Origin of the sequence: Haloquadratum walsbyi J07HQW2, from assembly GCF_000415985.1 — an archaeon.
GTDB classification, from domain to species: Archaea; Halobacteriota; Halobacteria; order Halobacteriales; family Haloferacaceae; genus Haloquadratum; species Haloquadratum walsbyi_B.
In genome coordinates this window covers 1,600,830-1,658,500 of sequence record NZ_KE356561.1, presented here as the reverse complement: position 1 = coordinate 1,658,500, position 57,671 = coordinate 1,600,830, and the positions used below count along the sequence as shown (strand labels likewise).

The 57,671-nt window shown below is 46.7% G+C and carries 52 protein-coding genes, 1 tRNA gene and 2 pseudogenes (2 of these 55 cut by a window edge); 32 read left to right on the top strand and 23 right to left on the bottom strand.

Annotation, left to right across the window (positions count from 1 at the left end; genetic code table 11):
* Positions 1–1,184, bottom strand: the 5' portion of a protein-coding gene (larC, locus tag J07HQW2_RS07700) for a nickel pincer cofactor biosynthesis protein LarC (protein ID WP_021054876.1). It extends 295 nt beyond the left edge of the window; the window shows 1,184 of its 1,479 coding nt (coding positions 1–1,184); its start codon is at positions 1,182–1,184; its stop codon lies beyond the left edge, outside the window.
* A gap of 291 nt (positions 1,185–1,475) precedes the next feature.
* Between larC and J07HQW2_RS07695 the strand changes: the two genes are divergently transcribed.
* A complete protein-coding gene (locus J07HQW2_RS07695) occupies positions 1,476–3,704 on the top strand; it encodes a CDC48 family AAA ATPase (protein ID WP_021054875.1) in 2,229 nt (742 codons plus the stop codon).
* Positions 3,705–3,820: 116 nt separating this feature from the next.
* Here the strand turns inward: J07HQW2_RS07695 and J07HQW2_RS07690 are convergent, their stop codons facing one another.
* Complete coding sequence (locus tag J07HQW2_RS07690) at positions 3,821–4,300, bottom strand: RNA-binding protein (RefSeq protein ID WP_048075196.1); 480 nt, start codon at positions 4,298–4,300, stop codon at positions 3,821–3,823.
* 121 nt (positions 4,301–4,421) lie between these two features.
* On the opposite strand from J07HQW2_RS07690, the gene J07HQW2_RS07685 reads away from it, so the two are divergent.
* The gene (locus tag J07HQW2_RS07685) at positions 4,422–4,769 is read left to right on the top strand and encodes a DUF7562 family protein (protein ID WP_021054873.1); all 348 of its coding nucleotides are present in this window, start codon (positions 4,422–4,424) and stop codon (positions 4,767–4,769) included.
* Between the two features lie 293 nt (positions 4,770–5,062).
* Positions 5,063–6,388 carry an RNB domain-containing ribonuclease gene (locus tag J07HQW2_RS07680; protein ID WP_021054872.1) on the top strand — a complete coding sequence of 442 codons (1,326 nt, stop codon included), beginning with the start codon at positions 5,063–5,065 and terminating at the stop codon, positions 6,386–6,388.
* A gap of 165 nt (positions 6,389–6,553) precedes the next feature.
* On the opposite strand, the gene J07HQW2_RS07675 is transcribed toward J07HQW2_RS07680, so the two are convergent.
* The gene (locus J07HQW2_RS07675; RefSeq protein WP_021054871.1) at positions 6,554–6,787 is read right to left on the bottom strand and encodes a DUF7385 family protein; all 234 of its coding nucleotides are present in this window, start codon (positions 6,785–6,787) and stop codon (positions 6,554–6,556) included.
* Positions 6,788–7,053: 266 nt separating this feature from the next.
* On the opposite strand from J07HQW2_RS07675, the gene J07HQW2_RS07670 reads away from it, so the two are divergent.
* The 7 genes from J07HQW2_RS07670 to J07HQW2_RS18125 all read left to right on the top strand — a co-directional run bounded on the left by J07HQW2_RS07670 (position 7,054) and on the right by J07HQW2_RS18125 (position 13,928).
* Positions 7,054–8,373: an ABC transporter substrate-binding protein gene (locus J07HQW2_RS07670; protein ID WP_021054870.1), complete on the top strand. Its 1,320-nt coding sequence runs from the start codon at positions 7,054–7,056 to the stop codon at positions 8,371–8,373.
* 4 nt (positions 8,374–8,377) lie between these two features.
* Positions 8,378–9,265, top strand: a complete 888-nt coding sequence (locus J07HQW2_RS07665; RefSeq protein ID WP_048075195.1) for a branched-chain amino acid ABC transporter permease — start codon at positions 8,378–8,380, stop codon at positions 9,263–9,265.
* Positions 9,262–10,326 carry a branched-chain amino acid ABC transporter permease gene (locus tag J07HQW2_RS07660; protein ID WP_021054868.1) on the top strand — a complete coding sequence of 355 codons (1,065 nt, stop codon included), beginning with the start codon at positions 9,262–9,264 and terminating at the stop codon, positions 10,324–10,326. Before J07HQW2_RS07665 ends, J07HQW2_RS07660 begins: the two co-directional genes overlap by 4 nt.
* Positions 10,319–11,113 carry an ABC transporter ATP-binding protein gene (locus tag J07HQW2_RS07655; RefSeq protein ID WP_021054867.1) on the top strand — a complete coding sequence of 265 codons (795 nt, stop codon included), beginning with the start codon at positions 10,319–10,321 and terminating at the stop codon, positions 11,111–11,113. Before J07HQW2_RS07660 ends, J07HQW2_RS07655 begins: the two co-directional genes overlap by 8 nt.
* Before the next feature lie 2 nt (positions 11,114–11,115).
* A complete protein-coding gene (locus J07HQW2_RS07650) occupies positions 11,116–11,877 on the top strand; it encodes an ABC transporter ATP-binding protein (protein ID WP_021054866.1) in 762 nt (253 codons plus the stop codon).
* Between the two features lie 420 nt (positions 11,878–12,297).
* A complete protein-coding gene (locus J07HQW2_RS07645) occupies positions 12,298–13,455 on the top strand; it encodes a glutathione-independent formaldehyde dehydrogenase (RefSeq protein ID WP_048075194.1) in 1,158 nt (385 codons plus the stop codon).
* Positions 13,456–13,769: 314 nt separating this feature from the next.
* Entirely contained in the window at positions 13,770–13,928 is a 159-nt protein-coding gene (locus J07HQW2_RS18125) for a hypothetical protein (RefSeq protein WP_011572393.1), read from the top strand.
* A 54-nt stretch (positions 13,929–13,982) separates the two neighbouring features.
* Here the strand turns inward: J07HQW2_RS18125 and J07HQW2_RS07640 are convergent.
* Positions 13,983–15,138: pseudogene (locus J07HQW2_RS07640) on the bottom strand (CobW family GTP-binding protein).
* Between the two features lie 246 nt (positions 15,139–15,384).
* On the opposite strand from J07HQW2_RS07640, the gene J07HQW2_RS07635 reads away from it, so the two are divergent.
* The gene (locus tag J07HQW2_RS07635) at positions 15,385–15,705 is read left to right on the top strand and encodes a transcription factor S (protein WP_048075193.1); all 321 of its coding nucleotides are present in this window, start codon (positions 15,385–15,387) and stop codon (positions 15,703–15,705) included.
* A 178-nt stretch (positions 15,706–15,883) separates the two neighbouring features.
* Here the strand turns inward: J07HQW2_RS07635 and J07HQW2_RS07630 are convergent, their stop codons facing one another.
* From J07HQW2_RS07630 to J07HQW2_RS07610, 5 genes and pseudogenes are all read right to left on the bottom strand, one after another.
* Positions 15,884–16,888 carry a beta-ribofuranosylaminobenzene 5'-phosphate synthase family protein gene (locus J07HQW2_RS07630; RefSeq protein ID WP_021054860.1) on the bottom strand — a complete coding sequence of 335 codons (1,005 nt, stop codon included), beginning with the start codon at positions 16,886–16,888 and terminating at the stop codon, positions 15,884–15,886.
* 487 nt (positions 16,889–17,375) lie between these two features.
* Positions 17,376–17,704 (bottom strand): annotated as a pseudogene (locus J07HQW2_RS07625) (cupin domain-containing protein).
* A 122-nt stretch (positions 17,705–17,826) separates the two neighbouring features.
* Positions 17,827–18,168: a DUF7126 family protein gene (locus J07HQW2_RS07620; RefSeq protein WP_021054857.1), complete on the bottom strand. Its 342-nt coding sequence runs from the start codon at positions 18,166–18,168 to the stop codon at positions 17,827–17,829.
* A 332-nt stretch (positions 18,169–18,500) separates the two neighbouring features.
* Complete coding sequence (guaA, locus tag J07HQW2_RS07615; RefSeq protein ID WP_021054855.1) at positions 18,501–19,418, bottom strand: glutamine-hydrolyzing GMP synthase; 918 nt, start codon at positions 19,416–19,418, stop codon at positions 18,501–18,503.
* Positions 19,418–21,085: a CTP synthase gene (locus J07HQW2_RS07610; protein ID WP_021054854.1), complete on the bottom strand. Its 1,668-nt coding sequence runs from the start codon at positions 21,083–21,085 to the stop codon at positions 19,418–19,420. Before J07HQW2_RS07610 ends, guaA begins: the two co-directional genes overlap by 1 nt.
* Before the next feature lie 239 nt (positions 21,086–21,324).
* Between J07HQW2_RS07610 and J07HQW2_RS07605 the strand changes: the two genes are divergently transcribed.
* On the top strand, positions 21,325–21,519 hold the full coding sequence (locus J07HQW2_RS07605; protein WP_048075192.1) for a YgaP-like transmembrane domain: 195 nt from the start codon (positions 21,325–21,327) through the stop codon (positions 21,517–21,519).
* A 13-nt stretch (positions 21,520–21,532) separates the two neighbouring features.
* On the opposite strand, the gene ppc is transcribed toward J07HQW2_RS07605, so the two are convergent.
* On the bottom strand, positions 21,533–24,226 hold the full coding sequence (ppc, locus tag J07HQW2_RS07600; RefSeq protein ID WP_021054852.1) for a phosphoenolpyruvate carboxylase: 2,694 nt from the start codon (positions 24,224–24,226) through the stop codon (positions 21,533–21,535).
* Positions 24,227–24,364: 138 nt separating this feature from the next.
* Here ppc and J07HQW2_RS07595 point away from each other — a divergent pair, with 138 nt between their 5' ends.
* Positions 24,365–25,210, top strand: coding sequence for a Rieske (2Fe-2S) protein (locus J07HQW2_RS07595; protein WP_021054851.1), 846 nt, complete (start codon positions 24,365–24,367; stop codon positions 25,208–25,210).
* A gap of 131 nt (positions 25,211–25,341) precedes the next feature.
* Here the strand turns inward: J07HQW2_RS07595 and J07HQW2_RS07590 are convergent, their stop codons facing one another.
* The 3 genes from J07HQW2_RS07590 to J07HQW2_RS07580 form a co-directional block, all read right to left on the bottom strand.
* The gene (locus tag J07HQW2_RS07590; protein WP_021054850.1) at positions 25,342–25,686 is read right to left on the bottom strand and encodes a ubiquitin-like small modifier protein 1; all 345 of its coding nucleotides are present in this window, start codon (positions 25,684–25,686) and stop codon (positions 25,342–25,344) included.
* A 227-nt stretch (positions 25,687–25,913) separates the two neighbouring features.
* Positions 25,914–27,557 (bottom strand): HPP family protein, encoded by a 1,644-nt coding sequence (locus J07HQW2_RS07585; protein ID WP_021054849.1) that lies wholly within the window; start codon positions 27,555–27,557, stop codon positions 25,914–25,916.
* A gap of 45 nt (positions 27,558–27,602) precedes the next feature.
* The gene (locus J07HQW2_RS07580) at positions 27,603–28,352 is read right to left on the bottom strand and encodes a nucleoside phosphorylase (protein ID WP_021054848.1); all 750 of its coding nucleotides are present in this window, start codon (positions 28,350–28,352) and stop codon (positions 27,603–27,605) included.
* A 175-nt stretch (positions 28,353–28,527) separates the two neighbouring features.
* Here J07HQW2_RS07580 and J07HQW2_RS07575 point away from each other — a divergent pair, with 175 nt between their 5' ends.
* Both J07HQW2_RS07575 and J07HQW2_RS07570 read left to right on the top strand, forming a co-directional pair.
* Positions 28,528–29,718 (top strand): Gfo/Idh/MocA family protein, encoded by a 1,191-nt coding sequence (locus J07HQW2_RS07575; protein WP_021054847.1) that lies wholly within the window; start codon positions 28,528–28,530, stop codon positions 29,716–29,718.
* Positions 29,719–29,838: 120 nt separating this feature from the next.
* Complete coding sequence (locus tag J07HQW2_RS07570; protein WP_021054846.1) at positions 29,839–31,215, top strand: sulfatase-like hydrolase/transferase; 1,377 nt, start codon at positions 29,839–29,841, stop codon at positions 31,213–31,215.
* 5 nt (positions 31,216–31,220) lie between these two features.
* Here the strand turns inward: J07HQW2_RS07570 and J07HQW2_RS07565 are convergent, their stop codons facing one another.
* Positions 31,221–32,030, bottom strand: coding sequence for a DUF63 family protein (locus J07HQW2_RS07565; protein ID WP_021054845.1), 810 nt, complete (start codon positions 32,028–32,030; stop codon positions 31,221–31,223).
* A gap of 674 nt (positions 32,031–32,704) precedes the next feature.
* Here J07HQW2_RS07565 and deoC point away from each other — a divergent pair.
* Complete coding sequence (gene deoC / locus J07HQW2_RS07560; protein WP_021054844.1) at positions 32,705–33,355, top strand: deoxyribose-phosphate aldolase; 651 nt, start codon at positions 32,705–32,707, stop codon at positions 33,353–33,355.
* A gap of 236 nt (positions 33,356–33,591) precedes the next feature.
* On the opposite strand, the gene J07HQW2_RS07555 is transcribed toward deoC, so the two are convergent.
* From J07HQW2_RS07555 to map, 3 genes are all read right to left on the bottom strand, one after another.
* Positions 33,592–34,533, bottom strand: coding sequence for a cation diffusion facilitator family transporter (locus tag J07HQW2_RS07555; protein WP_021054843.1), 942 nt, complete (start codon positions 34,531–34,533; stop codon positions 33,592–33,594).
* Positions 34,534–34,742: 209 nt separating this feature from the next.
* Positions 34,743–35,390 carry an HIT family protein gene (locus tag J07HQW2_RS07550; protein ID WP_021054842.1) on the bottom strand — a complete coding sequence of 216 codons (648 nt, stop codon included), beginning with the start codon at positions 35,388–35,390 and terminating at the stop codon, positions 34,743–34,745.
* Between the two features lie 3 nt (positions 35,391–35,393).
* Positions 35,394–36,284 carry a type II methionyl aminopeptidase gene (map, locus tag J07HQW2_RS07545; RefSeq protein WP_021054841.1) on the bottom strand — a complete coding sequence of 297 codons (891 nt, stop codon included), beginning with the start codon at positions 36,282–36,284 and terminating at the stop codon, positions 35,394–35,396.
* A gap of 124 nt (positions 36,285–36,408) precedes the next feature.
* On the opposite strand from map, the gene J07HQW2_RS07540 reads away from it, so the two are divergent.
* Entirely contained in the window at positions 36,409–37,104 is a 696-nt protein-coding gene (locus tag J07HQW2_RS07540) for a metallophosphoesterase family protein (RefSeq protein ID WP_021054840.1), read from the top strand.
* A gap of 199 nt (positions 37,105–37,303) precedes the next feature.
* Positions 37,304–37,636, top strand: a complete 333-nt coding sequence (locus tag J07HQW2_RS07535; protein ID WP_303704024.1) for a hypothetical protein — start codon at positions 37,304–37,306, stop codon at positions 37,634–37,636.
* A gap of 262 nt (positions 37,637–37,898) precedes the next feature.
* Here J07HQW2_RS07535 and J07HQW2_RS07530 read toward each other — a convergent pair whose 3' ends face one another.
* Entirely contained in the window at positions 37,899–38,537 is a 639-nt protein-coding gene (locus J07HQW2_RS07530; RefSeq protein WP_021054838.1) for a DsbA family oxidoreductase, read from the bottom strand.
* Positions 38,538–38,704: 167 nt separating this feature from the next.
* Here J07HQW2_RS07530 and icd point away from each other — a divergent pair, with 167 nt between their 5' ends.
* Together icd and J07HQW2_RS07520 are read left to right on the top strand one after the other, a co-directional pair.
* Complete coding sequence (gene icd / locus J07HQW2_RS07525; RefSeq protein WP_021054837.1) at positions 38,705–39,967, top strand: isocitrate dehydrogenase (NADP(+)); 1,263 nt, start codon at positions 38,705–38,707, stop codon at positions 39,965–39,967.
* Between the two features lie 167 nt (positions 39,968–40,134).
* Positions 40,135–40,662: a DUF5817 domain-containing protein gene (locus tag J07HQW2_RS07520; RefSeq protein ID WP_021054836.1), complete on the top strand. Its 528-nt coding sequence runs from the start codon at positions 40,135–40,137 to the stop codon at positions 40,660–40,662.
* A 43-nt stretch (positions 40,663–40,705) separates the two neighbouring features.
* Here J07HQW2_RS07520 and hmgA read toward each other — a convergent pair whose 3' ends face one another.
* Positions 40,706–41,923 carry a hydroxymethylglutaryl-CoA reductase (NADPH) gene (gene hmgA / locus J07HQW2_RS07515; RefSeq protein ID WP_021054835.1) on the bottom strand — a complete coding sequence of 406 codons (1,218 nt, stop codon included), beginning with the start codon at positions 41,921–41,923 and terminating at the stop codon, positions 40,706–40,708.
* Between the two features lie 696 nt (positions 41,924–42,619).
* Between hmgA and J07HQW2_RS18120 the strand changes: the two genes are divergently transcribed.
* From J07HQW2_RS18120 to pyrF, 5 genes are all read left to right on the top strand, one after another.
* Positions 42,620–42,745, top strand: a complete 126-nt coding sequence (locus J07HQW2_RS18120; protein ID WP_303704023.1) for a hypothetical protein — start codon at positions 42,620–42,622, stop codon at positions 42,743–42,745.
* A 580-nt stretch (positions 42,746–43,325) separates the two neighbouring features.
* Complete coding sequence (nadA, locus tag J07HQW2_RS07510) at positions 43,326–44,477, top strand: quinolinate synthase NadA (protein WP_021054833.1); 1,152 nt, start codon at positions 43,326–43,328, stop codon at positions 44,475–44,477.
* A 13-nt stretch (positions 44,478–44,490) separates the two neighbouring features.
* The gene (locus tag J07HQW2_RS07505; RefSeq protein WP_021054832.1) at positions 44,491–46,032 is read left to right on the top strand and encodes an L-aspartate oxidase; all 1,542 of its coding nucleotides are present in this window, start codon (positions 44,491–44,493) and stop codon (positions 46,030–46,032) included.
* Positions 46,019–46,834: a carboxylating nicotinate-nucleotide diphosphorylase gene (gene nadC / locus J07HQW2_RS07500; protein ID WP_048075546.1), complete on the top strand. Its 816-nt coding sequence runs from the start codon at positions 46,019–46,021 to the stop codon at positions 46,832–46,834. The genes J07HQW2_RS07505 and nadC overlap by 14 nt, the downstream gene beginning before the upstream one ends.
* 159 nt (positions 46,835–46,993) lie before the next feature.
* A complete protein-coding gene (pyrF, locus tag J07HQW2_RS07495) occupies positions 46,994–47,821 on the top strand; it encodes an orotidine-5'-phosphate decarboxylase (RefSeq protein ID WP_021054830.1) in 828 nt (275 codons plus the stop codon).
* A 158-nt stretch (positions 47,822–47,979) separates the two neighbouring features.
* Here the strand turns inward: pyrF and J07HQW2_RS07490 are convergent, their stop codons facing one another.
* Positions 47,980–48,189, bottom strand: a complete 210-nt coding sequence (locus J07HQW2_RS07490) for a hypothetical protein (protein ID WP_021054829.1) — start codon at positions 48,187–48,189, stop codon at positions 47,980–47,982.
* 161 nt (positions 48,190–48,350) lie between these two features.
* On the opposite strand from J07HQW2_RS07490, the gene J07HQW2_RS07485 reads away from it, so the two are divergent.
* The 5 genes from J07HQW2_RS07485 to phnE all read left to right on the top strand — a co-directional run bounded on the left by J07HQW2_RS07485 (position 48,351) and on the right by phnE (position 51,676).
* Positions 48,351–48,596, top strand: a complete 246-nt coding sequence (locus J07HQW2_RS07485; protein ID WP_021054828.1) for a glutaredoxin family protein — start codon at positions 48,351–48,353, stop codon at positions 48,594–48,596.
* Between the two features lie 156 nt (positions 48,597–48,752).
* Positions 48,753–48,827, top strand: a tRNA-Val gene (locus J07HQW2_RS07480).
* A 203-nt stretch (positions 48,828–49,030) separates the two neighbouring features.
* The gene (gene phnD, locus J07HQW2_RS07475) at positions 49,031–49,957 is read left to right on the top strand and encodes a phosphate/phosphite/phosphonate ABC transporter substrate-binding protein (protein ID WP_021054827.1); all 927 of its coding nucleotides are present in this window, start codon (positions 49,031–49,033) and stop codon (positions 49,955–49,957) included.
* A gap of 122 nt (positions 49,958–50,079) precedes the next feature.
* Positions 50,080–50,784, top strand: a complete 705-nt coding sequence (locus J07HQW2_RS07470; protein WP_021054826.1) for a phosphonate ABC transporter ATP-binding protein — start codon at positions 50,080–50,082, stop codon at positions 50,782–50,784.
* Positions 50,777–51,676 (top strand): phosphonate ABC transporter, permease protein PhnE, encoded by a 900-nt coding sequence (phnE, locus tag J07HQW2_RS07465; RefSeq protein ID WP_021054825.1) that lies wholly within the window; start codon positions 50,777–50,779, stop codon positions 51,674–51,676. Before J07HQW2_RS07470 ends, phnE begins: the two co-directional genes overlap by 8 nt.
* A gap of 114 nt (positions 51,677–51,790) precedes the next feature.
* On the opposite strand, the gene J07HQW2_RS07460 is transcribed toward phnE, so the two are convergent.
* Positions 51,791–52,498 (bottom strand): SDR family NAD(P)-dependent oxidoreductase, encoded by a 708-nt coding sequence (locus J07HQW2_RS07460; RefSeq protein WP_021054824.1) that lies wholly within the window; start codon positions 52,496–52,498, stop codon positions 51,791–51,793.
* 374 nt (positions 52,499–52,872) lie between these two features.
* Between J07HQW2_RS07460 and J07HQW2_RS07455 the strand changes: the two genes are divergently transcribed.
* On the top strand, positions 52,873–53,367 hold the full coding sequence (locus J07HQW2_RS07455; protein WP_021054823.1) for a metal-dependent hydrolase: 495 nt from the start codon (positions 52,873–52,875) through the stop codon (positions 53,365–53,367).
* A 77-nt stretch (positions 53,368–53,444) separates the two neighbouring features.
* Here J07HQW2_RS07455 and J07HQW2_RS07450 read toward each other — a convergent pair whose 3' ends face one another.
* The gene (locus tag J07HQW2_RS07450) at positions 53,445–54,836 is read right to left on the bottom strand and encodes an aryl-sulfate sulfotransferase (protein WP_021054822.1); all 1,392 of its coding nucleotides are present in this window, start codon (positions 54,834–54,836) and stop codon (positions 53,445–53,447) included.
* 183 nt (positions 54,837–55,019) lie between these two features.
* Positions 55,020–56,432: an NCS2 family permease gene (locus J07HQW2_RS07445; protein ID WP_021054821.1), complete on the bottom strand. Its 1,413-nt coding sequence runs from the start codon at positions 56,430–56,432 to the stop codon at positions 55,020–55,022.
* A gap of 277 nt (positions 56,433–56,709) precedes the next feature.
* Between J07HQW2_RS07445 and J07HQW2_RS07440 the strand changes: the two genes are divergently transcribed.
* On the top strand, positions 56,710–57,671 hold the 5' portion of the coding sequence (locus J07HQW2_RS07440; protein WP_303704022.1) for an RNA-guided endonuclease InsQ/TnpB family protein. The gene runs 136 nt beyond the window's last position; the window shows 962 of its 1,098 coding nt (coding positions 1–962); it begins with the start codon at positions 56,710–56,712; its stop codon lies off the right edge, out of view.

Here is a 57,671-nt window from a genome sequence, read left to right as displayed (position 1 = left end):
GCATCATCTGGCTTCACAATAACTTTGATCAGATGTCCAGGTCGTGATTTCTTCATTGCTGTTGGAACAATTGTTACATCGAGTGCACCAACATCTGTCAATGTCTTCTGAAGACTACCAAGTACCTCAGGGGTAGCATCGTCAAGATTTGTCTCTAATACAACAATCGATTCACGATCAAATGTAAACTCATCTGTCTCTGAGACAGATTGTGATTCATCTACACTACTCGCATCTATGCTGACATCACTCACTGTCGATGTTGGTGATCTTCCAACAATAGCGCGAAGAACATTTGGGTACTCCTCAAAGTCGTATCCACCAGCACCATAGCTAGTCGTTGTTACATCAAGCGCTGGAAGTGTTCGCACACCCTCAGCAATGTGTGCTAATATCGCAGCGCCTGTTGGCGTGAGGAGTTCAGCTTCAACTGGACCACCACGAAGCGACCATGTTGCTTCTCCAGCAATCTCGACGACTGCGGGTGGTGGAACCGAAAATGAGCCGTGTGACATCGTTATCTCTCCACTACCAGTTGATACCGGTGTCACATACACCTGATCAATATCCAGGTCTGTGAGCAAAAGTACTGCTCCCACGATATCAGCAATCGCATCGTCTGCGCCAACTTCGTGAAACTGTGTCGATGAGAGCGATGTTCCATGCACTGCTGCTTCAGCGGTACCAAGCTGATTAAAAATTTTCCTTGCTGTTGATTCAACATCTGCATCAAGTCCCATCCCCTCAACAATCTCAATTACTTCTTTGTAAGAACGCGTTGGACCATGACCCTCTATTTCGTCTGACTCGTCATGATCGTGACCATGGTTATGACTCTTAGTATCATCTCCATCATAACTATGTGTATGATCGTCACTTTCTGTTGTGTTGTGTGTATGTTGCTCATTAGTCCATGACTCATCGTGCGTGTGTGCTTGCCCCTGGTCTCTTTTGTGTCCAATTGATTGATTCTCAGAGTGAGTATGTGTAGTCTCAGAGTCAACTACAATGCGAACCCGTGTCGCAGCGATACCACCTTTTGTCTCAGTATCAATGACATATCGTATTCCAAGAGCATCTTCGATAGGGCTAAGTACATCTGGTGAAGCGCCTGCTGAAATAAGCGCTGCAAGGATCATATCCCCACTTGCACCCATCTGACCATCGAACACGAGTAGCGACATGATTCTTTCTCTGTCTGTAACCACATATGCTCGCGCATTTATGAATAATTCATAACCTATCTAACCCAAGCCGAATATCCCGGGCGTGACCATGGAGTGTGGAGTGATTCAGTGAATAACCGATTGTGTACAACTGTTTGGATACTCACTGCCGCAGGCGTCAGGGATTTGTATCCGCCGAAGTTAATATGTGGTATAGTGCCACAGTCTGAGTGAGTCATCGGCCGAATCGGAAAACAGACTTACTCAGGACCTGAAATGTAGCGGGAGGCACCCCCGCGATTTTCAATTATGAACGAAGTCCAACTTGAAGTGGCGAAGGCGTACCCAAACGACTCAGGACGTGGTATCGCCCGTCTTGACCCGGACACGCTACTCCATCTGAAACTCTCACCAGGCGATATTATCGAGATCGAAGGCGCTGATACTACCGCAGCAAAGGTGTGGCGCGCTGATAGGCAAGACTGGAATACTGATACTGTCCGCGTTGACGGCTTTACGAGACAAAATGCCGATGTTAGTATCGGCGAACGTGTTACCATACGGAAGGCTGAGACAACGAAAGCTGAAAAACTAGTATTAGCACCACCTGAGGAGGCAAGCGTCCAGTTTGGCTCGGATGCTGCTGGGATGGTTAAACGACAAATTCTCAAGCGCCCGGTTGTTGAACGCGATATCGTTCCTGTAATGTCATCGACGAATCACCCCTTCATGCGTTCACCCGGTCAAGCGATCCCACTTATTGCAGTGAATACAGAACCGGATGGTGTTTGTCTGGTGACTGAAGATACAGAGGTTGAGCTCCGTGAGGAACCGATCTCAGGATTTGAAAAAACTGGTGGTGGAATAACCTACGAAGACATCGGTGGACTCCAAAACGAGATTCAACGCGTCCGTGAAATGGTTGAACTACCGATGAAACACCCACAGATCTTCAAGAAACTAGGAATTGAACCACCACAGGGTGTATTACTTCATGGACCGCCAGGAACGGGTAAGACACTCCTGGCAAAGGCTGTCGCTAATGAGACATCTGCAAGCTTCTTCTCAATTGCAGGTCCAGAGATTATCTCAAAATACTACGGCGAGTCCGAACAACAGCTCCGTGAAATATTTGAGGATGCGACTGAGGAATCACCATCGATTATCTTCATTGATGAACTCGACTCAATCGCACCAAAACGCGAAGATGTTACCGGCGAGGTTGAGCGCCGAGTCGTCGCACAATTACTGACGATGATGGATGGGCTCGAGACTCGTGGGCAAGTTATTGTGATTGGCGCGACCAACCGTGTTGACAGTGTCGATCCTGCACTCCGTCGCCCAGGCCGATTTGACCGTGAAATCGAAATTGGAGTCCCTGATGAAGTTGGTCGGAAAGAAATCCTTCAGATTCACACTCGCGGAATGCCACTCTCTGATGACGTCTCATTGGATTATCTTGCAGATGAGACCCATGGCTTTGTTGGCGCAGATATTGAATCCTTGACAAAAGAGGCAGCGATGAAAGCGCTACGACGCTACCTACCAGAGATTGACCTTGATGAGGAAGACGTTCCTCCAAGCCTCATTGACCGGATGATCGTCAAACGCGCCGATTTCAATGACGCACTCTCTGATGTTGAGCCCTCTGCGATGCGTGAAGTCCTTGTTGAGTTACCGAAGGTGTCTTGGGATGATGTTGGCGGACTTGAGAGTCCAACTCAGAAGGTAAAAGAAAGCGTTGAGTGGCCCATTACATCCCGTGGTCGGTTTGAACGGATGGGTATCGAAGCACCCAAGGGTGTCTTATTATATGGACCGCCAGGGACAGGCAAGACACTCATTGCAAAGGCTGTTGCCAATGAGACCAATGCAAACTTCATCTCAGTGCGAGGTCCACAGTTACTCTCAAAATGGGTTGGTGAGTCAGAGAAGGCAATTCGACAGACCTTCCGGAAAGCACGACAGGTCAGTCCAACAGTCATTTTCTTTGATGAACTCGATAGTCTTGCTCCAAGTCGAGGCGGCGGAACAGGAAATAACGTCTCTGAGCGAGTCGTCAATCAGCTACTGACAGAGCTTGATGGGCTTGAAGAAAATGGAAATGTGATGGTCATTGCTGCAACTAACAGACCAGATATGATTGACCCAGCACTCATCCGCTCAGGTCGATTTGACCGATTGGTGCTCATCGGACAGCCCGATGAGGAAGGTCGTGAACAGATTCTCAAGATACATACCCGTGAATCACCGCTTGCACCGGATGTAAGTCTCAGAGAGATTGCAGAGATAACTGATGGCTACGTTGGATCTGATCTCGAATCAGTTGCACGTGAGGCAGCGATTGAGGCGCTTCGAGAAGATGGTGATGCACAGGAAATTGAAATGCGTCACTTTCGTAAAGCGATGGAGTCTGTGCGACCAACAATCACCGATGATCTCATGAATTACTATGAGGACATGCAAGAGGAATTCAAAGGCGGAACACAGAGTCGCCTTCCCGGTGGACGACAGGATGGTCGGATTGGATTCCAATAACAATCACTGAATAGACACTACTTATTCTGCGGTTTCACGCTTTCTGCTGTTAGGACTCAACTTGACTGAGACAAATTTGATCACAAGTATCAGATTAATGAGACGGTACTGCTCAATTATACAGTAAACGAGTAGAGGTCATCACCGACGTGGTGGATTGACTCAACGACCTTGCCATTATCACCAATCATCTCATCTCCATCAACAAGTGCCCGACCAACAGCAAGGACCTTATTATGCGTTTCTTCTACGATCAATATAAGATCATCAGCATTAATTGACGTATGAGCGTCAACGATTCCCGGTCGCATCACATCAGCCCCGTTGCTAACAAACGAGATTGCCCCAGCATCGACCGTGACAACCGATTGTGTTGGATCGTATCGATTCGCACCCTGTACGGTTAGAAATGGCTCCTCACCAAATCTGACAACATCAAGATTATCATCGGTTAATATGACATCATATGATACTCCGTCGAGTTCAACAAGCTCGTATGTATCTGCATCAAGTGCAACACCAGTGGTCTGCTCAATTGTCGTTGTGAGCGTGTCAATCTCGTCTGCTCGAAGGTGATGTCTAGACTTAACTTCCATTGTCGTGCGGAAAGGTATCCCAACAAATAAGTGACCCGACACTAGCGCACGGGGATATCGTTCATCGGTAAAACGAGATGTGAAACTAAAAAATAAGTATGGGCGGTTCATGCTGTCAGATATGTGGGGCGCCCGGGACAACGGGGATCAGAAGACGGTTACTTGTGTTGCCTGTGGGACATCTGTTGAGCGCAAGAACGCGCGTGAATATGATAAGCAAGGAGATCGATGGGAGCGGCATGGAAAAGAATTTGAACATCTATGTAAGGGCTGTTATCAAGATTTGTGTCACCAACCTCGAGATGGACTTGAGTCGATGCTAATAAATATTGAAGAAAATATGAAATTACAGTCACAGTCATCATCAAAACCTGAATCTCAATCTGAGTTCCTCACACAATATATTGAAACCGCTGAGGAACAGTACGATGGCGAGTCTACCCCTGATTCAAATTCACAGTCTGAATGATAATACTGCCTGGGTTGAGTGTTGCATATTGCATATTCTGTAGTATGTGAACTGAGCGTATCACATGTCTAATTTCAGACCCGTTTAATATCATAGCGACGATTAAGTATTAGATAGCGTCCTCTTTTCTAGACAATCTTTAGTAGTTCGTCAAAAGTGTGTACATGTACCAGGACAGCTGTTGAGTGATTTAATTGTCAATTCAGATAGTGGTGAGATACCTTCGAGGTTGAGTGAACGGTATAGATCTGTGTGTGCGACACGACTATCTGTACGTCCCGAATAATATTGCTATGTCCAATAATGCACAACAATCGCAGTCAGAGGCAGGGACAGCCGCTGGGCAGGGTCCAGTCGAGATTTCTGCTGGTCTTGCCCATCGACTGCAAGAGAAACGAGAGGAGCTTTTCGAGGAGTTTGGCATTCGTGATGCATTTCCAAGTGCTGTTCGCCAGGAAGCAAAAGCACGGACTGAAAACGTTGATGAGGAAATACAGGATGAACTTGAGTCGCGAGCGGACCTTCGTGACCTGACCACGTGGACGACAGATCCTGTTGATGCGCAGGACTTCGATGATGCTATCAGCATTCGAGAGAATGCCGAAACCTACACACTATGGGTACATATCGCTGATGTCAGCCACTATGTCCACCCAGACTCCGAGATGTGGACCGAGGCTGTCGAACGAGGAAATACGGTATATCTACCAGCGTATACGATCCATATGCTCCCACCGGTGCTGGCAGAGACGGTGTGTTCACTCGTCCCAAGACAAGATCGACTTGCACATACCGTCGAGATGGAAATCTCAAAAGAAACACTTTCATTTGAAGAACTTGACATTTACAAGTCAGTGATACATTCTGATGCTCGATTGACATACACTGAGTGTGAGAACCATCTTGAGGATCCTGATGCTGATTTGCATGATGAAAATAAACTCGCGTATGAGCTTGCTGACCGACTACATCAACAACGCAAAGAAGACGGGTCATTGGTGTTGAATCCAAGTCGTGATCGCGCACACACAATAATCGAAGAATGTATGTTGAAAGCCAATAAGGCTGTTACGCATGAGCTGATGTGGAATCGGGGTGTCGAGGCCATGTATCGTGTCCACCCGCAGCCAACCCCGACACAATGGGATGAAGCACTTCGTGAGATCACAGAACTTGATGGCGTTGAAATTTCATCAACTGCATGGGACGAACCACGTAAAGCCGTCAACAGTGCGCTTGAAAATTCAAAACCCCGTGCACTTGATAAGATTCAGCGGGCGGTGCTTAAGGTCATGCCACGGGCCAAATATATGAATGATCCATTTGGTGGTCATTATGCGTTGAATTTCGACATTTACGGACATTTTACATCACCGATTCGACGACTTTCAGACCTAATCAATCACTCGATCGTACATGCAAATGCTGTTCCAGAAGATCTCATATCACTTTCTGACCGTGCTTCAGAAAGACAAAAAGACGCCGAAACGGCTGAGCGATTATATAAACAGTTCCTTGAAGAGGAAGGTGTCGACCCATACGCCATTAATAATCGTGGCGTAGTCACGATCAACGATGCTGGGGACGTTGTCAATGATGAGGGACTTCCGCCAAACTGAGTCGTGTTCGTATCTATATTTACACTAATTACTCAGAACATGATCAGATATCAATAAACATGATTGATATCAAAAATTGATAAACACTATTTATATTTAATATTTCGAATATATCTGATCAACTATACTGTCGTAAAGTTCATCGATGGTATAGATATCCATTTATTAGTGTTTATGTGTAAATAATAGTATCTCATTTCCATGTGTTGTGATGCACAGATCAAGTAACATAGTAAGTTCAAGACTATTGTAGTCATCTTCACAGATCACTAAATCATCAAATGGATCATCGCATGCTGGACAGGATATACTGACAGTATTCCGATACGTTGTCACCCCACCGGCGGATTCATGTGGTGTTAATGATGTGGTGAGATGTTCGTACTCGCTTTCGTCCATGTAATATAAACAAAGAGATAATCCATCATAATTCTACCTCCTGCGGTTATCAACTGAGGATGCGTTTTGATTCAACGACATGATGTTCGCTGTAATATATCATAGTAAAACTAGTTCTATAGTAATATGTATTAATTGACAATAGCAGATTCACTTACTCAAATCGGCTCACCGGACTGTATTTTTATTAATTATTAACATTTATAACTGTGATAAACTCTATCCATAACAGGTCTTGCATTGATTAGACAGACCGCTGATAGTTTATGACAGAAAATACTAGTCGACGGACGTTTCTCAGGATAGCAGGAAGTACAGGTGCAGTCGGACTTACCGGGCTTGCTGGGTGCGCTGGCGGTAATGACGATGACGGTAACACGAGCACTGAAACCGGCAATGGTGGAGATACGACCGCCAACGGCGGGACAACCGGAGATTCCGGTGGGATGGAGACAATTACGCTTGGTGGTTCGATGAGTCTAACCGGCGAGAACGCAGATCTCGGGAAGCTATACAAGGACGCGTATGAACTAACAATTCAGCGAATCAACGACAACGGTGGTATTGAGGCTGGTGATGGGAATACGTATGAACTGGAGATGATCCTTCGAGATGATGGAACTGACGCATCAACTTCAAAAGGTATCTATCAAGAACTCATTGATCGCGAGAATGTTGATTATCTATTAGGTCCGTATTCAAGCACGGTGACACTTCCAGCAAGTGCTGTTGCCGCACAAAATAACAAGCCGATGGTTGAGGGCGGCGGTGCAAGTCCAGAGATTTTTGCACAAGGGAACGAGTGGATCTTTGGTCTTCTGCCGACAGCAAATAAGTACGCAAAAAGCTATATGGATATGTGTCTTGCACAGGACTCAACACCAGAATCAATTGCGATCCTTGCCGAGGACGACACATTCAGCCAGTCCACAGCAGAGGGCGCACGAAATAAAATCGCAAACACTGATCTGGAGTTGGTCGTCGATCAGACGTTCCCAACGGGCACATCCGACCTCTCGACAAATCTAAGTCGAGTAAAAAGTAACGACGCCGACATCTTACTTCTCTGTGCACATCAAAAACATAATATTATTCTTGCCAACCAGATGGAGACTCAAGGGCTGAACGTTGATGCTGCAATGGGAACCGTCGGTAGTCTTAATGACTCATTTAAGAATGAAGTCGACACAAACGGGAATTACATGTACGGTCCCTCATCGTGGGCAATAAATGCCGACTTTGATGATCCAATTTACGGTGCAACAGGGGACTTCGTCTCTGCTATCGAAAACAACTATGAGTACGCTCCTGACTACCACAGTGCGGCTGGTGAGGCTGTGATTGTTACCTTTGTGAATGCATTCCAAAATGTCGATGAAATAAAACCTACTCCCGTTAGAGATTATATCCGTCAGGCGGAATTCTCAACGGTGTATGGTACTGTTTCATTCGATGACACTGGTGTAATTGATAAGAATATGCTTATTTATCAGTGGCAACCAGAATCAGGTCTACAGATCACATATCCTGAAAATGTTGCCCAGTCAGCACCTGCCTATCCAATGCCTGATTGGGACGAGCGCTAAACTGATGCCAATAACGCAGTTTATTGTCAATGGACTTCTCGTCGGTGCGTTATTCACCGCCGTTGCTGTTGGATTCGCACTTATTTGGGGAGTCGTCGATATTATTAATCTTGCACATGGCGAGATGGTAATGCTCGGTGGTTATAGTTCATACTGGATTTTGAGTTCCTTAACTGGTGATGCTGAGGGATCAGTAACGCTATTTCTCGCAACCATTCCCCTTGTCATTGCAGTTGTTTTTGTCATTGGCTATGCGCTCCAACGTATTCTTGTGTCACGTGTTATTGGAACAGATATCTTCCTCACGCTGTTGGTTACATTCGGGATTAGTATCGCGATTCAACAACTCGCCATCCAAGCGTGGTCGGCAAACCCTCGAGCGATTCGGATACTGTTCACCGACCCATCATTGACTGCCGCCGGAATTGTCATTCCAAAAATGAAACTAATATCATTTATTGGTGCGATTGCACTAACCGTATCATTATATGTGCTTCTTCAGCGGACACGAACCGGTCGTGCAATTCGTGCTGTATCACAAAACCCTGAGGCAGCAGCCCTTGTCGGTATTGATGTTGAACACACGCGTGCGGTAACCTTCGGAATCTCTTCAGCTATTGCTAGTGGTGCTGGTGCATTTATTGCGACAATATTGAACATTCAGCCACAAATGGGGCTTATATACACACTGAAGAGCTTCGTTATCGTTGTGTTTGGTGGCGTTGGTTCGATTCCCGGCGTATTCGTTGGTGGTCTGATGCTTGGGACGGTTGAGGAACTCACTGCCGGGCTTGTTTCCTCTCAATGGACACTTGCTGTGAGTTTCAGTCTACTTATTATGCTACTTATTGTGAAACCAACTGGACTATTCGGTGAGGAAACAAGACAATGACCGCGAGTGAATCTGATGAGAGTGGACTGTTCCGTTCGCTTATTTCACCTGGTCTTGTCGATCGACTTTTCAGCTTTTGTGATGACCATGCGTGGACGCTCATATTGATTGGCACCGCTGTCGGGGCGCTACCACCGATTCTGGGACTCAAACAAGGCTATTATATGACCGTCATTTCTGAGATGTTTTTATTTGCCATCCTGGCGTTATCGTGGGACATTATTGGCGGACAGACAGGTTACCCAAGTTTCGGCAACATGGCGTTCTTCGGAATCGGGGCGTATACAACAGCTATTCTCACGAAGGATTTCGGCGTTATGCTCCCTGTTGCGATGATTGCTGCTGCGGGAGTTGCTGTTGGGTCTGCTGTAATTATTGGTGCTGCTGTCCTTCGGCTTCGAGGGCATTATTTTGCCATTGCGACACTGGGTGTGCTTTTAACTACACAGCAAGTATCACGAATCCTTGACATCACCGGTGGTGCGAGTGGAAAGATTCTGCTACAAACACCATCTGGGACTGTATTCTATTATTTCTTCTTTGCTGTATTAGTCATTGAAGCGGCTGTTCTTTATTATCTCTCGAATACCCGGTTTGGATTTGTCCTCAATGCCATTCGCGATGATGAAAAGAAAGCAACCGCAATGGGGTTCAATACGACGTATTACAAAACAGCTGCTTGGGTATTATCGGCGCTTTTTACCGGGCTTGCCGGGGGAGGATACAGCCTGTTTAATACATTCATCAATCCACAGACAGCATATAACGCTGCGTGGAATGTGGAACTGATTGCGATGGCACTGATTGGAGGATCTGGAACTGTGGCTGGACCGATTGTCGGTGCGTTCGGACTCCACGTCATCATCGAGTATGTTGAAACTGCTTTCGTCGGCTGGCAGCTCGTCTTACTCGGACTCGTCGTTATCGGAACTGTCATTGGATTTCCCGATGGGGTCACTGGAACACTCAAAGAGTATGCAAGTGAAATGAAATATTACGAACACGGTGGTATGTCTGCCACTGAAGGGACTGATAGCACAGAGGTGACAGCTGATGAGTGATACGATGAAAAACAGTGTTCGCTCATCAGTAACTCAAAGTGGTGACCAAACCGTGCTTCGGACTGATGATGTTACAAAAAAATTTGGTGGACTCACCGCTGTCGATGCTGTCAACATTGAGGTAAACAAAGGCGAGATTGTCGGTCTAATTGGACCAAATGGAGCTGGAAAGTCAACCCTATTCAATTGTATCACTGGGGCGCTTGATGCTGATGATGGTCGTGTTTATCTCCAGGATGAAGATGTCACTAATTGGCCTGAATATAAGATTGCCAGGGCTGGGATTGGGCGGATGTTTCAGGAGACGCGCATCTTCGGTGCAATGAGTGTTCGTAAAAATCTATTATTAGCAGCACAGGAGGGCGATGCAAATATTGGGCGACTTCTTCGACGTCCTGATGAATCACTCATCTCGCGTTCCGAAGAACTACTTGAGTATGTTGACCTTGGTGGACTTGCTGAGACTCCTGCCGGTCAGTTGAGCTTCGGTCAACAAAAGCTCACTGAGTTTATAATGGAGCTGATGGCTGAGCCAAATCTTCTATTGATGGATGAGCCGGCTGGTGGCATTAATCCTTCAATGCTTGAAAATCTCATTGAGTATATTCGCACAGCTAACGAGGATGAAGAGGCAACAATCTTTCTTATTGAGCATAATATGGATTTTGTCATGGAAGTCGCTGATCGTATCTATGTTCTTGCTCATGGCGAACGTATCGCTGAGGGGACACCTGATGAAATACAAAACAACCAACGCGTGCTTGATGCGTATCTTGGGAGAGAGTGATCATGTCGACAGAGTCAAATCTGAGTGCTCGATCTGATCCTCAATCGAACGACACACCCCTCTTGGAAATGCGTGATGTCGTTGCCGGATACGGTAATACGACTGTCTTACATGATATAAATATCGGCGTTGAAGATGGACAAATTGCCTGTCTGATTGGACCAAATGGGTCAGGTAAATCAACACTCATGAAGAGTATCTATGGATTTGCTGATGTGAAAGCAGGCACAATCACTCTCAATGATAAGAACATCACAGGTCGTTCACCTCAAGAGAATCTAACGGCTGGCATGAGCTATGTGCTTCAGGATGCAAGTGTGTTTCCGGGCATGACTGTTCATGAGAATATGTTGATGGGTGGATATGTGTTCAATGATGATGACCGCGCCGCCCGTCGTGCTGAGGAGCTTTATGATGAGTTTCGTATTCTTGGCGATATTCGCAATCAAAATGCAGGAACTCTTTCTGGAGGACAACGACGCCTGCTTGAACTCGCTCGAGCACTGATGGTTGACCCAGAGATAATGATGCTTGATGAGCCATCTATTGGACTTGAACCACGTTTTATCGAAGACGTGTTTGATCGAATTAAACAGCTCAATGATCTCGGAACGACCATACTGCTCGTCGAACAGAACGCACAGAAGGGATTATCAGTTGCTGACCGTGGCTTTGTGCTCGCATCTGGAGAGATCAAATTCACCGGCACAGGCACAGAGCTGCTCAATAATAACGATATTGGGCGATTATATCTCGGCGGATAAGCATACACTTTCCTCTCAGTTTCACTGATGAGAGTAAATATTAAATTAAACAAAACAGCTAGCGGTTTTCACCTCAATAATCTACAATATATAGCTTCGATGGATCCGCTTGGACCGATTGCAACGAAATGCGTGTCTTTGACTCGTGTCGTCTCAAAGTGATGAGTAGAACATCGTTTTGAATACACTGACCCTGTGTCATTACCTGATACCCAAAATAAGAGATCTTTGCATCGAAAATAAAACACTTCATGATGATTAATTATAATGTTAGATATGAATATAATATGAATAATCATAATGGTTATTACTGTTTAACTTCTGTCGTTAGGTAGATATGCCGCATGAAACTGACCCAACGACGCATAGTATAGCCAATCGTACGCACGAAAACGCCAAAGGAGGAATTTGATTATGTCGATGGAAGCAGTCGTATATCAGGGAGAAAAAGATGTTGCAGTTGAATCAGTCGATGAACCGGAAATAGAGCACCCGAACGACGTTATTATTGATATAACGACGTCGTGCATCTGTGGTTCGGACCTTCACATGTATGAGGGGCGAACAGCAGCAGACCCAGGTATTGTCTTCGGGCATGAGAACATGGGAATTGTCAGTGAAGTTGGTGAAGCCGTCTCAGGACTTGAAATGGGAGATCGTGTTGTTGCTCCATTCAACGTCGCCTGCGGTTTCTGTGAGAACTGCGAAGAGGGATACACTGGATTCTGTACAAACGTCAATCCTGGATTTGCAGGTGGTGCGTATGGGTATGTTGCAATGGGACCATATATGGGAGGACAAGCTGAGAAGCTCCGAATTCCATATGCTGACTTCAACGCATTGCAGTTACCTGATGGTGATGTACATGAGGATGCTTTCTCACTACTTGCAGACATCTTTCCGACTGGATGGCACGGTACCGAACTTGCAGACATTCAACCTGGTGACTCCATTGCTATCTATGGGGCTGGACCAGTCGGGTTGATGGCAGCATACAGCGCTAAAATCAAGGGTGCTGCAGAAATCTATACTGTCGATCGTGTCCCAAGCCGTCTTGAACTCGCTGAAGAGCACTGCGATGCGACTGCAATTAACTTTGAAGACGGTGACCCGGTTGAGCAAATAAAAGACGTCCATGGTAAAGGTGTTGACAAGGGCGTTGACGCGGTAGGGTATCAGGCAGTTGACCCTAATAAAGAGGGGGATTCTGCATATGACCCTGCTCGTGAGAACCCAGCCGTTGTTATCAATAACCTCATCAGAACTGTCAAGCCAACCGGTAAACTTGGTATCCCAGGACTATACGTCCCCGAGGATCCCGGTGCCCCGAGTGATATGGCTGCACAAGGACGACTTGGAATCGACTTTGGTCTTCTCTTTGAGAAAGGTCAAGCACTGGGAACAGGTCAGTGTAATGTTAAAGAGTATAATCGTGAACTTCGTGATCTAATCATTGAGGGACGTGCTGATCCTAGTTGGGTTGTTTCTCATCGAGTTGATCTTGAAAAAGCTCCTGAAATGTATCAGCGATTTGATGACCGTGAAGAAGGCGTGACAAAGGTTCTACTTGAGCCATAATCCGCTCTTAATAAGTGTTGACGATATGAATTGCACCTATATTTAAACAATATGTAAATCATTTCCGAAACGCTCGTTTTTGTACTCTGGTATACATATGAAAACTCAGAGTGTCAACACCTGATGACACGCGAATGTCTTCCACTAACGCTCATTACGATATTGTGAACCCGGATGAGACGTAATTAATGCACACTAAATCCCTCTGAGTCAGTTATATGATAACGCGATAACGATACTGTCAGTACGAGTTAATTAATTATTCGCTTGCATAGTGTAACAACTTATAATTCTTACAGACACTACTATAGCATATGTGTCAGTACTGTAGCTATCGGTATCACGATGGATGGACACAGCTTCTTTCATACGATGAGACATATCAGATGGCGATGGAAGCAGAATCAGAATCGACGTATGGGTTTCACGACTCTTGGGACGAACTTCGCGAGGATGTCGGTTATGGTGTGTAAACAGCACAATCTAGTTATCTGATTCTATCGATATCTACACAAATTTCACAGTTCTCATGACTCCCGCGGGAACGGGTCATCCTGTGACTTCTGTGCGCGTTCATCTAGATTGTCAATGACACAGTCGTCTAGTTCAGCAGTGATCTGATTCATATCAAGTTGTTGTCCAATGACTACAAGTCGTGTTGCTGGATCGTCTTGTCCCCACTCGCCGATTGGTCCAGCTTGGACCGCTGACCCAGCTTGACTAACACCAAGCACTGTCTCAGGACGGGTGCTCACCCATGCGAACCCCTTCATCCGGATAATATCTCCATTCCACTCACTCAGCCAAGTGTCAAATTGCTCCGGATTAAATGGATTCTGCTGACGATAGACAAACGACTCAACGTTGTGTGCAGCGGCTGCTGACTCTCCATGTGTCATGGTCATGATTATGTGTCTTCTCTACGCTTCTGTCCTGACTTTCATTATCTCCTGATTCCGCAGCCTCTGTAGACAACGCTTGCTTCCATCCTTGCTGTCGACGCGCTTCCTCAAAATCGAACCGCCCGGTGTCAAGTACTGTCTGAGGATTGACTTCAGAGTATGTTGTGCGATGTATTGCTGCTCTTGGCTGTAGTTCCTGAATAGAGTCCATAATCATCTCGAGTTCTACATCAGGCACCATATCGCACTTATTTAATAATAAGACATCACAGAATTCAATTTGATCAATAAGCACCTCCGATAATGGTCGCTCTGGATCTGGCGCAGCATCAGGAATCGATTCCTCTACATCAAACGCCTTCCAAAATCCATAGGCATCAATCACTGAAACGGTCGTGTCAACGTAAAATCGGTCACCAAGGCTCCCGCTCTCAGCCCCTGTAGTCAGTGTCTTCGCGATTGGAATTGGCTCACTAATCCCTGATGCCTCAATGACTAGATAATCAAATGACCGCTCATCTGCTAATCGCTTTGCTTCTGTGACGAGATCATCCTGTAGTCGACAACAGATACATCCATTTGAGAGATCAACGATACCATCGTCCGTCTCTTCCTCGAGCAACTCCGCATCAATATTGACCTCGCCCATATCATTCACAATGACAGCAATTTGGTTATCACCGGGATGATTTAACAGCCGATTAACAAGCGTCGTCTTTCCTGCGCCAAGTGGACCACTGATAACTGTCATCGGAATCGTCGTTGTATCGATATCTGTCATGGTTAATGTGATGATACACGCACCAATGAACGTGCGGTTTAGTTTACAATCGATTGAGACCCATCAAGATCTGAATTGAAGCGTATGCTCAAATTCAATTTCATCAATCCATTCGGTTCCATTCAGCGAGCATGATACGGCAATTGAGTTTCTGTTGACATAGATAGATAAGATTAGCTAGCAGTACTTCGATATGGCAATTGGCATAAATAAAGCATCCTCGTTATTTGAGTAAGAGTGATTTAAATGCAATTTTGTGATGAATGTAGTTCAATGATGAAAAAGCAAGATGACAAAATGGTCTGTACAAGCTGTGGATATCATGCCGAACAGGATGGTGACATCGGAGAGTTCGTGAGTACCCAAGAACAGAAAGATGAGGATCTAATCGAAACAGAGGAGGGAGCCGAATTTGAAGGGAAACCTACTGATAATAATGTAATCTGCGACGAGTGCGGACATACTGTTGCATGGTACACGATTAAGCAAACAGGATCTGCTGATGAACCACCAACTCGATTTTTCAAATGTACTGAGTGTGGATACCGGTGGCGAGATTACAATTAGCACGATTTTCTGATTTCTGACAGCTACTGACGATGATTAGATAATTTACTTTACACTGCTGTAGCTATGTTTAATTATTACCCGACGTTCGAGCGATGGTTGACAATCTGAAAAATACCGACTGATGAATCGTAGTCATATTGTCATGCCACTGGGTAAGTACACTATTCTATAAAGATCAACTTTCCAATTGTTTGACGGTTACTCCATCATTCTGCCCTCGAACAACACGTACATTTCCGTCAACGCCAGCAGCATCGAGTGCATGTTGACCGGCGTCTCGAGCAGCTTCGGCATGCTCGACATCAGTAATTCCATAAACTGTTGGTCCCCACGAGGACTGTCCAGCTCCGTAACATGATGATGACTCATTAAGAGAGGCAACAAGCTCACCAGCTGGTGGTCGATATACACCACCTTGTTCATCAGTATACCATCTCCCATTTAATCGTCCAATAGTTTTGACTGCAGTCCCGAACTGTTCAGCATTTTCAGTAGCGATGGCTGGAAGAAGTTTCCGCATCACCGTTCCAGCAATACGGTCTGCAATATCAGGGGATGCTTGTTTGATAACACTACGCATACTCGCTTCTTCTTCTGTTCCACTACGTCCCGGGTCAACATCAGGGATTAACAATAGAAACCGCCAGCTGTCTGGAATTCGTTGACGAGTGATGACCGGAGGGACCGCCCAACTCCCATCACTCGGTCGGTCGATCGTGAATCGCGCTGTTGAATGTCCACCGTCAATAATGAAGCCGCCCGTCTCAAATGTCCCAACTCCAATCCCAGAGCGTCCACCGCGACCAAGTGTCGGAGCGTTCTCTCGTGGTTGTGGTGGTTGATCATACGCATTTGCGACTGCAGTAAGCGTTGTAAGTGCAAGTTGTGTCCCACTTCCAAGTCCGGCGTGTCGGGGAAGTGCTGACTCAACGTTGACCGAGACACTGTCAAGATTTAATATATCAACTGCGCGTGTTGCATGCTCATGGGCAGTCGAATGTGAACAAACAATTGTCGGTGCGTCGCCGCTATCATCAATCGGCTCTGCAACTACAGTTGTTGTGGGCTCCCGCACGCTAAGACCGATCCCGCCATAGAGACGATCTTGTGCAAGGCTAAGATTTAAGAATCCAAAATGGATGCGACCGCCAGTAGTGACGCGGACGCGACCAGAATTCATTCTATGGTAATATACTGCATCGAGGTGATTGTTGCTTTCGTCATCGGCGATATACGACGATAATGACTAATAGATGTATGTCGTTTTGCACTGATCATAAAACTCAATCGTTGTTCTTACTGAGACTCTGCTGAAACAAGCCAGGCGAATTCAATCATGAACATCGAGTTCTTCTATAAATAGTAAAAACATCACACGGAGTGGACATGGAGATTAGGTATCCTCGGGATTGATGGATTATATTGATACCACAGAGTGACCTGGCTTTGCTCCGCTATATTTTCCATGTCAGGTCAACTATCATATCTCAACACCGACATTGATCAGTATTCATAATCAAGATAGGTTGCATATTTTGGATTTGAACATCTGCCTGCAGTGAGGCTATTCTTTCCGATTACCGCACCAACATACAACATAATTATCCACAGATTGTGAGTTACTAATCGCGGATACTGATACCACAGATACAGATAATCACGATTCCCTATGGCAATGGGCAGAGACTCGCGGTAAGTATCGCTACTGTATCTGTTTCATTGCGAGCACCATGGACAACACCACGATCATTGTAAACAACTCCAGGTGCATCAACAACAATCTCTTTCGTATCCTGTGTAACAACCACTGTCCCTTCGAGAATATGAAACACATTTGTACTCTTTTCATGCTCATGTGGCTCCACGGTTGCGTCTGTCCGAGTGCAAATGCTTTGAGTAGGATATCATCAGAGACACTCAGTTCTACGGTCTCAACATCACCGACGGCTGGATCAAGCGATGCAACTGCTTCAGTGTATAAATCACCTATTGACATTATGACTACGAGATATAGATACTGATAGAGTATAAGATCGCCGACGTATGTATGATACGGTATGTATTGTTTGTACCAGAAATCAAGACGAGTAGCCTGAAGCGGGTCACTCGATATTGTAGCTATGATCCGGTCAACTCCTCGGCTACGACAGTTGCATTGAGTAATGTTGGGTCAATCGCTAGGTCCGTCTGTCCGCGAGCAAATTCAGGTAACGAATCGGAAGTATACGTGACGACTCGTACTGCAGGATTTTGCTCCTTTGCGACCGGGATAGCCGATGCATCATCCATCGTTGTAAGAACCAGTGTGTCAGCAGTCGCAAGTCCCGCTGCCTCAAGAGAATCATGCGTTACCATTTCATCAATTTCAGTAATTTCAACTCCACAATCCGTTAGCTCCGCTGCAAGGTTATTTTCGTCCGGTCCAGCTACCAGAAACATCTGTGATTCATCGTGATCCATGTCAATTGTCTAATTATATTATCTTATATCCAGCGTGGTCACAACAGCAATTCTTTCCGCGTATGCGACATCTGATTATAATCGTGCTCGCACTCAACTCTGGGTATTGATTGTACGATTGTTGTATATGAAATGTACAGACTCAGTTACGTGCATGTAAACACTATTGACTCAATCAATATGTATTATCCAGTTTTATTTCTTGATTGGTGTCGATACGACAGGATTATGTACACATATTCTCAACCGGATTCTTATCAGTTAGTCTGTGATATGGAACTATCTAATCAGCTCTATAATAACTCTGTTACTATACGCTCATAGTATGACGCTTATTCATATTCAATTGTCGCTGGGGGCTTGTGTGTTACATCATAGACGACTCGGGCAACGTCATCATTTTCGCCAGTGATCCGTGATTGAATCCGTTGGAGAACTTCCCATGGAAGTTCCTGTGCTCGGGCGGTCATCCCATCACGAGACTCCACAGCGCGCACTGAAACAATCCACCCGTGGACGCGATTATCACCTTTTACTCCGGTTGCTTTTCCGACAACCGCAGCGAATGCTTGCCACGGATCGAACTCAGCAGTTTCTGATTCAACGATATGGCATGCCTCACGTGCGACGGTGACCTTTTCAGGAGTTACTTCGCCGATGACACGAATTGCAAGCCCTGGTCCAGGGAATGGCATTCGTTCAGAAACAAGTTCATCAAGATCTAATTCACGAGCGACTTCGCGGACTTCGTCTTTATAGAGTTCACGGACTGGTTCGACAATCCCTTCGAAATCAACGACGTCTGGCAATCCACCGACGTTATGATGTGATTTGATATTCCCTTCTGACTCGATACGATCAGGGTAAATCGTCCCTTGAACAAGATAATCAGCATCCGCATCATGCGCTTCTCGTTCAAACTCGCGAATAAATTGTTCACCGATAACATGTCGTTTCTCTTCTGGGTCGGTAACTCCAGTGAGTGATTCAAAAAACCGATCTTGTGCATCAACAACACGAAGTGAGTCCATGTACGCGAAGGTGTCTTTCACCTGCTCTGTTTCCCCTTTCCGCATTAGCCCTGTATCAACGTAGACGGGCGTGAGCTGGTCGCCAATCGCCCTGTATGCGAGTGCGGCTGATACTGATGAATCAACACCGCCAGAAAGCGCAATGACAGCATTATCCTCACCAACAGTCGCATCAATTTCTGCAACAGCCTCATCAATAAATTGAGATACCTCGACCATCAGATTTGCACCTCCTCACTCGTGGATACGGTAAGTGAACGAGCATCGAGTGTCGAATCAAGTGACTTTAAGAAACTCACAAATGGTGGACTAGCACGGTCAGGTCGTGATCGGAATTCAGGATGGAACTGTGTTCCAAGGAAAAATGGATGATCACATCGCTCAAGAATTTCCATTCGGTTATTTGCTTGCCCTGAGAATGAAAGTGCACCTGCTTCTAACTCATCAATGTACTCAGGATTGACCTCATACCGATGTCGATGTCGCTCTGTGCAAACAGTGCCATCGTAAACTGTTGCTGCAAGTGTATTCGGAGCGATATTCGTCTCATGTGCACCTAATCGCATCGTCCCGCCCATTGTCTCAACATCGTATTGTTCAGGAAGAATATCAATCACTGGATGTGGTGTTTCAGGCTGTAACTCTGCGGAGTGTGCTTCAGTAAATCCAAGCACATTCTTTGCATGCTCAACGACTGCCATCTGAAATCCTAAGCAAAGTCCCAAGAACGGCACATTATGCTCTCGACAGTACTCAATTGCTTTGAGTTTGCCCGCAATCCCACGAGATCCAAAGCCGCCAGGAACAACAACACCATCTGCCTCGCGAAGACGGTCCTCGTGATGATCAAGCATCTCATCCGAATCAACCCACTGAACGGTTACTTCGGTCTGTGTTTCGATACCGGCGTGCTTCAATGCCTCATGGACGGACATGTATGCGTCTTCAAGATCATATTTCCCGACGAGTGCAATATCAGCACTGCTCGTTCGTTCACGTGTAACAAGCTCGCGCCACGTGTTATTTCGTTCTGTGGGTTTTATTGCTTCTTCATCGAGATCAAGCTGCTCCATCACGTGCTGGTCAAGCCCTTCTTCTTGAACCACGAGCGGCACATGATAAATGTCATCAACATCAGGGTTCGAAAATACCGCCGTCGTTGGAACATCGCAGAATAATGCAATTTTCTCTTTTGTTGCTAGTTCAAGTTCATCTGAACAACGTCCAACCAGCACGTCAGGTTGGAGACCGATTGAGCGGAGTTCTTTTACCGAGTGTTGTGTTGGCTTTGTCTTTTGTTCTCCATTCTTTGAGTATGGGACGAGCGTAACATGAGTGAACAGAATATCATCACTTGCTTCCTCATGTGCGAATTGGCGAAGCGCCTCAAGATACGGCATTCCCTCAATATCACCGACAGTTCCGCCAACCTCAACAATACACACATCGGTCCCCGCTGCTGCTTCTCGAATCCGTCGTTTAATATCATCTGTGATGTGTGGGATAATCTGAACCGTCTCCCCGAGATAATCACCTGATCGTTCCTTCTCAATGACATGCTGATAGGATTTTCCGGTCGTGACATTGTGATCGGAGGTCATGTCCTCACCGAGGAATCGCTCGTAATTTCCCAAATCGAGATCGACTTCGCCACCGTCTTTCAGCACATACACCTCACCATGTTGATATGGGTTCATTGTCCCCGCATCAACATTGAGATACGGGTCAATCTTCACCGCAGTAACGTCAAATCCGGCATTTGAAAGCAATCGTCCAGTGCTCGCGGCTGTGATTCCTTTGCCCAATCCGGACATTACTCCGCCAGTCACAAAAATAAATTTTCGACCCAGTGAGGGGTCGTACTCGGTCTCGGGTTCCTTCGGCATAGTGTGTGTGTGCGAGGGTAGTTCAAAACCGTTTCGGAGCAATCAACTCTATGGTAAATGACTACACATATATGTTATTTAACAAGAACAGGAATATTCGAGATAATTTACATAACCAATTAAAAAAGTCTCATATTGATACGCTTATTTTGCATTTGAGGGCGACCATACATGCCGATTGTCATGTCGTCGATAGATTTTTATTCATCAGAGTAGTATTGTACATAAGAAACACTACTATGGCTACAAAGTGTGAATCAAACGTTCGTCGAATGGCTGGTATCGTTGTTCTCACAGGACTCGTTGGTGGATGGTTTATTAGCAACTGGATCTATCTATTAACTGTCTTTGCCGGTATTAATCTACTACAAAGTAGTTTCACAAATATCTGCCCTGCAGAATCGATTCTTTCTCGACTCGGGTTTAGCTGCTGATCAGCTGCTGAGATTATCCAGTGTTTTTCATCCCCGCTGCAATTCCTTTCACCGTAAGTCGAAGCGTTCTCTCCTCTTCATCAGTTCGATGTGTCTGCTCCAGTAGATGTGTCTGAAGCAGATTCAATGGATCAACATATGGGTTCCGTCGCTGGAGACTCTGATCAAGCCACTCACGCTCAAGTAATGAGTCTCGATCAGCGACTTCACGTACAAGTTCACGTGATTGCTCACACTCCGCGCGGAGATGTGGGAAGAACTCTTCTCGAAGTTCAGGATCCGCCAGTGATGCGTAATGTTCTGCTATGTCCAAATCAGTCCGTGCAAGCGCAAGCGTAGCGTTATCAAGCGTTGTTCTGAAGAATGGCCACTCATTATACATCGATTTGAGCGTTGTAATATCCCCACCGTTGTCGAGATATGATTGAATCCCGCCACCAAGTGCATACCACCCAGTGATGATACACCGAGACTGCGTCCAAGAGAATACCCATGGGATTGCACGTAGATCCTCAACGGTTCGTTCACCTGACCGCGAAGCTGGTCGTGACCCAAGATTCAAATTCTCAATAACACTGATTGGCGTTGCCTGTCCGAAATATGTAATAAATCCATCAGTGTTCAAGAGATCATAATACTGCTTTCGAGCAGCCGAAGCCATCTCTTCCATTGCATCAATCCACGCACTTGGAACATTCTCTGTCGGCTCACGAATAGCGTTATGACGAGCACGTACCTGTGCATTCAACATTTGTTCAAGATTACGTTCAGCAATACGTGGATTTGCATATTTCTCCGCAATAGCTTCTCCTTGCTCTGTGAATTTGATCTGGCCTGTAACTGTCTCATTGGGCAGCGCTAGCATTGCTTCATTCATTGGTCCACCACCACGTGAAATTGACCCACCTCGACCATGGAACAGCCGCATTGTCACATCAAAGTCCTCACAAATCTGTGCGAGTCGACGTTGATTTTTATACAAATCCCAGTTTGCGGCAAGGAACCCATTCTCCTTGTTTGAATCAGAGTACCCAAGCATGATCTCTTGAACCTGATCGCGTGCGCTTAATGCAGCCGCATACGCCTCGTTCTCAAAGAGTGTTCCCATAATCTCGCGGGCACCATTCAGTGCAGACTCTGTCTCTAACAGTGGAACAATGTCAAGCCCACAGTGATCTGGGAGTGACACAACACCAGCCTGATCAGCTAAGAAAAGAACCTCAAGAACATGACTCGGATGTTCAGTCATTGAGATACAATATGTATCGATTGCACCAACACCGAATTCTCGCTGCCACTCACCAAGCATTGAGAACCGTCTAAGTACACGTTCGGCGGTATCAGAAACGTCTCCAGGGTTCTCAAGATCAACGACTGGTTCTGTTTGGAGAATTGCTTCTGTTAATACTTGAATCCGCTCTGTTTCATCACAGCTATCATAATCGACTCCAGACGCCGTGAGCACTTCGTCGACGGCTTCAGTATGATTTTTTTGATGATCGCGAAGGTCAAGACTTGCAAGCGTAAATCCGAATGTGTCTACCTGTCTCATCAGTGGCTCGACGTACTCGTCCGCTACGACCTCGCCTCCATTCGCCCGAAGACTGTAATCAATAACCTCAAGATCTGTGAGAAACTCTTCTGGGTCGGTATATCCGTTCGGACGGACATCATCAATCCGCCGAAGTTGCTCACGCATCAGTTTCAATTTCTGTCGATATGGCTCACCAGGATATCGCTCTTCAGTTTCTGCTGTGACGCCTGGGATCTGTTCAGAGTCATTTTTTAATGATCGTTTGAGTTGTGCACTGACATCTACGCGGTCAGCATCCTGGCTTAGGACACCGGATAGTTCCTTAAGTGCCTGACTATATTTCTCTAAGACAACACTCCGCTGACGCTCAAGCGTATCTGTTGTGACCTCCGGTGTAACAAATGGATTTCCGTCACGGTCAGATCCAGCCCATGAGCGAAATTCAAATAATTTTGGGACGCTAACGCTAGGATATTCTGATCCAATGATATCTTCGAGTTCAGCGTACACCTCACCAACGACATCAAATAAAATAGATTCAAGATACCACTGTACATTTCGCGCCTCATCCTGTGGCTCCGGACGCCGTCCGCGAACCTGCGATGTCTGCCAAAGGCTTGTGATCTCAGCATCAACCTTCCGCCAGATCTGATTATGTTCCCGGTCAGTAACCTGTTGTTCATCAAGTTCTTCGAGTTTATTCGCAATTGAGCGAAGTTTTGCCTTGACCGTTTTTCGTCGGGCTTCCGTTGGATGTGCGGTAAACGTTGGCTCAATGAGCACTTCATCAAGAATGCGCTGGACAGTCTCGGCGTCAGCATCAGCATCTACCAGCGATTCGACAGTTGCAATGAGCCCATCATCGAGATTTTTTGTTTGTGCACCTTCGCGAACAACGCGAGCCCGCTCGCGCTCCTCGGCGAGATTTACGAGCTCAAAATATGTAGTGAATGCTCTTGCAACAGTGCTCTCTCGTTCAGGATCAAGTCCATCCAATAATTCATCAAGTCGATTCCGAGTTGCTAATTTATCACTTCGATAATCGATTGCTGCCGTGCGAATATCTTCAACAGTTTCGAAAGCTGCATCAGAGGTTTGATCAGCTAAGACATCACCAAGAAGCGCACCCAACTCCTGAATATCTTGTTTGACCCCCCTGTTGTGTAACTCCATACCACTGATATATTGTGGACCGAGTAAAAATCCCAGTATCTCCTTTATTCGTTTTTAGAAACGATCACGATTATTATATTGAAACCTAGCAATCGGTCGTTTCGTTACGCTTTTTACCAGTGGAGCGAAGTTCAAATTATGAGTGAGCGTGATAAATATCCGGCAGATTCTGGTCGTCGCCGATTTGTCAAGGGCGTTGTCGGTGGAGCGGCGCTCGCTGGCGTTGGCGCGACAGGTGCTGCTGCAGTTAATTCTGCAACAACATCACCGGGTGCCGGGGGAGGCACAACGCAGGCATACGCAATCGAAAATACCGGTGGTCCAGCACCTCGTGGAATGCCTCAAATTCCAGTCGAAGTCGATTCTGAGGGATTTTTAAAAGGTGTGTGGCCCGAAGTCAAAACCGAAAAGCAAGGAGGTATCAACATCCAAATTGCTGAGACTAAGGACTTCAAGGGATCTGGTGTGACGTACTCAACAGAGTGGTTCCAATATTGTGGTGTCGAGTCGTATGCTGGTATCAACCCACAGTATGACTCTGATAATTACTTTCGTGTTGGTTCAAATCCCGGGTACGATTGGTTAAATGAAGATTACTCTGAGGGTGATAAACTTCATGTTGATGATTTCTCTGACCATCAGACATGGTCTAATGGCATTGGTAGTGCTGGACTCGGAAAACCGGCAACTGGTCGATGGCGCTCTGAGGATGCTGATAACGTCATTCCGATTCAGGTAATCAAATCTGAAGAGATACAACAAGCCACTGATCAAGACCCATGGCTTGAGGCGTCAACTGAGGAGGGATTCGTTGCTTGGCTCAACAAATGTACACACTTCTGCTGTGTTCCACAGTATAAAAACGAAGGGTCAGCGAAATTCGGTGCTGAAGACGATGTTTACTGTCAGTGTCATCAGTCTGTCTATGACCCATTCAGCATTGTTCAAACACTGTTTGTCGCACGACCTCGACCACAAGAATAGACCGATATCATCGTTGATGAAGTTTATTGACCACGCTCATATTGTTGACCGTCGTTTATAATTACTTTATTGACGTTTTGATATTCTGATTTCTAAAGCCAATCGCTCCGATATATAGTATATTTTCGCCCTTAGCCACCGGTCACCGGCGGGAATAATGCAAGCTCATCACCATCTATCAGCTGATTATCACGTTTCGCATCAGATCCGTTCTGAAACAGATTTATTTCGGTTGCAAGTCCAGTCTCTGTATCAGCAAGAACGCGATCAGCTAGTGTAGGTTTATTTTCAAGCAGTCTATCAAGTGCGTCCCCAACTGTAGCACTTGCAGCTATCTCAATAGACGCCTCACGTGTGCCCGCAATCTCGGCGAGGTCAGCAAATAACCGCCACGTGATTGAAATGGTGCTCATATTGGTATCATCTTGGGTGGTGCTGGACTCGTCCGACTCTTTGTTCGATTCTGCTGTAGGCATGTGATATCATAATTTTATTTCCGAAGTGTTTACGACTTATTGGTCATTTCACGCTATGTTAGCACTTTTTTTCAGGATACAATCAACAGTACAAATTGACTCATCAAGGATTGTTGTATTTCTGTATCTCCTACTAATCCTGATTAGATCAAAATCTACGATATTTTAATGACTAAAACGGGTGGATGCATTGAGATTGGAATGACACTATACCACAGTGGGTGCATTCATTCCCGACCGGGGTCAAACACCGCGACATCAATGTCAATCGTATGAATCTGCTCAAACGTTGGTGGCGAAATAAATCGGGATGCGACTGAGCGGTCGCCACTTGATCCAAGCATAACGAGATTATAGCTATCAGCATTTGCAGACATAAACTGCTCTATTGAGGATCGTGCAACGCGTGTCTCAATATCCACATCAACGTCCACAGTCTCGACCAACTGATCAAGTCGTGTCTCAGCATCGCGGCGCTCAGATTCACGCGAAATACATGTTGTCACCGATACCATTCCCTCACGACCAGCAAGTCGTGTTGCAAAGTCAATCATTCCATGTGCGGTATCGCCGTCCCGAACAACAAACACCAGTATCCGTTGCCAACTGTTCACTGTAGTCTCTGATCGGAACGCTATCGCATCGATTGGTCGTTTAAATACACCCTGGACATATGGCGACAAATTGCCATTTTCCTCCTCATATGGCATTACAACGAGGTCACAGTTAGCAGTTTCAGCGGTCTGTGATGTTGCTGATACTGGGTCACCAGTTGCAACGACTGTATCACAGGGAATACCGACTTGTGTTTCAATTGTCGTCACATATTGCTCCAGACGATCAACCGCTTCGACTGTATTTATTGTCTCTTTCTGTTCGGCTTGGGTATTGGTATCCGTATTATTTTCATTAGCGTTGATATTCTTCCCAATAGATGCTTGAGGATTTCGTTTAGCCATGATACCCGATTTGACACCATCTTCACCTGCTGTGTTTGATTGAACAGTGTTGGATGATGATTCGATGTCCTCATCAGGCGTTTGACCTCGTTGATGATTATTCTGCTGTCGGCTTTGATGTTGTATTTCAGCGTTATCAAGCCCTTTTTGTTCGGAATCTGGATCCTCTCCTGAGACAGTGTCTAGGAGGACTACTTTCCCAGTCTCATGTGCAGCGGCAATTTGTGCCCCAAAGAGTGCAGTCTGGTCATTATGATCTCCCCGCATCGGAATGAGTACATGATCATCGGCTTGGACAGTTTCATACAGATACTGCGCACGTTGTTCATAGAATTCATCCCGCCAAATCACGAAGACTACTGCAATAACTACCGATGCAAGCATGATACTCAGTACATACGTGACTGGTTCGACGTCACCTGTAATGAGTGTCAACAATGCTGTTGAAAACGCTGAGGGTGCTTCAATCCGTGCAAACCATGTAACCACGCCAGTTAGGAAAATAGCCAGTGCAGCACTTCCTGGCTGTACGATTGCCCCATCACCACCGATATAGGACACTTGGGTAATAACCGTTGCAATCAGTCCACAAAGCGCACCTACACTGAGGCTGCTGATAAACCGTATGGGACTTGCATACCGACCTTCTGGGTCTGAAAATAGTGTATACGTCCCTGCAGCGAGTGGTGGAAATAACAGAAACGAGAGTATTGGTAATTGATTCGAAAGATATGTTACAAACCCAATAAGCACTGGAATTAACAGGACGATCGATATGTGTAACAGATTATCAGTATACTGAAGCCATCGACGAAGAGCGCTCACCTCGTGGTGCCAAAACCGTTGAGTGCGAGTATACACTGTTATCAGCTGCTTACGTGCACTCTTAACGAGGTAAACAATTGAGGTCATAGCGAGATAGTTGAGCGGGGATTCACGCTTATGTTATTTCTGCGCTTATTTCTGATAGCTCTTGTCAATATTGACAACAGCTTCAAGTGTGATCTCAATCGCTCGCTCAACGTTATTCTGAGCCTTCATCGGAAGCTCTGTCTCAGAATCAGCACCTTTCTGTGTCCCAGTAACAAGGTTCCCATCGACAGTACAAATTGCTCCTGCTGAAAGTCCCTGTCGACGTGCTACTGTAAAGACCGTTGCCGCTTCCATTTCAACGGCAAGAAGGTTCGCTTCTTGCCAAGCCGAAACATATTCATCCGTCTCATTGTAGAATGCATCATCAGTGACAATTGGTCCAATATGAACAGGAATAGCATCATCATAATCGTTTGCAGCACCGGTGAGCGCACGCACAGTATCAAAGTCAGGGACTGCTGGAAGGACCGGATCTTCATATCTTTTTGAGGTTCCCTCCTCTTTGGCGGCAGCAGTTGCGACAATCATATCTCCAATTTCGATATCTGACTGTAGCGCTCCGATTGTTCCAACACGGATGACCGTCTCAACACCAACGCGAGCGAGCTCCTCGACAGCAATTGCAGCTGATGGTCCACCAATTCCTGTTGAGCAGATTGTTAATGCGACACCATCGTATGTTGCATTGACAATCGTATATTCACGATTATCAGTGACTGATTCGACATTTTCGCAGTGTCTGGCAATCCGATTGACCCGACCGGGATCTCCAGGAATAAGTGCAATCTTATGAACATCACCAGATTCAATCAAAAGATGTGGTTGTTTCGGCATACACACTGACTCTCGTGTTGTGGTGAAAAACTACGCGGTCACAGCGATTGTTTCCCGCTGTTTCTGTCAGATACACTATTGTATGAATTGACTCAACTCATGCCATCATCTCAGCGCGTGTAACCGCACTCATCTACCAGTGATTATATAATTTCGCTGTATTAATACTTGAAGAATGGTCCGTGAAACGTTGTCAGCGATTGAGACGCACACATACCAGAGTGAGGCTACAGGGACAATCCGATATGCAGTTGTCGGACTTGGTTGGTGGGCAACGGAGATGGCGTTACCAGCGCTCGCTGCAGCAAGTAATGCAACGGTGACGACACTTGTTGCTGAGGATGGTATTAATCCTGATACTCAGAAGTTAGCCCGTCAGTATGATGTTGATATTCTTACTACAAGCGAGCGATTTCGTGCTGTCGAGACTAATGTAAGCGGACAATACACTCTTGAGAACTCATCATCACCGCCATCGCCAGAGACTAACTCGGATAGTGAAGCCAATGACAATACAATTGATACTAGTGCATATGATGCTGTGTATATTGCCACACCGAACGCTGCACATTTACCATACGCTAAGATTGCAGCCGCTCAAGAGAAAGCAGTATTATGCGAAAAACCAATTGAGGCAAGTGTTGAGCGCGGAAATCAACTACGAACATGCTGTCAACGAGCGAATGTTCCGTTGATGACTGCCTATCGCGTACAGATGCATCCGCTTGTCAGATATGCTCGGAAGCTGATCGATCAAGGTGACATTGGCGATGTCACACTCGTACAATCACACCATACCCAACCACTACTTGAGATGTCTCCTGATACCAATCAATGGCGATTAGATCCCGCACAGACAGGATATGGGACCTCAATCATGGATCTTGGCGTATACACAGTCAATACAGCTCGATTTCTTCTCAATGCAAATCCAATCACTGTGAGTGCTGTCACAATCGCAGATACTCCAGGGTTTGAGGCTGTCCCTGATGATCGGGCTTCTGCTATTCTCAGCTTTCCAGACGGCGTGCAGTTGATTGCAAATACGACACAGCGCGGTCAACATGGAAGTGGAATAAAAATCATCGGCACTCAGGGGAGTATTGAATTACGTGGCGTATTCCGTGGTCAATGTTCGCTTACCGTTGCTGCGGGTGATATTGAAGGAACGTTCGAGCATACACAGTTCACGCTGCACGATGAAGTTACAGCGGTATTTGAGTACTTTGCTGATTGTCTACTCACAGACACCCCGGTTAGTCCAAACGGTGCTGAAGGGATTGTTGATCTCTCTGTGATGCGTGCGATGTATGCTGATGGTGATGAATCGACCAACCGCATGGTATCATACCCTGAATTTGTGTAACGCTGTGACAATGACTAGAGTAAAATAAAGTAGAGCAAATATAACACAAATCATATATTAACTCCACCGTTCGGTATTACTGGCAAATAAATATCGGGCAGTAGTATCAAACATATATCAATGAAGCCAAACGTGCTTGTTGTCATTGCTGATAGTCTTCGTGCGGAGAGTGTCTCAGCATTTGGGACACGGCGTGAGACAACACCGTTTCTTTCAGACTTTACCGCTGAAGTGACGACATATACACAAGCACGAAGTCATAGCAATTGGACACTACCAAGTCATGCAAGTCTGTTCACTGGGTCGCCTGCTGTGGCTGCACAATTCGATATCGATACACAACTTGAACCGCATCAGACAATCTTTGAAGAACTCGCCGCTGATGGGTACCAGACCTCACTTTTCACCGATAATCCATTTCTGATTGATCATCAAACTGGACTTGATAACTGCTTTCAAGCGGCTGTTGGCTCCCCAGACACGTTCGATATGAGCTATGAGACAAACGGCTCTCTTGGCGACTGGCCTAATGGTTTCTGGTATGCCGATCAATTACTGTCCTGGAGTGCTGATCAAACAACTCCATGGGCTGCATGTCTCAATTTGATGGATACACACCGTCCATATGAACCTCAGCCGGCATATGATGTATGGAGTGATGAGCGCATTCGCCAAATCCAAGCGAAAATGGGATTCAAATGGCACTGGGAGTTTCTCAGTGGAAATGTTTCATTAGGATTTGCTAAACTTCTCGAGACAATCTATTGTGGCGCAATCCGACAGGTAGATGCAATTTTCAAACAACTCGTTGAAACGCTCCGTGAGCGCGGAACACTCGATAACACACTCGTTATCATCACAAGCGATCACGGAGAGGCATTCGGTGCAGAAACAGCACTCTCAAACGAGCCGCCCGCTGTTAGTCATCGAATTGGAACACACGAGTTGCTGTATCATGTTCCGTTATTTGTCCGAATGCCAAGAACAACCACCAGCACGGCGACAACTACCGAATCAAACGGTAAGACTGTGATTTCAGACCTTGCCGAGTTGGCTGGGATCCCGCGACTGATCCGATCGACTGTCGCAGGTGATACGAATCCACGACATGCCGTATGTGCCGAAAATGGGACAACAACGGCGACTCAACTGCCAATTCCTGATGGTATGAAACGCGAGGCAAATCGAATCTGTGACACAGCGACTCCGTACACAAAACGTGCAGACATTATTTACTCCCAGCGTGACGACGGAACAATCTTGAAACGAGCGCGATGGGGAGAAGATGCGTATGAGAGCTTGATAACAGGACATTTCGAGCAAGAAGATAGAGGGCACATTGAGATTTCGAGTGTTACTGATGCTGCACCGACTGGTGATGCACCTACTGAGATTTTGATCAGTCCAGTCGATGAGTATGATGAGTTTGCCGAACAGTACTCAAATGAGTTTGCTGAAGATCTTGAAGACCAACTTGAGGCTCTTGGATATCGATAGTATCGCTAGCCAGCCACAGAGAATAATAATAGATTGTGCACTCCTGGACCAAATCCAACAGCTGAGATAATCGTCAAAAGTATATTCGACTGCGCTGGAGCGGTGTCGGCAATATCTGTGAATATCCACACAGCAAAACTCACAATCAACAATTTAACCAGAATAAATAACCACCCAGATCCAATCGCTGCTTCGGTCGGAAGCCCAGAAGCAAACTCGATAATAAGTGCTGACAGTGGTGTTCGCTCTCCAAACCCAAGGAGATCAACACCGATAGCTGTTGAAACGCCATCAAGCGTGTGTCCGAACACGGCAAATGCTCCCATTGGTGCTGTCAATTGTGTCTCTGGAACGATTCGTGTGAGCCCAACCCAGACACCACTAGCAAGAATGACCGATGCACCAATCCCAATGAATGATACGCTCACGCGTAATGACGCTGGTTCAATAAACACGACACCCATGACTGCAATAATTGCTGCAACGACACCCACGACACTCAAAGCCTGAGCGACGTACGTGGACGCAAGTAACATATCAAGAGTAACTAATGTCCCGATAGCGGCGATGGCAACGATGACGTATACAGCTGGTGTTCCAGCAAGTGGTCGTATCGCAGCCGGGAGTGCTTCAAGGACGTATTGAACATGTAGTGCTGCACCAAACACCATCCATGGGGCTAACGCTAATACTCGGGATGATGTGATGGCTGGCTGCTGACGAATGGCAGCATACATGACAACACCGCCAGCGAAAATAATCATTAATATATATTGGACCGCTGGCAATGCGAACCCGTCAGGAAAAATGACCATATCATCGCACTGGGCTATCCGACGACAAAACGGTATCGAAGCCTCGTATTGTGAACTATCCCACTCTGCTCGCTGGGGGTGGGGCTGGGCTTCCTGCTTTGACGACGCGCTTTGCAGAGACAGGTGTCTCCACAGGCGTTGATTCGGAGTGTCCCACTCCTAGTCTCGTTGGTCGACGGGGAAGTTCCGTAGGACAGCGCACGCTCTGTGTCGCGGTTAAATCCTGTCGGTGTCCATCAACTTCGCATGGAGTGAGCCACTACATCCGGGGCGACGAGCGAGTCGAAGTTGACAGATTGGAACGCCCATCTTAGCCGCTCGTCCGGCGCCCGACGATGTAAGTGTTTGCGTGAGATATAAAATTGACGACAGAGGGTCCAAGATAGACGTGACGGCGCTGTATCCCTACTCTATTGCGTTGTGTTCTTGTCCGCTGGCGCGACCTGTGGTACTCGTTGAGGGTGTAGGGGCTCAGCGTCTATATCAAATTAAATGCGTGTATCGGGTCAAGGCTGCCCTCAGTCGGATATATCGCGGCGCTTCACAGCGGGAGACACGGAATTCCTGGCTATTGGCGGGATGTTTAGTGCGCGTTCACGACTCACTTCAGTTCAGTATATACCCTGACATGGATTCCCGGGCGGTTTTTGATTGTTGGGGTGTAGGTTATTGTTATGAATGCTACAGACTTGGCGCCGCGGATTGACCACACTATTCTCGGACCAACAACCACGATGAGTGACGTTGTTGATATACTTGAAGAGGCAGCCACGCATGGAATGAACGCCTGCATTCCGCCATGTTATGTTGATGCTGCAAGTGACAATGATCTGCTTAGAGATTCTGATGTGACACTGGTGACTGTTATTGGATTTCCACATGGGCAACACGCGTCAATTGCGAAACGACAGGAGGCTGTGGCTGCATGGCAGGCTGGTGCTGATGAAGTTGATATTGTTCTTAATATTGGTCGGATAAAATCTGGTGCAATCGAATCTTCAACCCATGATATTGCGGAGGTCGTTGCGGCGGTTCCGATTCCTGTCAAAGTAATCATCGAGACAACGCTTCTTAGCACCGATGAGAAACATCGTGCCTGCCAGATCGCTGTCGATGCCGATGCTGATTTTCTGAAAACATCGACTGGATTTACTGATGGTGGTGCGACAACTACGGACGTCGGACTGCTTTCAGATTATCTTCCAGTAAAGGCAAGCGGAGGAATTGGTTCATATGAAACAGCAAGATCGATGCTTGATGCCGGTGCTGAGCGAATCGGTGCCTCAGCAGGTGTGAAAATTCTTGATGAGGCACCTGAGAATTAAACTACATTAATTTTATGTTGATATTGGTCCATTTTACTGAGCAGGTCTCCATCATGTCAGTTCCACACTTACTGGAGCGAGACGAACTCGATTCGGTCTGCAGAAACTGTCATCAATGACCTTCCTCGGTAAACGTAGAGCAAATAGTCACCAATAGCACGCACTCGGCGATTACTAACCCACGTACCACAGGAGTCTAGATGAAATATTCCACAACCTCAGGTCGTCTGAGTACTTCACCCGCTATCATCACTGACATGTCGTTCTTTGACCAAACGGTCGGCGTCGGGGTCATCTTTCCATTCATTAAGCTCACGAGGGTCAACATGAACGAATGCATCATCGACTGATCGCAGATCTTCGACGGACTCAACCACCGCAGATTCAATATTATGTGCCTCTGTAAGCGTTAGATTTCCCTCAACTTCGATATGAAGACTTACATCTACTTCAGGACCGACATAGTGAGCAATAACATCGTGTGCGCCACGAACGTCCGGATGTCTTAGTGCCTCTTCAAGAATCTCACGTCTGAGTGCCTCCGGAGGAGCGGCTCCGACAAGATAGCTGATATTATCGCGAACAATCTCATACCCGGTATAAAAAATTCCAACTGAGACAACAACAGCAGCAATCGGGTCAAGAACGGGAATCCCGATTGATGATCCAAGTACACCGATGAGGGCTGCCCCGGCAGTGAGAATATCATTTCGATTGTCAAGGGCAACAGCAGTGACCGCAGGCGAGTGTTGTTCATCCCCAACGTGACGACAATATCGATAAAGCACATATTTCACTCCAGCGGTTCCAATAAGCACTACAACAGCGATAATATTCGCCTCAGCATCATATGCCCCTGCTTGGATAGTTTCAGCAGCATTCCATAATACAGCTCCACCGGCAGTAAAAATACCAGCAGCGACAACCAGCGAGACGAACGGCTCGATTCGCTCATGCCCATGTGGATGTTTAAAATCGGGTGGCTGTGTTGTTAGATACAATCCTGTAAGAATAACAAGACTATATGCGCTGTCGGTGAGACTATTAACTGCCTCTGAGCCGACTGCCAGACTACCAGAGACTAGCCATACTCCACTTTTTGCAGCCATCAAGATTAGATTCGCAATGAGAATGACTGCTCCGATCCGTCGAACGACGGTCTGGCGGTCGTCGCTCATTAAAATAAATACTACAGCGATGTGTTAAGATGCTTCGGTCGAAGAAAGTAGAACCGCCTCCCTTGATGTTCTCACCCGTTGAATACGGACAAATCATGAATGCTAGGGTAATAGAAATCGTATGTACATCACTGGTTTATCATGACATGATCATGAAGCGACTTGACTAAGAGCAGTTAGCAGTCAGAAGACAGCAAAGTTATAAATAATCATGAGGATACCTCAGGTGAGTCAAACTGGAGTGTGACTGCGTGGTTTGATCTATTTGCATCAGCATCTTCATCGGGTGCTGATATGCTACCGTCTGCTGATCTATCTATGTTATCTGTCATTCGTTGAGATTCATCAGCAGATGACTGCAGTGAATTGAATGCATCATGAAGCCGATCATACGTATCATCTAGCGCTTCAACAATCACTTTTGTATCATTAATGACAGGCATCATATTTGTATCGCCGCGCCAGCGTGGTACAAGATGTGTGTGTAGATGATCATCAATTGAACCACCTGCAGCATCACCACCAATATTTTCTCCAGTATTGATACCATCCGGGTCAAATGCAGTCTGAATCGCGTTGATGGTTGTCGTCTTTGTGCGTGCGTGATCCAATAATTCGGTATCGGTTAATCCATCCCACGATCCGGTATGCTGATTTGGAATCACCATCACATGACCTGGATTGTATGGATAGTTGTTTAATAACACAAACGTGTGTCGGCTTCGGGCAACAATCCGGCTCTCACGATCACGCGTTGGGTCACGAGCTGGAAGGACGCAGAATGGGCATCCATCAATTGATTCGGTTTCATCACGCTCAACCCATTCAATACGCCAAGGCGCGAACACTTGCTCCATTGATTATGCTGTTATAACCTCGCACCCGTCCTCGGTAATAATGATGGTATGTTCTGCCTGACTGACGAGTTCTCCATCATCTTCTTTTAGCACTGGATATCCATGGAGCACGCCACGCTGCTCCAATCGTTGTACAGCCATTTCTGCACGGGTAGATTCAAGCCATCGTGTGGCGAACGGCAATGTTTTGTATTCGTCTGTCACCTGCTGGAGAACTTGTCTTGCTGCTCGGTTACGGACTGATCGATCATGTTCAAGACTGTAGATCTCTGCATTGGTTCCTTCTGAGACTTTTCCTCGACCAGTTGTTGCAAATGGCTCAATCGCCACAACATCACCAACTTCGAACTCAATTCCGCGTTTAGTGCCGCGGTTTGGAACATTTGGTCCAGTGTGTGCATCCCACTGTGCAACTCCATGACCTGAGAGATTCAACACGGGGGTATAGCCATACCCGCGAATAACATCTTCAATTTCTGTGCCAACAGTACTTGTTTCAACACCTGGTCCAATTATTTCAAGTGCAGCATCGAGTGCCTCCTCAGCAGCCTCAACAAGCGCTGGTGTCCCAGAAAGATCAACTGTCACCGCAGCATCAGCAATATATCCATCAACGTGAACGCCACAGTCGAGACACACAAGCTCATCATCGAATACAGCCTCATCATCAGCACCCGGGGTTGCATGCGATGCCTCCTCATCGACGCTAATGTTTGCCGGGAATGCACATCCGTCTGCAAGTTCTCTGATCCGTGATTCGGCAAATTCAGCGACTTCAAGATGTTTGGTACCTGGTTCAACCTTTGTCGCAGCTTCATCGAGTACCTGGTTCAGTACCCGTCCAGCCTTCCGATATTTCGAGAGTGTCTCCTCTGCGAGCAAGGCACTATCCATACTGTATCATCGAGTGAGTGTTTCAAAGGGGTTCCGGACAGACTGCCCCAAATCCATGTCTATATATCACACAGTATGTATCTTAGTAATCATTTACTTGCTGCATCAATAGGTATCAATTAAGATGACAGTGCCACAGTTTGCAGACACTGTCGAACACAAACGACTTGATGTGACCGCATGGGATGATGTGTACGTTATTGGTGATGTTCATGGCTGTCATGATGAACTCAATCAACTTCTCTCAACGCTTGATATAACTAATAACGATCTTGTTGCTTTCGTCGGTGATCTTGTTCGAAAGGGTCCAGATAACAAGGGGGTGCTTGAACATGTTCGACATGCAGAAAATATGTTTACCATTCGTGGTAATAACGAGGAAAAACTCCTTCGTGGTGAAAAATCGCTTCCAGCATTATCATCAGACGACCTCTCATGGATTGAGTCACGCCCAACCGTGATTTCATGGCAGGACACGCTTATTATCCATGGTGGCGTTGACCCGCGAAAGCCACTTTCTGAACACACCACATACGAATTACAGACTTTTCGATCGCTCTCGTCCGGATACGAACGCCCATTCTGGTGGGAAGAATACACTGGATCAAATCGCGTCTTTTTCGGTCATACACCACTCGCAGAACCTGTTTACCGTGAATGCGCAATTGGACTCGACACCGGATGCGTATATGGAAATCAACTTACTGCATACGATTGGCGACGTGATCGTTTCCATACTGTGACACCAGAGAGAACAGTACAGCATCGAAAAGAATCCAAATGGGTCCACCCTGACCGATCACCTCCTGCTGCAGACTAATACATAATTGAAGATACCAGTGTTAATTCTCATATTTGTCTGATCTGACAAAGAGTAATTACTCTGTATAGCTGGGTGATCAAGTCTCTACGGTTAGAACTAGTCATACAGCACATGGTGAGTTGCCCCCAATGGTGAATAGATGATACATATGATATGTCTGACGCGTATTTAACATATGGTAGCCGTATCTATCAGTATGCAGGGGATTGATTTGACCGAGGGGCTAAATTATGGCGTTCGAATGACGATTTTTGGAATTGTCATCATAACGATTAGCGGCATATCTGCTGCGTCTGGAATTGGAGTTCTTATGAGTACGCTTGGTTACTCTGTCGGTATCAACCTCGGTCTATCACTTAGGGGAATAAACACTACGTTACTCTCTGTGCTCGGTGCCATCCTAACTATTACAGGAATTATCTCTCTTGTTTCGGGTCTGATTGCCCTCGTATACAAACTCATTGTTGATTCCGTCTCAAGAGGGGCTCGAGCAGCGAGCAATACTCAATCACAATCTCGCAGCTCATGATCAAAACTACAATCGGTTAGATTGTATCACCAAAGTCACAACAATCATACATGTATCCACAGTCATCCAGTCTAAATTTGCCCGACGGTCTACGCTTACTCAATGATTAACTCCCGACCTGCTCAGAACTTAACCAGCATAACCCTCGGTCGACGCTGAGATATCATGCACTTAATCAAATCCTCATGTTCTATCGTATGAGGACCCACTGTCCTCAGCCATGAAGAATCGACTCAATCATCTCAGTACATGATTCGCTGACTCAGCCGTTCATAAGACGACGCAGTTGTGCCGGGGGAACAGCCCCTCGTGCAGCGTTGCCCTCGGTTTCATCTACAAATGTGGGCACGCCGGTGATCCCTGCTTTCTGTGCCGCACGAAACCGTTCCTCGAGAGCATCATATCGCTCTTCATCAGCAAGCACTGTCTCGATCCAGTCAGTATCCATTTCAGTATCTATCTCTGAGGCGATGTCAGTGAGTACGGCTGTAGACTCAATATCACGGCTATCTTCCCACAATGCAGTGAATACTGCCGTATCGAAGGCAAGCCATGACTCATAGTCATATGCATCCGTGTCCTGAATGCTTGCAGAAACAAGCTGTGCAGGCATTGAGTCGACGTCTGTTGCTAATTCTTGACACATTTCGGTGGCGTCATATCGATCCTGAAGTTGTCTCACGTTCCGTCTTGCCTGTTCATAATACTCCTCACCTTTCCCGTCTGTAACATCATTATCGATTGATCCATCCGCACGTCGCTGTTGTGCCCGAAGATCGAACGGATGCCATTCAATTTGAAGCGGATCATCACGCTCAGCTTGATATAATTTCAGTGCGCGCCGACCCAAGTAACAGAACGGACATACATAATCGGAATATACGATGATCGACTCAGACATATATAAATAATAATTGACTGTTGCATGAAATCTTTTTTGACATAACTTGCATCGGACTCAGAGAAGAGTAAACACATTCATGCGCTCAATATACAGATAATTAGGATATACCAGAGATACGAAACGGCAATGATTTACGCTCGGTTTGAAAAAAAGATGCACGTTCTATGAGCTACGAGCAGATTACAGCCCCTGAGGCGGGCGAGAGAATAACTATTAGTGATGCAGAAACTGGTAAATTGGACATTCCGGATAATCCAATCATCCCAATTATCCATGGTGATGGAATCGGAACAGACGTCGGACCTGCAGCGCAGCAAGTACTTGAAGCCGCTGCAGAAGCAACTGGTCGCTCAATCGAGTGGCTTCGAGTATACGCTGGTGAGTCCGCTCGCGAGCGATACGGTGAGAATCTCCCGGAGGACACTGTCTCAGCGATCCGCAATCACCGAATTGCAATCAAGGGACCGCTCACGACCCCCGTCGGAGCGGGATTTCGCTCACTGAACGTCGCACTTCGACAGGAACTTGATTTGTATGCGAATGTACGCCCAACATACCATCTCGATGGGGTCCCGTCACCGGTAAAGAATCCGGACGCGATGGATATGGTGACATTCCGAGAAAATACTGAGGATGTGTATGCCGGCATCGAATGGGAAGCTGAGACTGCAGGCGCAGATGAGGTACGAGATTTCCTTGAAAATCAAATGGACTATGATGAAGTGATGCATGATGGTCCAATCGGAATTGGCATTAAGCCTATTACCGAATTTGGGACGAAACGACTGGTTCGTCAGGCAATCGATTACGCGCTTGAAAATGACCGTGATTCTGTCACCCTTGTACATAAAGGTAATATTATGAAGTTTACAGAGGGTGCATTCCGTGACTGGGGATATGAGGTTGCTGAAAACGAATATGACGATGTAACTATCACTGAAGATGAACTATGGGACGAATATGATGGTGAGCAGCCCGCTGATATGCTTCTCGTTAAAGACCGGATTGCGGATAATATGCTTCAGCAGTTACTTACTCGGACCGATCAGTACGATGTCATTGCAACGATGAATCTCAATGGCGATTATATGTCTGATGCTGCTGGCGCACAAATCGGTGGACTCGGGATTGCCCCTGGCGGAAACTTTGGTGATGGGCTTTGTCTTGCCGAACCAGTACACGGCTCGGCACCAAAATACGCAGGTCAAGATAAGGTCAACCCGACCGCTATCATTCTCTCCGGACGTATCATGTTTGAGTATATGGGATGGAAAGATGCTGGCGAACTCATCCGTGATGCTGTTGAAAAAACGATTGTCGATGGTGATGTTACATATGACCTCCATCGCCAGATCGAGGATGGCACGAAGCTTGCGACCTCTGAGTTTGCTGATGCGGTTGTGAAGAAGATCGAGAATCTGGCTTAAATATTCCGTAGCATATAATCAAGTCCAATTGCTAGGTAATTGCATCGACATGAGCACATCGCAGAGTGTAGATTCATAGATTACTTATAGTTTATTAATATTCAGCTATGCAAATGCCATATCGTATATAGCGGAAAATTCAATTATCATATAGAGAAATATAATCTATGTATGCCGTCGTTGGTTGTACTGATTGCAGTGCGATGTGGTTATTAGAAGATGCACACACAGCAGAATCAGCAACCTGTCCACGATGCAGACGCACTCACCAGACAAAGAAACTTCGTCACTTTGTTGAGGAGTCTGACCGGGAGGCTGCTCGACAGGCGCGATCAGCATTACTCGCCAAACGTGATGGCAACAGTGCAGCATTTGCAGATACGGCACACGTCGCAGAGATGGAGCAGACACTGGCTGATGACAGCCAGCAGGTAACTGATGATGAGTATCTTTCTGGCGTCGGTATCGACCCAGATACAGTTGAGAGTGCAGCTCAATCAGATGATACGACCCAACAAAGTCGTCCTGAAATCGTCCGTTCTGCAATTTCCTCACAGGATACTCCCACCGATGAAACTATTATTTCATATGCGACGAACCGTGGTGTCCCAGCCGACGCAACTCACGCACTTCTTGAAAAGTTGACCCAGAAAGGCGAACTGACAAAATCTAATGGCGTCTATCGTTTATTATAATTCATTTAATATAGATAGCTCCCGACAATTACCGCGGTAATCACTATCGACCTAGGTCTGCATGTGCAGTCGAGAGATTTCGTGATGCAAGTGCTGATAATAATGAGAGTTCACCCGCGAGTGCCCCTGCAGCGATACACTCAGCAAGACCATCGGCGTTTGATCCTGGTGGTGTCCCCCCGCCTCGGATTCCAAGCATATCGAGTGCCTCTGCTTGCGCTGGAAGGGTAGTTCCGCCGCCGACTGTTCCTACCTCGAGTGAAGCAATTGAAACCGAGACATACAGATCATCATCTCTAAGCTCCGCGGTCGTGATCGCATTCGCCCCTTCGACAACTTGTGCTTCATCTTGTCCAGTCGCAAGAAACATTGCAGCAACGACATTCGCGACATGTGCATTAAACCCGAGACTCCCTGCTTTTGCAGACCCAATTAGATTCTTTCGAGTATTCAATTCAGCAACTGCACTTGGGGTTGTATGTAACCGGTTGATGACCGTTTCCCGCGGAATTGTCACATCAGCCGTCACTGTTCTCCCTCGTCCTTCAACAGCATTGATTGCAGCGGGTTTTTTATCAGTGCAAAGATTCCCTGAGAGGGCAATAAGTTCAGCGTCGGTCTCACTCTCAACAACCTCACAGGCTGCCTCAGTGGCGATAGTTGCCATATTCATACCCATAGCGTCCTTCGTATCATATCGGAATCGAAGATACACTGACCGCCCAACAGCATATGGTGTGACGGACTCAAGCTCACCGTGACTCGTCGTTCCCTCCGCTGCATCTCGAAGTGTATCAACGTTATCGCGAACCCATTCAACCAGTGCCTTTGCAGTCACGACATTATCGACTCTAAAAACTGGAGCCCGAGACATTCCAGATTTCATTACGCGGACAACTGCCCCACCGGCAGCCGAGAGGACAGCACACCCACGATTCACACTCGCGAGGAGTGCCCCTTCCGTCGTTGCAAGCGGTAAATATTGCTTACCGCTGAACGCTCCACCATTTATGACGACAGGTCCGACAACACCAACAGGGATGTCAATCGTCCCGATCATATTCTCGATATTCGATGTTGCTTCTGCAGCGGGGAATCCATACTCAGACACTGCATCAAGAGTTATATCTGCATGCTCTTCAACGACGAGACGCCGTGCAGCAGCTGCGGTATCTGCATCGACATCGTCTGCATCTGTTAGTTCATGTAATCGCTGTTCGCCCGCTTGAACCGCGTTGGCGAGTGTTCTTGGGTCTGACATACTCGACTTTCTGCACCTGTTTAAATTAACGTTTGCAAGCATATCCAATCATGAACATACTACCAACTTCGAGAGCCATGATACAGTTCTTTCCGTCTTCTTAGCTCTCACAGCGTTGCATGAATAACGACTATGTATGTGGATACCGCCAATCGTTGCATAATTGTACTGCAGATACTGTATTTCTCGACGGTGACGCACACACGCTCGGACGACCAGATGAGCGCTATGAGGCAACCGCCATCTGAGAAAGGCAGATTGTTTGATGTAGTTCAATACATGATATTGTATTTCTTATTGGGACTGATACAACGATCATCCATCTTGATAGGCAAGTACTCTTACCAGGGCTCATCGATAGACATACTCATCTTGAGATTGTCGTCCGTTGTCTTGCTCACACCGATCTCGCAAACGCTCAGAGTGCCGATGGGTGTCTTCAATATTCTCGGGACCGTACAGCAGAAGTTACATTTGATGAATAGGTGCTTGGGTTTGAATATAATGAGAGTGAGTGGAATGAGAATTCAATTAATGCATATCCCACACAAACAGCAGTTGATACGTTTCAAAAACACAATCTGTTGTTGCAGTTCGTGAGAAATTACACGTTACTGGAATAAACAGTGGTATCGAATTAATGGCGGACTCCATTGCAGCGATGTTCGCACAGATTCGCACGGAGCATCAACAGGCGTGATTGTCGGAAATGCTCTTACTGTAGTGCCTGATGCCGTTGCGCCAGATCAGCATGATATCCACGCGCTCCTAAAAGCAGCACAAGCGGAGGCTAACAAACACACGGGTGTGCTACCAGATTAAGCATGCTGAACATGCATCCGAAACAGCTATTTATCAACTTACAGATTTGGGTCACAGCAAGTTGATGTTACTACGGGATTGCGAGCATACACAAATGTGGCGGCATATGGAGGCTTTGATGATGATGTTCGTAGAGTGATTAGACAAGGTGCCCACGTAGATCTTGTTGCAATTGGAAACATCACCATAGGCGAATGATAGCATCGATGAAATTAAGATCACATTACCTGTTGTTGCTAGACAAATTTTCTTCAATAAATACAAAATACACGATTAGAAAATACTCCTATTGAAACCACTTCAACGGCACTGAAGTGTATCAATCGTAGTTCTTCTCATCATATGTATGCAGATTAGTAGCCCTCATTCTCGAATTATAATACTCATTATGATACTGTATACTGTATACTGAATTCTTACTACTCCGAATAACCTAATTGTAACTTCCAATACGGATATACACATATACTCTCTCGAATGACGAGTGTAAATAGAAGCAAAATCTAACAGACCGATTTTGAAGAAAAATCTTTTTCACTATGGCACAGTGAATCACAAGTACGTCTCAAAATATAATACGATGGCAGAATTAGAAACCGCAGGATTCGAATCAGACCTCAGCTTGTTCAAATATGATAATCTTGAACAGCTGCCAGAGTCGTATCGTAGCCTCACAGAGTCAGAACGCACTGACCGGATCACAACAGCGCTCTCACACCTCGGAGATGATGTGATCATTCTTGGACACAACTATCAACGCCGGGAAATTGTTGAGCATGCGGACTTTATCGGGGACTCATATGAACTATCAAAACGAGCAGCCGAATCTGATGCTTCATATGTCGTTTTTGCGGGTGTCACGTTTATGGCTGAAAGTGCTGATATCATTACAGACCCTGATCAGACAGTGCTGCTTCCGTCAATGGAAGCTTCCTGTCCGATGGCGGGGATGGCTGAGGCACTACAGGTTGATGCTGCATGGGAACAAATCCAGGGCGCGACTGATGATCGCAGCATCATCCCAGTAACCTATATGAACTCATATGCTGATCTAAAGGCATTTTGTGCCGAACAGGGTGGACTTGTCTGCACCTCTTCAAACGCAAGTGATGCGTTTAATTGGGCGTTTGAACGTGGGGATGCTGTGTTATTCCTTCCAGACAAATTCCTTGGACGGAATACAGCCGCAGAATTAGGATATGATGTTGATTCACCATCTGGGACTGATGCTGTTGCTGAGTGGGATCCGTGGGATCCTGCAGGTCCGGATGCGAGTGATGTTGCTGATGCTGAAATTATTCTTTGGGATGGCTATTGTCAGGTTCATGAGCGCTTCCGTGTTGAGCACATCAACTCAATTCGGGAGAGTCATGACGCGAACGTTGTTGTTCATCCTGAATGTCGCCGTGACGTTGTCCGTGCTGCTGATGTAGTTGGTTCAACAAGTCAAATATGTGATACGATTACGAACGCCGATCCTGGGGAAACATGGGCAATCGGTACGGAGGTTCATCTTGCAAACCATCTCCAGCGATGGCATCCTGATGTCGAAGTGCTTCCACTCTGTGGAGACGCATGCATGGACTGCAATGCAATGCGGCAAATCGACCCGAACTATCTGACATGGTTACTTGAGTCGCTCGCGGATGGTGAGGTTCACAATGCCGTTGAAGTAGCACCACAAGAACGAGATCGAGCAGCAACAGCACTCGATCGAATGCTTGAATTATAATATATTTTGAGAAATGAGTTTTTCAAAACAAACAGATATCCTGGTAATTGGTTCCGGTATTGCGGGGTGTGCGGCAGCACTCGCAGCCGCTCGAAATGATGCATCAGTCATGATTGTCACAAAAGCAACCGAGCCAAGTGATGCCTCAACTGATTGGGCACAAGGGGGGATTGCTGTTACCGGAAATAATCCGGAATCATTCCGTGAAGACATTATCGAGGCGAGTGATGGTGAAGCTCATCCAGAAGCTGTTGACGCTCTCGTCGATAACGCACGCGGTGTCGTTGATGATATGCTCATCGAGACACTTGAGATACCGTTTGATGGTGCTGCGCCAAAAGCGTCACTCGATGCATACGACCGTGGTCGCGAAGCTGCACACTCAGAACGACGAATTCTTCATGTCAATACGACCACCGGTGAGCATATTCTTCGTCCATTCCTTGCTCATCTTCAATCGCATGACGATGTCGAATTCGTTGATAATGCAATGGCGCTTGAACTCCTGACGCATGAAGGGCGTGTGCATGGGACGTCAGTTCTACGCGATGATTCTGTTACATCCATCTTTGCGGGTGCAACTATCCTTGCAACGGGCGGGGTTGGTGCTTGTTATGAAACAAGCACGAATCCTGAAGGTGCGACTGGTGATGGAATTGCGATGGCTGCACTCGCCGGCGCGCGGATTGCTGATATGCAGTATGTTCAATTCCACCCGACTGCATATCCTGGTGACGAGCCATTTCTTGTCAGTGAAGCTGTTCGTGGTGAGGGAGCTGTGCTTCGAAACGCCACCGGTGATCGATTCATGCCGGATATTCACCCAGATGCTGAACTTGCCCCGCGAGATATTGTCGCCCGGAGCGTTGCTGCTGAGCGCAATCGTACGGGTGAAGTTCGACTTGATGTTGCACCTGTTGACCCGAATTTCGATCGGGCTTTTCCTGGGCTCACGGATCGATGTAACGACCGCGATATTGATCTTGATGCGGGCATTCCAGTTGCTCCTGCTGAGCATTACCTTTGTGGTGGTATTGCTGTCAATACTGATGGAAAAACAACGCTTGATAGACTGTATGCTGCCGGTGAATGTGCACGGACAGGCGTCCATGGTGCGAATCGTCTCGCTTCAACAAGTCTTCTTGAGGGACTCGTGTGGGGACGTGCTGCGGGTCGAAAAGCATCACAAGTCGGTATAGATGATATCACATCAATTGAAACTACATCACCACTTGATCGTGACCCGGCATTGCCAGCCTCGTTTGTCGATGATAAATATCGCCGACTTCGAAACACAATGGAAACAGCTGTAGGTATTGAGCGAACAAACACAGGTTTATCGGAAGCTCGATCAACACTTCGACGACTGAAAGGTGAGGTTGATGCATATACACGAACACGCGTCTCACAGCCACTATATGAACTCCGTAATGCGACCATTTGTGGACTATTGATCACACGGGCTGCAAATGACGCTCCCTCTGCCGGATGCCATCAGATCGTCGATACGGAGACTACAGAGTCAACAGTAGGTGAGACCATTGCTGACGACTGACGCAATCGAACGGTGGCTACGTGAAGACATTGGTCACCGTGATGTGACAAACGATGTTCCCGGTGAGACAACAGGTCAGCTTGTTTCGACTGAGCCTGGCGTCATTGCCGGGATTGATGCTGCCAGTGCTGTGTTTGAATATCTCGATGTTGCTGTGACGCCAACTGTCAGTGCCGGAGATCGTGTTGATCCCGGAACGACCGTACTCAAGGCATCTGGGGACGCACAGGCTGTCCTTCGAGGTGAGCGTCTTGTGGTCAATCTTGTCGGTCACGCATCAGGCGTTGCAACACAGACACGTCAAGCAGTTGAAATGACTAAGACAGCAAATACGACCGGAGAAACTCATATTGCTGGCACCCGAAAGACGACACCAGGACTTCGTGGGATAGAAAAACGTGCAGTTGTCGCTGGTGGCGGTGATACTCACCGACTTACGCTCTCTGGATTAGTGATGATTAAAGATAATCATATTGCCGAATTAGGGCTTACTAAGGCAATTAACCGGTTTCGTGAGCGTAAATCATTTGCAACAAAACTGGAAGTTGAGGTCGAAAGCCCAGAGATGGCAGTTCAAGCGGCTGAGGCTGGTGCTGATATTGTATTGTTTGATAATCTCCATCCCGAAACCGTCCGACAGGGCGTGATGCGTGTCCCAGATGATATACTAACTGAGGCGAGCGGGGGAATAACGGTTGAAATGGTCGATGCGTATGCTGAGACTGGCGTTGATATTATTTCGATGGGGTCGCTTACACATAGCGCATCAAGTCTTGATCTCTCATTTCGAACAGACGAGTAAGAAAGACTCCATTATACTGATATGTCGTTGTGGAGGATCTCAGAAACTATTGCATTGGTAAGAAATTGATCCAAAGTTCAACTCGGATCTGTATGTATACATCATCTGAGTGTCAGCCGATGACAACCTTCTATTCAATTAAGAGACTCATGAGCATATATGACATCAACCAACGCTCAGCAACCATTTTTTGAGCGCCTGGCAACACGAATCAGTCGTATTGATAGCGTTGTTTCAGTTGGGCTTGACTCAAATCCTGATCGGATTCCCACGCATCTTCAAACAGCTGATCTCCCCCGATGGGCGTTCAATCGCCGCATTATCGATACTACACACGAATATACTGCTTGTTACAAACCCAATGTTGCCTTTTATGAAGACCCTGCAGGATGGCGTGCGCTTCAAGAGACAATTGCATATGCACATGGGAAGGATGTGCCTGTGCTACTTGATGCGAAACGAGCCGATATTGGGAATACGACGCGTCAGTACGCAGAACTACTTGACAAGGCCGATGCGATTACAGTAAATCCGTATATGGGTCGAGATTCGGTTCAGCCATTTCTTGATCGCGAGAATAAAGGGGTCTTCATACTCTGCCGAACCTCAAATCCAGGTGGTGCGGATATTCAGGATCTTGAACTTGCCACCGGTGAGACCGTGTATGAGCGAATTGCTGCACTCGCAGAACTGTGGAATACCCATGAAAACGTTGGACTTGTCGTCGGAGCGACTGCCCCTGAAGAACTTGAATCAATTCGTGAATATGTTCCAGAGCTTCCGTTCCTCGTGCCTGGGATTGGTGCCCAAGATGGAGACCCAAAGGTAGCCGTAACACACGGGCTCATTGATGATGTTGGACTTATAAACTCTTCACGTGGGATTATATTCGCTGGAGAAGACAATGGACAAATGTTTGCGGAAGCCGCTGGGGTTGCTGCCAAACGGCTAAAAAAACAACTAAATCAGTTCCGTGACATTTCGTAATAGATACTCATAGGATCAAATATACATTTTGAATCACCTGATGCATCGCCTACCATCTCTGTTAAAATATAGCAGTAACACATACTCAAATACAGGATTCAACATGAAAATATCAGAGATACGTATATTGAGATACTAGTTAAGCTGACGAAAATGACCTATCGAAATCGTGGAACGTCATCCCGATCTTTGTCGGTGTCGCCTGGCTCACCCCCACCGATATCTCCCTGCCCATGCTGGTCCGCGCACTTGACACAAACTCCAACCTCCTCAACATAATGATTATCGCATACAGCACCACCACAACGCTGACATACGCATGTTGCTTCTCTCTTTTCTCCGACCTTGCACAGCCCTGAGATGCTCATGATTGAATGTATGTATGAGAGTATTTTATTCCCTGGGACGCCTTTCTACAACTAAGCATTGTCGACGCAAACGCAGTAGGGTTCTACGAGTAACATCATACAGCTTACGATGTCCTCAGATTAATATCAATCTTCTTTAATACACAATCTCAAGCTAAAGTATGGGTATTAAAATCTATGCACTTGATGGGTGTCCATACTGTGAAACTGTACATGAGGCACTCACAGACGCAGGTGTGGAGTACGACACTATTTGGGTTGATGCACTTCACTCCAAGCGAGATGGGGTTCGTCGCGTTAGCGGACAACGCGGTGTTCCTGTATTAGTCGATGAAACGCGAGGCATAATAATGTGTGAGAGCACAAATATCGAAACATATATTCAACAAACCCTCGCTAGCGAGTGACATCTCCTCTATTTCCGGTCACCGATGATTATTATGATTGATAATATCGTCTGGTGCTCATCAGTCTCTGTTGAGCCACCGATACGACAGAGCTTCACTGAACACACATCAGTCAAAACGAACGCTTAAGTCTCAAGATTAAGTACTTAATTCACAGGGTTGGTGGTCTAGCACGGTTATGACGGCTCCTTCACACGGAGCAGGTCGGCGGTTCGAATCCGCCCCAACCCATACTAATTTCGGACGGAGTATGATAGCTCGAATTCTCCAATTTTTCAAAGCCCCCTACCATAGGGTAATAACTCTTAGAGTCGACTCCGAGGGTTGACTGCCCGCATTTTGAAACATACTGACAATGACTGTTCATCGTGGTCCACGACCCGGACTCAGCACGGTTTCGTGGGTGTTATGACTGAGTAATAGCAATCCAGTTCATGAACAGACGGAGACTTTTGCAAGCGGTCGGAGGTATAGGTGCGGTTGCAGTTGCGGGTTGCACCGGAAGTACCGAGAGCGGCAGCACCCCAGAAACAGTCGGTGAGTGGGTCGAAGACGGTACAATCGAATTTGGTCTACCGCCATTCGAGGATGCTGAACAGCTCAAATCACAATATAAGCCTGTTTTCGATTGGCTCGCTGGTGGTTTTGACGGTGTTGACGCCGTTGAGGGTGTTCAAACGACAAGTTATAGTGCCACCGTCGAGAGCGTCGTCAATGGTCACACTGAGATGGCGAACCTTTCGCCAATTATTTCGGCGTTGGCTCGTGAGGATGGCGTCAACCCTCTTGCAATCAACTGGTCACACGGTGCAGAAGCTTACTACTCTTATATCGCAACCCGCGTTAGTTCAGACATTGATACAGTTGGGGACATCGCTGGGTCAACAATTGCGATGGTTGATCCATTATCGACCAGTGGTGGGCTTTTCCCTCGATACATGCTGTCGCAGGCTGGACTCAATGCTGGCGATATGACCACTCAACCGTCAGACTTCGACATTCAGTGGGCTGGTGGTCATGATGCCTCACTAGCGGCACTCCAGAACGGTCATGTTGATGCGGCAGCTTACGGTGACTTTCAGCATCCTGCAGACGATGATAATATCATTAAGCTCACTGAAAGTGACCCAATCCCATTCGATCCAATCGTCGCCAAACCTGATACTCCAGATTCGATCCAGCAAGCCTTGCTCAATCGACTACTTAATACTCCAGAATCAGTTCTTGAAGAGCATCGAATCGATCGTTTCGGCGAAATATCAGAAGGCACCTATGATCCCGTTCGCAGCGTTGCCGTGGAGATGGGTGTCGACATTGAAACACTTGATCCTGAGTCAGAACCCGAACCCGAAACCGAATAATCAATGACTGAAATTAGGATAATCAATATACCGACAGCCAACCACTCGATAATGAACAAACCGCCTACTAACAGGAGTAGTATATAAACGCTGACGGACGATTGCGTATCAGTCAACACACAATGCTCGATATAGAGAACCTCACTCGGCGCTATGGGAGTGAAACAGCGGTTGATGGATTCTCAACACGATTAGTTCGCGGCGAACTTACTGTGCTTATTGGTCGCTCCGGTGCAGGCAAAACTACACTGCTCCGGTGTCTTGACAGGCTAGAGCAGCCTACTGAGGGGACAATCATTATCGACGACTCGCCACTTACGATAACTGACACAGCCCTCGTATTTCAGTCCGGTGCACTTGTTGAGGGCAAGTCTGCCCTTGAAAACGTCCTTGACGGCGCGCTTTGTCGCGAATCGGTGTGGCGTGAATTAATCGGTTGGCACTCAAAGACTGAGAAACGAACTGCTATTACGCGTCTTCACGACGTTGGGCTAGCTGGCTATGCCGACCGACCAGTTGAAGACCTCTCTGGTGGTCAGCAGCAACGAGTCGGCATCGCTCGTGCGCTCCAACAGCAGCCTGATGTAGTATTGGCTGACGAACCGGTCGCATCACTTGATCCCGAAACCGGGCAGTCAGTGCTGTCGGTGTTAGCTGAGGCCGTACACAATCATAATCTAATCGGGTTAGTAAGTCTCCACCAGCCAGAATTGGCAACAGCAGTTGCTGACCATTATCTTGGAATGACCGATGGTCGGCTGGTGCTTGATCAACCCGCTGCTCAAGTCGATAGGAACGACATCAATCGGGTATACACTAATGTCTGAACGAGCTACGAGAGGTGATGCGGGTGGAAATACAGGTGATATCAACGAATCCACCAGTGTCGACACCGAATTCCGACAACACCAGCAACAGTGGCGGCGTCAGTTTGTCGGTCGAGTCGTCATTGTTGTCAGCCTCGTAATCTTGGTCATTGCTGTTGCTCGGTGGCTTGGCTTCGATATCGGTTACCTCTATGCACACCGAGGGAACCTGTGGTCAGTACTGGCTGAGGAGATGCTCGCGCCGGAAGCGTTACTGACGCAACTACAAGGCGACGCGGGCATGCTAGTGCCAGCAGCCGCTGAAACGCTCGCAATCGCTGCTGTCGGCACCGCACTTGGTCTCCCGATCGCACTCTGTCTCGGAACCATCGCAGCTAATACTGTAACGCCGCGCTGGGTTCACATGCCTGTTCGGTTGCTGCTTGGTGGAGTCCGTGCTGTCCCAAGTATGGTTTACGCCCTGCTGTTCGTTATCCTCGCTGGGCTTGGTCCAGTCGCCGGCGCATTGGCAATCGCCGTTGGAAGTATTGGTGATCTGGGACGACTATTCGCCGATGAAATGGAAGAAATTAATGAGCAGCCAATTGAGGCTGTCCAGTCAAGCGGTGCAAGCGCGGTATCGGTAACAGCCGCTGCTCGATTGCCACAAGTGAAGACTGCATACATCGCATGGACGCTATTTTATTTGGAAATCAATGCCCGCAAAAGCTCGGTGCTCGGGATCGTCGGCGCTGGCGGCCTCGGTTTCCCACTGATCATGGCGTTTCGGGCACGTAATTATACTCGTGTGATGGCGGTCATCCTTGCAATCCTTATATTGATTATAACTGTCGAAACTACAGCTAACCGACTGCGTGAGCGGTTTAGATCTAATCGGCGTGCTGACCAGTAGCAATGTTCAGTGCATCATAGAAAACATCATACACTCTATCTCTCGAAATCTTGTTGAAGCTCGCATCAGGACATAGACCGCTCAATCACCAGAGTAGCACAGAGATTGGTTCCACTATTGGAACTGCATACCACCATTGATATTGGCAATCTCACCGTAAATGTATTTGTTTTCTAACAGATATTCTACGGTATGAGCAATATACTCCGGTTGACATGCATACTCAGGAAGCTGTGTGTCAACGTTTTCATGTCCCCGAAAGTCGACTGCTTCCAGATATTTGACAATTGTGTCATTCATTTCTATTTCAACAGGACCAGGAGCGGCGACATTGACCTGAAGCCCTCTATCACCGTATTCCCGAACCAGTGACCGAGTCAGCCCATGAAGTCCTGCTTTGCTCGCGGCATAACTAGCATCGACGGTCCCACCGGTTCCCCCAATACTGGAAATGAGTACAATATCACCGTCTGGCTCAAGATGAGGAATAGCCGTACGTGTGATATAAAATGCTCCGATGAGGTTCGTATCAAGAACTTGGTCCCACTGCTGATTGTCAATATCGGTTACAAGATCCGGTTCAATGATGCCTGCGTTATTGATGACCGCGTCAAGACCACCAAGATCATTTACGACCTCAGCAATCATCGATTCGACAGCCTCAGGATTGCAGACATCAGTACGTACAGTGATCACATTACTGCCTTTTTTAGCTAGTTCAACAACTTCGGTAGCGGCTTCATCTGAGACTCGGTAATTAATAGCGATGTCATGATCCTCTGTGAGGGTCAATGCGACTGACCGCCCAACCCCTCCTCGCACCTGTGACAAGTACTCTTAGTACAACTTAGATATACAATCGTATGATAACCAATCTTCTGTCCTCAGGAAATATTCATATCTTGACATCTAATCCCGTTCGTGAACTATTGAAGAATCAAGCCCCAAACACTCCGCCTGCTGCCTCTGTAGAAAAGTTGTCGTGTATCGGTCTCATGTATATTCGATCTATACCTCGCATCAGCCCTCGGCTGATCTTCCAATAGACCCTGCTACATACGGCAAGATGCGACTTTGAGTACATCCGTATTCATTTCATACCAGGATTCATCAACGTAATCAACAGTAGCAATTTCTTTATTTGAAATCCACACAGCAATGTGTCTGGGAGGCTATAATCCAAACGTGGCGGTATTATGACCCCACTTGGACATCTTGCACTCGCATTGATTATTGGTCGGACACTGAAGTATAACACAACTGCACTTCGATTGTGCTTACTCGCCACGTTTCTTCCAGATATCATAGATAAGCCGCTATTTGCGATTGGCGTATCAATAACTGGGCATACAATCGGTCATTCAGTCTTGACATTTAGCGTTATCAGTATATTGCTCATCTCAATCTCACGACTTCGTTTTTTGATTCCAATTCTCCCTGGATATGGAAGTCATATCATTGCCGATCTGATAGTCGCATATCCCAAGTTTCTCACAAATTATTTCTGGCCGATTCTTCCACAGCGTCCAACGCCCGATGATCCTGTAATTCAATATTGGATTGATTATGCAACGAGTATTACTGGTATTATCGAGTTCATTCCTGTCATAATTGCCTTATGGATTATTATCGTAGATCGATATACTCCACTCGCCGATACAAAAACTGAACCCAGCGATACAAACTCCTAATGAAAAGTATCAAACTAAACCCACCCGGCCCGCGCTCACGCACATGCTAATTGAATGGAATCCTCTGCGTGTATTTTTTATCTCAAGAGACGGTGGAATATAATTCGGAATCGCTGTCGGGCAGCGATGAGTTCAGCAACTAACCAGGTCGTCGCAGTAATCGTAGAAGCTAGCGTAAATACAAGATCCCATTCAGTCATCCAGACAGGGCGGATCCATGGCGTGATATGCGCCCACTGTGTTGCTATTGTATTCGCTGGTTCTGCAAGTGGTGTTTCTGTGAATGTTGTTCGTACCCAACCGGCGACACCAGCACCCCCACTACTTACAGTCGTCAGATTCGCACTTCCTGTGATTGGATAGTTCCCAGAAGCGTTCATCTCACGTATCGTTGGTCCATTTGACTCATCACCATGTGCTATCCGTTCAGCATCATACGGCCCCCATGTTGCATAATACTCCCAAACAACCTCACCTGTCGGTGTAATCTCAACCACTCGATGATTTAAGCTATCAACGATGAGCGTATTCCCGTTTGGAAGTCTATCAGCGTCTCGCGGCCATGTGAGTGTATTTGTCCCAACAGTCCAGGTTCGTTTCCATTCATCATCCAGCTTTGCATACTCGACAACACGGTCATTCTCGCTATCTGCAACAAGAATAGTGGGGGTCCCGGATTCACTTATTAGCCAGTCAGGATTATGTTGTTCATGTAAAATATCGTGTGCGCCATCACGACCAAGTCGTTCGACGATTGCTTTTGTTTCGATATCGACGACGATTACCTGATCAAAATTTCGTGGTGAGAGTAATAATCGATTCTCGCTGATTGGGTCAACATCGTTGACATGTGTCCAATCCTTACTGTATCCACCGTCTGTCTCAGCTGAGAAATAATTCCGGAATGTCCACTCCCATGTGATTGCATCTTCTGATCGATTATAAATTACAATCCGGTCATCACTCACATCCGCTGATTCGTTCCATTCACGCATGTTCGCAATCACGAAACGATCTTCTCCAAGATAATCAATATCGTGGGTGTCCTCCATTGCAAACCGCTGTTGCCAGACACGTGTTTTTGTTGTTCGATTGAACTCAAATACGACTGTCTTGCCATCGCGTGGTGATGAAACGAGTAGATTACCATTTGGAAGTGGGTCAACATCAAAAAACCATGCACTTCCGCCTACAGTATCATCATGTGTCCATCTGAGGTTACCCTGCTCACCAACAGCAAGTAATCGAGCTGGTTTCTTTGGATTTGTATTTCCTTGAAATGTGTATCCTTGAGTGCTAATAACGGTTGACCCATTCGCAGGGTCTGTGATTGTCCCTTCGTTGAGTGCCGATTGTGCAGATGAATCGTACGTAATCGCTGATGTAACCGCTGGGGTAATCAATATGATAATGAGACAGATACCTATCAGCCGGATCCGATTAGATTGTGGACGCAATGCGGCAAACACATCACGTGGTGAATATACTCCTTCCTGAATGCCTTGCGATACGGATTATGATAATGAAATTTTGCATCGTTTCATCTAGTATTTACCAATTTACTGATAATATTGGCACACACAATGGCTGATTCATTTACCGACTGATCAGACCACCTCTCTAGAGGGTCTGGGTATGACCCTCGATATAATTTATAGTTGACCAGTGAGCACGCCACTTGTCCGAACAAAGAAATACACGACAAATGCGAGTGCTAACGCCCAATGACCGACGCGCACATCAGACACCTCTCCAGCAGCGAGTTTGACGATTGGATATGAAACAATGCCAGCAGCAATTCCATATGCAATTGAATATGTGAATGGCATGACCAAGATTGTCATCCCTGCAGGAATCGTATGTGTGATATCATTCCATTCGATATCAATGACATTCTGTAACATAATAATTCCAATCACCACCAGCGCGATATGTGATGCATAAAGTGGGATTGCGGCTGCAAGCGGGACTAAGAGCAGTGATCCAACGAATAACACCGCTATAGTCAATGCAGTGAGACCGGTTGAGCCACCTTCTTCGACTCCTGAAGCAGACTCAATATATGTCGTCACTGTTGATGTTCCAAGCATTCCACCGACAGTTGTTCCAACTGCATCTGCCATGAGTGGCCGGTCAATATCTGGAAAATTTCCTGTCTCATCAAGAAAATCACCTGCTTGCCCGACCCCAACGAGTGTACCGGCAGTATCAAAGAAATCTACAAAAAAGAATGTAAAGACAATAAGCGCAAATGAAAATGCTTCAACATTACCAAGTCCAGATATGAATGCCCCTGCAAGCGGGGTAATATCATACGAGACGGCTGTCGACCCAGCTACAAGACCGGCATCAGGAGTGAATGGTCCAAAGGTAGTAATTGCCCACCCGCTCACCGTCGTCAGGACAATCCCAATAATAATCGACCCAGGAATTCCGCGTGCATATAGCGCGAATGTGACGAACAACCCAAGAACCGAGAGAAAGGCAACCGGGTCTGATGCGACCGATCCAAGTGTGATGAGTGTCGCACTATCATCAACAACAATTCCCATTGCCTGCAGTCCAATGATCGTTAAAAATAATCCAATCCCGGTTCCGACAGCGAACTTTACGGGCTCTGGAAAAACCCGGATAATATACTCACGAGCGCCGACTGCAGTGAGTATAATAAAAATAACCCCCTCAACAACGACCGCTGCTAACGCGGTCTGCCATGGAACACCAAGCGCTCCAACAACAGTAAATGCAAAAAATGCGTTCAATCCAAGCCCTGGCGCCTGTGCAAATGGTCGATTTGCATATATCGCCATTATGAATGTTGCCGTTGCTGCAGCGATAATCGTCACCACTGCTAACATTGATTGAACCTCGCCAGGAGCCATCCCAGAAATTGCAATCCCATCCGCTCCTGGAATTCCTGGTTGATCAGTCAATACAGATGGATTCACGATAACAATATATGACATCGTCAGAAACGTTGTCACTCCTGCAAGAATCTCAGTGCGAATAGATGATCCATGTTCTTGTATATCGAAATAGTCATTTACCGTCTCAGAAAGTCCCATAATGCACGTTTGAGCATGCATCTAACAAACAACATAAATATTTCTATTGCCCACCCAATCTCATATTATAGAGATTTGAGACGAATATACCCGCCTTCCTGTGAGGGACGACTGTTCCGACCGTCAGTCCGAATCGAGAACTGAACAGCCGCGTGATGAAGCCGACACTCCGACGACCAAACTACCGGCTACACCACGGCTGGATATTCACCCACAACCACAATCTCAATCGTTACAAGTTAGCCTGGTATAAACAGTTATGCGAGCGTTCCACAAAATGATGGAAGTCCACCGCACCTATCAAGCCAAAATCTGCAACCACTCACAGGTTGCAGAGTCGCTCGACCGGCATGGGTGGAGCGCCAGTAAACTCTGGAACGTCGGCAACTACCATACCCGAGAAGTCTGGGACGAAACCGGCGAAATCCCCAATCATGAAGAGTTGAAAAACCATATCAAATACAAGGGTCTGCATAGCCAGTCCAGTCAGCGAGTTCTGGAGGAGCTTGCTGAAAGCTTTCACTCGTGGTATCAGAAACGCAAGTCCGATCACCGTGCAAACCCGCCCGGTTACCGTAAACGCAACTACTACGACCAAGACGGCAACCGCGTTCACGAAGAATATCCTCGTAGCACAGTGACATGGAAACAACGGGTTCAACGACGACCAGAAACACAACAAAATTCGCCTGTCGAAAGGTGCGAATCACAAGGAACACCCGAAAGCGTGGGGTATATGCTGGTCGAATATGCAACCCGACCTGACGCGACTGTTGAGACTGTCCAGCAAGTGCGTGCCGTGTATGACCCGGCGAAAGGTCGGTGGGAGCTTCACATCGTCTGCAAAGACGAGAGTGACACTCCAGACGCTCCTGGTGAGGAAACCGTTGGCATCGACCTCGGCATCTGCAATTTCGCCGCCGTTGCCTACAACACGGAAGAAGCCGAGTTATATCCGGGCACCCGGCTGAAACAAGACGGGTACTACTTCCCCAGAGAAATTGCTCAATGTGATGATAGCGGTGGTGAGCGTGCGACTCGACTGCACGCAAAATGGTCGGAGCGTCGTACTCACTTTTTCCACAGTTTCGCCAAGCACATCGTTGAACGGTGTGTTGAGAAACAGGTTGGTCGAGTCAATATTGGTAACTTGGAAGGAGTGCGTGAAACCGACGATGGGGAGGCGAAGAATTGGGGTCGGCACGGCAATCTTGACTTGCACGGGTGGGCGTTCGACCG

Excerpts from the sequence above, each read along its gene's own strand:
- J07HQW2_RS07595 (WP_021054851.1), top strand. The coding sequence starts at position 24,365 with ATGAGTGAGCGTGATAAATATCCGGCAGATTCTGGTCGTCGCCGATTT.
- J07HQW2_RS07535 (WP_303704024.1), top strand. The coding sequence starts at position 37,304 with ATGCAGGGGATTGATTTGACCGAGGGGCTAAATTATGGCGTTCGAATG.
- J07HQW2_RS18125 (WP_011572393.1), top strand. The coding sequence starts at position 13,770 with ATGTGTCAGTACTGTAGCTATCGGTATCACGATGGATGGACACAGCTT.
- J07HQW2_RS07670 (WP_021054870.1), top strand. The coding sequence starts at position 7,054 with ATGACAGAAAATACTAGTCGACGGACGTTTCTCAGGATAGCAGGAAGT.
- J07HQW2_RS07605 (WP_048075192.1), top strand. The coding sequence starts at position 21,325 with ATGGCTACAAAGTGTGAATCAAACGTTCGTCGAATGGCTGGTATCGTT.
- J07HQW2_RS07540 (WP_021054840.1), top strand. The coding sequence starts at position 36,409 with ATGACAGTGCCACAGTTTGCAGACACTGTCGAACACAAACGACTTGAT.
- deoC (WP_021054844.1), top strand. The coding sequence starts at position 32,705 with ATGAATGCTACAGACTTGGCGCCGCGGATTGACCACACTATTCTCGGA.
- J07HQW2_RS07685 (WP_021054873.1), top strand. The coding sequence starts at position 4,422 with ATGTGGGGCGCCCGGGACAACGGGGATCAGAAGACGGTTACTTGTGTT.
- J07HQW2_RS07570 (WP_021054846.1), top strand. The coding sequence starts at position 29,839 with ATGAAGCCAAACGTGCTTGTTGTCATTGCTGATAGTCTTCGTGCGGAG.
- J07HQW2_RS07550 (WP_021054842.1), bottom strand. The coding sequence starts at position 35,390 with ATGGAGCAAGTGTTCGCGCCTTGGCGTATTGAATGGGTTGAGCGTGAT.
- ppc (WP_021054852.1), bottom strand. The coding sequence starts at position 24,226 with ATGGAGTTACACAACAGGGGGGTCAAACAAGATATTCAGGAGTTGGGT.
- J07HQW2_RS07680 (WP_021054872.1), top strand. The coding sequence starts at position 5,063 with ATGTCCAATAATGCACAACAATCGCAGTCAGAGGCAGGGACAGCCGCT.
- J07HQW2_RS07610 (WP_021054854.1), bottom strand. The coding sequence starts at position 21,085 with ATGCCGAAGGAACCCGAGACCGAGTACGACCCCTCACTGGGTCGAAAA.
- J07HQW2_RS07665 (WP_048075195.1), top strand. The coding sequence starts at position 8,378 with ATGCCAATAACGCAGTTTATTGTCAATGGACTTCTCGTCGGTGCGTTA.
- J07HQW2_RS07575 (WP_021054847.1), top strand. The coding sequence starts at position 28,528 with ATGGTCCGTGAAACGTTGTCAGCGATTGAGACGCACACATACCAGAGT.
- phnE (WP_021054825.1), top strand. The coding sequence starts at position 50,777 with ATGTCTGAACGAGCTACGAGAGGTGATGCGGGTGGAAATACAGGTGAT.
- J07HQW2_RS07635 (WP_048075193.1), top strand. The coding sequence starts at position 15,385 with ATGCAATTTTGTGATGAATGTAGTTCAATGATGAAAAAGCAAGATGAC.
- pyrF (WP_021054830.1), top strand. The coding sequence starts at position 46,994 with ATGACATCAACCAACGCTCAGCAACCATTTTTTGAGCGCCTGGCAACA.
- J07HQW2_RS07630 (WP_021054860.1), bottom strand. The coding sequence starts at position 16,888 with ATGAATTCTGGTCGCGTCCGCGTCACTACTGGCGGTCGCATCCATTTT.
- icd (WP_021054837.1), top strand. The coding sequence starts at position 38,705 with ATGAGCTACGAGCAGATTACAGCCCCTGAGGCGGGCGAGAGAATAACT.
- J07HQW2_RS07590 (WP_021054850.1), bottom strand. The coding sequence starts at position 25,686 with ATGCCTACAGCAGAATCGAACAAAGAGTCGGACGAGTCCAGCACCACC.
- J07HQW2_RS07445 (WP_021054821.1), bottom strand. The coding sequence starts at position 56,432 with ATGGGACTTTCTGAGACGGTAAATGACTATTTCGATATACAAGAACAT.
- J07HQW2_RS07645 (WP_048075194.1), top strand. The coding sequence starts at position 12,298 with ATGGAAGCAGTCGTATATCAGGGAGAAAAAGATGTTGCAGTTGAATCA.
- guaA (WP_021054855.1), bottom strand. The coding sequence starts at position 19,418 with ATGGTCGAGGTATCTCAATTTATTGATGAGGCTGTTGCAGAAATTGAT.
- J07HQW2_RS07490 (WP_021054829.1), bottom strand. The coding sequence starts at position 48,189 with ATGAGCATCTCAGGGCTGTGCAAGGTCGGAGAAAAGAGAGAAGCAACA.
- J07HQW2_RS07580 (WP_021054848.1), bottom strand. The coding sequence starts at position 28,352 with ATGCCGAAACAACCACATCTTTTGATTGAATCTGGTGATGTTCATAAG.
- J07HQW2_RS07655 (WP_021054867.1), top strand. The coding sequence starts at position 10,319 with ATGAGTGATACGATGAAAAACAGTGTTCGCTCATCAGTAACTCAAAGT.
- J07HQW2_RS07690 (WP_048075196.1), bottom strand. The coding sequence starts at position 4,300 with ATGGAAGTTAAGTCTAGACATCACCTTCGAGCAGACGAGATTGACACG.
- J07HQW2_RS07675 (WP_021054871.1), bottom strand. The coding sequence starts at position 6,787 with ATGGACGAAAGCGAGTACGAACATCTCACCACATCATTAACACCACAT.
- J07HQW2_RS07470 (WP_021054826.1), top strand. The coding sequence starts at position 50,080 with ATGCTCGATATAGAGAACCTCACTCGGCGCTATGGGAGTGAAACAGCG.
- J07HQW2_RS07695 (WP_021054875.1), top strand. The coding sequence starts at position 1,476 with ATGAACGAAGTCCAACTTGAAGTGGCGAAGGCGTACCCAAACGACTCA.
- map (WP_021054841.1), bottom strand. The coding sequence starts at position 36,284 with ATGGATAGTGCCTTGCTCGCAGAGGAGACACTCTCGAAATATCGGAAG.
- J07HQW2_RS07505 (WP_021054832.1), top strand. The coding sequence starts at position 44,491 with ATGAGTTTTTCAAAACAAACAGATATCCTGGTAATTGGTTCCGGTATT.
- phnD (WP_021054827.1), top strand. The coding sequence starts at position 49,031 with ATGAACAGACGGAGACTTTTGCAAGCGGTCGGAGGTATAGGTGCGGTT.
- nadA (WP_021054833.1), top strand. The coding sequence starts at position 43,326 with ATGGCAGAATTAGAAACCGCAGGATTCGAATCAGACCTCAGCTTGTTC.
- J07HQW2_RS07520 (WP_021054836.1), top strand. The coding sequence starts at position 40,135 with ATGTATGCCGTCGTTGGTTGTACTGATTGCAGTGCGATGTGGTTATTA.
- J07HQW2_RS07620 (WP_021054857.1), bottom strand. The coding sequence starts at position 18,168 with ATGGATCACGATGAATCACAGATGTTTCTGGTAGCTGGACCGGACGAA.
- hmgA (WP_021054835.1), bottom strand. The coding sequence starts at position 41,923 with ATGTCAGACCCAAGAACACTCGCCAACGCGGTTCAAGCGGGCGAACAG.
- J07HQW2_RS07530 (WP_021054838.1), bottom strand. The coding sequence starts at position 38,537 with ATGTCTGAGTCGATCATCGTATATTCCGATTATGTATGTCCGTTCTGT.
- J07HQW2_RS07485 (WP_021054828.1), top strand. The coding sequence starts at position 48,351 with ATGGGTATTAAAATCTATGCACTTGATGGGTGTCCATACTGTGAAACT.
- J07HQW2_RS07555 (WP_021054843.1), bottom strand. The coding sequence starts at position 34,533 with ATGAGCGACGACCGCCAGACCGTCGTTCGACGGATCGGAGCAGTCATT.
- J07HQW2_RS07455 (WP_021054823.1), top strand. The coding sequence starts at position 52,873 with ATGACCCCACTTGGACATCTTGCACTCGCATTGATTATTGGTCGGACA.
- J07HQW2_RS07565 (WP_021054845.1), bottom strand. The coding sequence starts at position 32,030 with ATGGTCATTTTTCCTGACGGGTTCGCATTGCCAGCGGTCCAATATATA.
- J07HQW2_RS07650 (WP_021054866.1), top strand. The coding sequence starts at position 11,116 with ATGTCGACAGAGTCAAATCTGAGTGCTCGATCTGATCCTCAATCGAAC.
- J07HQW2_RS07585 (WP_021054849.1), bottom strand. The coding sequence starts at position 27,557 with ATGACCTCAATTGTTTACCTCGTTAAGAGTGCACGTAAGCAGCTGATA.
- J07HQW2_RS07660 (WP_021054868.1), top strand. The coding sequence starts at position 9,262 with ATGACCGCGAGTGAATCTGATGAGAGTGGACTGTTCCGTTCGCTTATT.